Here is a 41,661-nt window from a genome sequence, read left to right as displayed (position 1 = left end):
TTCGTATATTTGGCAATATCAAAAGCAGAGAGAAATTCACCTTTCCGCTTCAAATGCCTAAACCCTAAATCATTGACATAATTCCAGACGAAGTTCACTTCTGATGCTAGTTGGTCTAACACCTTGCAATGTTTGTCTTTTATACGTAATTTAAGGGTTTTCATGTACTTATATTAACAATCAAAACTCAAGGAAAATAGTCCTTAGTTAAATCAAACGACACTTCATGTCGTGTCGCTTATATCTCTGACCTGAAGGACAGAGTTTTACGCTCCATTTGATAAAACAGCTGTGCCATCACGGCATTCTGTCTTGAAACAAAATTTTTCCGCTCATTAATCTGTAAACTGGCCTGCTCTCGTATAGCATCATATTCTGCTGTTGTGAGTTTTCGCTGATTCTTCCAGTGCGCATCAAGTACATAACCTGTTCCATAATGTACATTCAACAATGGAAATTCATGAAAATATTTTGCCGTCGCACGTTTTTCTTTGGCTGTTAAAATATTCAGATGAATCCATTCACTGCCAAGATGAATCGATGGATCACGCTTCATACCTTCAGCAATCCATTTTTTGGCTAGTGAAATATTGCCGATCAACTCATAAGCTGTGCCTAAATTCACTGCCGTCTTCGGTAAACCTGGATGCTCATTTTCAATTGCACGTAAAACCTTAATGGCTAAATCGTAACGGCCTGCGTAGATCTGATGTACGGCATAATCATTTTCTGCCTGATAGTCTATTGGGCTAGGATGCCTTGAGACAAAGTTCTTCAATTTTTCGTCATGATGTTCTTCGTGTTGATTTTCTTTTTCTGAATCAGATGTATAAAAATCTTCTACATAGGTATTTAAACATGCCCAACTTGGCATAGTGATGAGTAATATGCTGCTCAATAGCATGATTTTTTTTATTATATTGTGTGTATAGACTGGACTATCCAATGTCATTTTCAAGCTTAGTTTTATCATCTAGTTATAATTCTGTGTGTTATTGGGTATTTTTAAATAATGACCATTCAAACATAAAAAAGCCACCCGAAGGTGGCTTTTTTCATTCAGCGAACTGAATTATTCATCATCTTTTTTTGCTTCGTCAGTAGGAGGTAAGTCCTTGACCGCTTCCGCAATTAGACCAAACATATAGTTGCCATAAGCATTTGTTTTGTCGTAATGGAAACGCAAACGTGGCGTAATACGTGTTTTGATACGACGGCTCAGTTCATGACGCAAGAAACCAGATGCTTTATTCAAGACATCTAAAGTTTCTTTATTTGCGGCTTCACTTTGCTCATCGCCTAGCTCACGACCCATTACAGTCACATAAACTTCGGCATATCCTAAGTCTGGGCTCACCTTCACGGCAGAGATGGTCACAAGACCACCTAAGCGTGGATCTTTCAGCTCCTGACGGATCAGTTCTGACAACTCACGTTGTACTGTATCCGCCATACGCTTCAGACGTTGACTACCCGCCATTAAAGACTCCGTTTAATCAATTGAACATCGTACACTTCAATCTTATCTTGTGCTTTGATGTCTTTATAGCCTTTCACCGCAAGACCACATTCCATACCGGCACGAACTTCTTCAACCACATCTTTGTAGCGACGAAGAGATTCAAGCTCACCTTGGAATACCACCACGTCATCACGTAATACGCGAATCGGTTTATTACGGTGTAATGTACCTTCAAGTACCATACAACCTGCAGCAGCACCGAATTTACTTGAGTGGAACACTTCACGTACTTCAGCAACACCAAGAATTGTTTCACGGTGTTCAGGCGCTAATTTACCGCTCATCGCATCTTTCACATCATCAATTAATTGATAGATGATCGAGTAGTAACGAATGTCGATACCATCAGCATCAGCTTTTTGACGTGCAGTATTATCAGCACGTACGTTAAAGCCGAGAAGAACCGCTTCTGATGATTCAGCAAGTGTTACGTCAGACTCAGTGATCGCACCAACACCTGAACCAATAATACGTACTTTCACTTCATCAGTTGCAAGTTCAGCAAGTGCAACGTGTAATGCTTCCAAAGTACCACGTACGTCTGTTTTCAATACCACGTTGACAATAGGCACATCTTTCTTGCCCATAGACGCCATGATATTTTCAAGACGCATCGCAGATTGACGCTCAAGACGTTTTTGACGTTCACGATCCATACGCGCATCAGCAACTTCACGTGCTTTTTTCTCGTCATTTACAACAAGAACTTCATCACCCGCCATTGGCGCTTCTGGTAGACCCAAGATTTCCACAGGAATCGAAGGACCAGCAGATTTAATACGTTGACCATTTTCATCTGTCATTGCACGTACACGACCGTATGACGAACCTGCAAGAACAAGGTCACCCACTTTCAATGTACCGTTTTGAACAAGAATCGATGTTACCGCACCACGTCCTTTGTCTACACGTGCTTCAATTACAACACCTTGTGCCGCACCCTCTTCAGATGCTTTAAGCTCAAGAAGTTCGGCTTGAATTGAGATCAAGTCAAGAAGTTCGTCGATACCTGCACCGCTGTGCGCAGAAACCATTGCCACTGGAACGTCACCGCCCCATTGCTCAGGTACGATTTCTTTCGTCGTCAACTCATTCAATACGCGATCTGGATCAGCAGACTCTTTATCCATTTTGTTGATAGCAACAATAATTGGCGTACCTGCTGCACGTGCATGGTCAATCGCTTCAGCAGTTTGTGGCATAACACCATCATCTGCTGCAACAACCAACACTACGATATCTGTAGATTTCGCACCACGTGAACGCATTGCAGTAAATGCTGCGTGTCCCGGTGTATCTAAGAAAGTAATAATACCTTTTTCAGTTTTCACATGGTATGCACCGATGTGCTGTGTGATACCACCTGCTTCACCTGCAGCCACTTTAGAGCGACGAATACGATCAAGAAGTGATGTTTTACCATGGTCAACGTGACCCATAATTGTCACAACTGGCGGACGAGTGGTTTGGACACCACGCGCTTCTTCAGCTGCTTCAAGTAAGTTATCTTCTGCTTGTGTATCCGAAACAAGTACTGGATTGTGACCCATTTCTTCAACAACAAGTACTGCGATTTCTTGATCAATCGCTTGGTTTTGAGTAACCAATTCGCCCATTTTCATGAGTGATTTGATAACTTCGCGAACTTTAACCGCCATTTTCGCAGCCAAGTCAGCAACAACAATTGTTTCACCAATTTCAACATCATAAACTTGTTTTTTAACTGGTTTTTCAAAGCCATGCTTGTTCGCTTGACTTGTTTTTAAACCACGTTTATGTGAGTTATCACGGAAAGATTGCTCTTCACCACGACGACCACCTTTTTTAGGTGAACGTGAATTGTTGGTATTGGTACCACGTTTAATTTCACGGTCTTCTTTCGCAAATGAATCTTCATATGCCTGACCTACAAGGCCGGCAGCAAGCGGAGAATCATCTACAACACGAATGGTCGCAGTAGTGTCTTCGTTAGAATACTTAGACGCCATTTGACGCATTTGCTCAAGCGTACGTTGTTGCGCTTCTTCAGCGGCTTTACGACGCGCCGCTTCTTCTACAGCTTTCAATTGTGCTGCTTGAACTTCACGTGCTTTTTTCTGTTCTAGAGTTTCAACAGGTTTTGTAATTGGCTTGTTGTTTGACTTACGTTTTACAACAACCGCAGCTTTCGGTGTTTCTTGCTTCGCATGTTCTTGCTTCGCAGCAGCACGCATTGCTTCTAAAGCTTGTTTCGCTTTAGATACTGGTTGTTGCTTCGGTTCTTCCGCTTTCGCTTCAACCTTAGGTTCCTGTTTACGTGCTTGTTGGTCAGCTTGTGCTTTCGCTAATGCTTCAGCTTTAATTTGCTCAGGATCCGGTTTAACAAATGTATGTTTCTTACGAACTTCTACATTAATCGTTTTTGCCTTGCCCGATGTACTCGCCACTTTAGCAGTACTGGTAGTTTTACGTTTCAACGTGATTTGTCCTGCATTGCCCGCATCCTGACCATGAACTTTTTTCAAATGGTTAACGAGGGCATTTTGTTGTTCAGTGGAGATAATATCTTCAGGTTTAGTTTGTGTTAAACCTGCATCACGAACCTGTTCCAGCAGCTTCTCAACTGGACGACCCACGCTGAGAGCTAACTCCTTAATCGACTTGTCCGTCATATATTACCTCCTAGTTAAACCATGATTCGCGCGCTTTCATAATAAGTTGACCTGCTTTTTCAGCACCTAAACCTTCAATATCAGAGATATCGTCAGTGGCTTGATCTGCAAGATCATCTACAGTTACCACACCGCGAGCGGCAAGCGCATACGCGATTTCTTTAGTCACGCCTTCCATTGCAGCAAGCTCTTCGCTTGGCTCTTGGATGTTCTCTTGTTGTTTCAATGCATCAGCCAATGCAACTTCTTTTGCACGACCTTGTAGCATTTCAACAGTTTCAGCATCAAGTTCGATCTCATCGAATGTTTCCGCAGGAACATACGCGATTTCTTCTAATGATGTGAAGCCCATTTCAACCAACGCCATCGCTAAGTCTTCATCAATATCTAGACGTGTAACAAACATATCTAAATATTGTTGCGCTTCGTTTTGTTGACGTGCGTGATATTCTTCTTCAAGCATCATATTGAGCTTGTAACCAGTCAATTCAGATGCTAAACGTACGTTTTGACCTTGAGAGCCAATTGCACGCGCTAACTGATCACTCGTTGCAAAAATAATATCTGCAGTACGTTCTTCTTCATCAATCACGATACCTGATACATCAGCAGGCTCTAAAGCACTTGCAATGTACTGTGCCGCGTCATCCGACCAAACGACTACATCAATACGCTCACCATTTAACTCTGACTGAACCGCTTGGATACGTGTACCACGCATACCAATACATGCACCTACAGGATCAATACGGTGATCGTTTGTTTTCACAGCGATTTTAGCACGAACGCCAGGTTGGCGTGCAGCTGCCTTAATCTCAATGATTTCTTCAGCAATTTCAGGAATTTCTTTCTTCATCAATGCGATGAGCATTTCTGGTTTAGAACGAGAAAGTAATAACTGAGCACCACGGCCTTCACGGTTCACATTAAACAAAATCGCGTTTACACGTTGTTTAGGACGTAGAATTTCTTTAGCGATCATTTCTTCACGCGCAAGATATGCTTCTGCATTGTCACCTAAGTCAATGATAAAGCCATCTTTGGTTTGTTTTTTCACTTCACCGTAGATGAGTTCACCAACTTTAGACTCGTAAGCATCTGCAATTAATGCACGTTCTGCTTCACGAATTTTTTGAACAATCACTTGTTTCGCAATTTGTGCCGCAATACGACCGAAATCAATCGATTCAACTTCAAGTTCACGAATATCACCAATTGCCCATTTTGCAGGATCTACATCAGAGATCGCATCTTGGCATGCTGGCATTTCGTGATCTTCGTCGGCAACCACTTCCCATTGACGGAAAGTACGGTAATCACCAGTACGACGGTCGATTTCTACACGTAGACGAGCTTCTTCCGAGTGAGTTCCCTCGTAGAATTTCTTCTTAGTCGCTGCAACTAAAGCTTGTTCAAGCGCTTCAAAAATTGCATCACGACTTACACCTTTTTCGTTACTAACCGTTTCTACTACGGTAAGAATTTCACGAGCCATAAGTCACCTATTCGTTCAGATTCTTATTTATTAAATTAATCTTGGAAAACCAGATTTGCTTTATCAATATTGTGGCTGTCAATATCCAACACTTGTTGCTTTTCAACTTCAACCTGAATCATTTCGCTTTCAAGGTCTACGCTTACAAGTTTGGCTTGGAATTTACGACGATTATCCACAGCACTGATCAAACGCAAAGCGACTTGCTGACCAATGTATGCCGTCATTTGTTCCAATTTAAAGAACTGACGATCCCAACCTGGAGATGACACTTCCAATGCATATTCGCCTGAAATTGGATCATGTACATCCAACATCGCACCCACTTGCTGAGTGACACGAACACAGTCCTGCACGCCGATACCACGGCCTTGCTCAACTTCGCCATCTTCATTGATGACAGGTTCTGCATTTTCATCAACTTCACGGTCGATATAAATACGTAACAGTGAACGCTTACCTTGAGGTTGGAAATCAATCCCCCAAAGTTCTACATCACATGCTTGCACCGCTGGGGCAATTAAGTCCTGAAGTGCTTGAGTTTTATTTGATAGCTTCATTTACTCTCGTCAAATTTGTGCGATTCGATGGTCGAAATGACCACTACAGACCAATGCAAAACTATAGTAGTAGTGAAACATGACGGTTTGACCAAAATACTGTCGACACTACACGATAGCCAATAAAAAAGGGCGTAAATCGCCCCATTATTACACAGAAAACCATAGTCCACTGTGCAAAAAGGCCCACCTAGTTGTGAGCCTCTTTTAGAAACTTGGTAGCGGGAGCTGGATTTGAACCAACGACCTTCGGGTTATGAGCCCGACGAGCTACCAGACTGCTCCATCCCGCATCAACATGCAAAAATTATATACAATTTCTTGGCCATTTTCAATCTAAAACAACCTGAAGAATTGCCCTACTGAGTTGCATCTCAGAGGAATGGTAGCGGGAGCTGGATTTGAACCAACGACCTTCGGGTTATGAGCCCGACGAGCTACCAGACTGCTCCATCCCGCATCAACATCACAATGACTTTCAGATAAACTGCTTATATAGATTGTGTGCTATATAAGATTGGTAGCGGGGGCTGGATTTGAACCAACGACCTTCGGGTTATGAGCCCGACGAGCTACCAGACTGCTCCACCCCGCATCAATATGCAAATAGTTCTCTCAGCTTTAAAAGCTGTCCATTTAAAAGTTTGCATCTTAAAAATAGAATTGATTGGTAGCGGGAGCTGGATTTGAACCAACGACCTTCGGGTTATGAGCCCGACGAGCTACCAGACTGCTCCATCCCGCATCAACAGAGTTTAGCTGCATACACCAACTTATGTTCTGGATTATAAGTTGGTGCGGAAGGGGGGACTTGAACCCCCACGCCCGAAAGCACTACCACCTCAAGGTAGCGTGTCTACCAATTCCACCACCACCGCAGCTGTGACGCATTCTAGTCGCAACACGTCAAAAAAGAAAGCGCTAAATAAATTATTCAGAGCTTTTTGGTGCAGTTGGCGAAGTTTCAGCCGATTTTGCTGGCGCAGTCGGTACTGAAGAAATCGCATTTAAGCTATATGCATCTGTCGTTTGTTTCTTTGCAAACACCGCAAGTGTCAAGCTCGTAACAAAGAACAAAGCCGTTAAAATCGCAGTCAAACGGGTCATAAAGTTGCCCGAACCAGATGCACCAAAGACAGTTGCAGCACCGCCGCCACCAAAAGATGCACCCGCATCTGCGCCTTTACCATGCTGAACTAAAATCAGCACGATCATTAAAATCGCTAAGATAATATGTACCACCAGCACAAACGTATGCATGCTGAACTCCTAATTATTTTATATTTGCAAATGCTTGAGCAATTTTATAAAACGACTCTGCATTTAATGATGCACCACCGACCAGCGCACCATTGATATCTGGACAGGCTGCCAACTCTACTGCATTTTCAGGTTTTACACTACCACCATAAAGAATTGCAGTATGAAGTCCCATTGGGGTGATTTGGCTTAAACCTTCACGAATTTTAGCATGCATCGCTTGTGCATCTTCAGGTGACGCTGTTTTCCCTGTGCCAATGGCCCAAATTGGCTCATAAGCCACCACAATTTGTTTCCACTGCTCTGCTTGTACGACAGCAGCAATATCACATATTTGTTGTAACACAACCTGTTCTGCTTGGCCGCTTTCACGTTGTTCTAAGCTTTCACCCACGCAATAAATCACAGTCAAACCCGCGTTTAATGCATTTTTTACTTTTTCATTAATGATATGCGGTTGATCAGCAAAAATTTCACGGCGTTCTGAATGACCAATCAGTACAAATTCAACACCATAATCTTTTAATAGCTCAGCACTGAGCTCACCCGTATATGCACCTGTACCTGCGACGCGAGAAACATCTTGTGCAACAGTCATAATATGACGGCTAGCCTGTGCTAATTCATTTTGCACCGTGGTCAGAGCAATAGCTGTTGGTGCAACCCCAATATGGCATGCCGCTTCAGCAATATTTTGTTCATCTAATAATTGCTTAAAATTCTTAAGAAGTGCGCCAGCATCGGCTTGCAATGGGTTCATTTTCCAGTTACCCACTACCCAAGGCGTAATCGTCGAACCCGACATATTTATCCCACATGACAAAGATGAAATCGGGCACATTCTACACGTAATTCATAATTTTGAAGATAAATTTCAACACATTTGCGTGTTCGAATGACTCTAGTCATTCCAAGATCTTCTCTTTTCTGTAAAAAAATTAAGCAGATTTAAGGACTGGTTCATGCTTTTTACCAATTCTTAGCTAGTGACAACACTTTAAGATATGGTATTTTTGTGCAACAAAAGTATAATTTTGCTATACCAATTATAAACAGACTGAAGCATAGGCAAGTAAAAGCATGACAGCAGTTCAAGGTTCTTCAAGATTTACGGGGTTTATTCGTCGCTTAGTTGACGAAGGGCATCTGTCTGCCGAAAAAATGCAAACAGCGCTGCAAAATTCAAAAAAGGCTCATCAAGATATCGTGCCGCATTTGATTCAGGAATATCAACTTTCGGCACGCCTGATCGCAGAAACCATCTCGATAGAGTTCGGTGAACCGGTTTTTGATATTTCGACTTATGACACCTCCTTAATTATTCGTGATGAATTTGAAGATAAATTAATTACCAAGCATCGTATTTTGCCCATTTTTAAACATGGCAATTTATTATTCGTTGCAATCAGTAATCCCACTAATATTGAAGCAGTAGATGCTATCCGATTTGGTAGTAAGCTGAATACCGAAACCATTATTGTTGAACATGACAAACTTGAAAAGTTAATTGAACAGAACTTCGCTGAAGAAAGTACTTTCGACTTTGATGATGACTTTGATCTTGATTTAGAACAGGAAACGATAGACCCAGCTGAACAAGCAGATGAAAAAGACAATGGTGATGAAGCGCCGATTGTTAAATACATCAATAAGCTGCTAGTCGATGCGATTCGTATGGGTGCATCTGACTTACATTTCGAACCCTACGAAAAGACCTATCGCGTCCGCTACCGTGTCGATGGCGTGTTAAGAACAATTACCAATCCGCCCTTGCAACTTGCGACTCGACTTGCTTCGCGTTTAAAAGTCATGTCACAAATGGACATCTCGGAAAAACGTATTCCACAAGACGGTCGTATCAAGTTAAAGCTGTCAAAGAACAAAGCTATCGACTTCCGTGTGAACTCCTTACCGACATTGTTTGGTGAAAAACTTGTTCTACGTATCCTTGATCCATCTAGTGCGATGCTAGGGATTGATGCGTTGGGTTATGAACCGGATCAAAAAGAACTGTTCATGCAGGCTTTAGAAAAACCACAAGGCATGCTACTCATTACCGGTCCAACGGGTTCCGGTAAAACCGTATCTCTATATACAGGTTTAAACATTCTTAACCGTGAAGATACCAACATTTCAACGGCCGAAGACCCTGTGGAAATTAACTTAGAAGGGATCAATCAGGTCAACGTAAATAATAAAGTCGGCCTCACATTCTCTGCAGCCTTAAAATCATTCTTACGTCAAGACCCTGATATTGTGATGGTCGGTGAGATTCGAGATTTAGAAACGGCTGAAATTGCCATTAAAGCGGCTCAAACAGGTCACATGGTGATGTCTACACTGCATACCAATAGTGCACCTGAAACACTGACACGCTTACGCAATATGGGCGTGCCTTCATTTAACATCGCGACATCCGTGAACCTTGTCATTGCGCAGCGACTTGCACGTCGCCTATGTTCACAATGTAAAGAAACAGTAGACGTACCAAAACAAAGTCTATTGGAGCTTGGTTTTACCGAAGATGATTTAAATACACCAGAATTCCAAATATACCAGCCTGTGGGTTGTGCCGAATGCCGTGAAGGCTATAAAGGTCGTGTGGGTATTTACGAAGTCATGAAAGTGACACCTGAAATTTCAAGAATTATTATGGAAGATGGCAATGCCTTACAAATTGCCGAAGCTTCAAATCAAGCAGGTTTTAACAATTTACGCCGTTCAGGCTTAATTAAGGTCATGCAGGGGGTGACTTCACTTCAAGAAGTCAATCGTGTGACCAGTGAGTAAGTGAATTAGTATTTAAAAATAAGGATAAATTCATGGCTGTAAAAAAAGCGCAGATGATGCCAACCTTCAGTTATGAAGGCGTGGATCGCAAAGGGGCGAAAATCAAAGGGGAAATGCCTTCGCGTAATATGGCTTTAGCCAAAGTCACTTTACGTAAGCAAGGCATCACCATTAAAACCATTCGAGAAAAACGCAAAAATATTCTCGAAGGCTTGATGAAAAAGAAAGTATCCACTTTGGATATCACGGTATTCACGCGCCAACTTGCAACCATGATGAAAGCCGGTGTACCGCTCGTTCAGGGTTTTGAAATCGTGGCGGAAGGCCTAGAAAACCCAGCCATGCGTGAAGTGGTCTTGGGGATCAAAGGTGAAGTTGAAGGCGGTAATACCTTTGCTGGTGCGCTGCGCAAATATCCGCAGTATTTCGATAACCTATTTTGCTCCTTGGTTGAATCAGGTGAACAGTCGGGTGCACTTGAAACCATGCTAGACCGTGTTGCCATTTACAAAGAAAAAAGTGAATTGCTTAAGCAAAAAATCAAAAAAGCCATGAAATACCCAGCAGCGGTCATCGTTGTCGCTGTTATTGTGACGATTATTTTGATGGTAAAAGTGGTTCCCGTATTCCAAGACTTGTTTTCATCATTTGGTGCAGACTTACCTGCCTTTACCAAAATGGTGGTCAACATGTCGGAATGGATGCAAAAATATTGGTTCTTCCTCATCATTGGAATTGGAGCTGTGATTGCTGGTTTCATGGAAGCGAAAAAACGTAGCAAGGCTTTCCGTGACTTCTTGGACAAAGCTGCACTGAAAGCACCGATTTTTGGTGATTTGGTTTATAAAGCAATTATTGCCCGCTACAGCCGTACCTTGGCAACCACATTTGCAGCCGGTGTACCCTTAATTGATGCGCTTGAATCAACTGCAGGTGCAACCAACAACGTGGTATATGAAACAGCTGTGTTAAAAATTCGTGAAGATGTGGCGACCGGCCAGCAATTGCAATTCGCCATGCGTGTCACCGATAAATTTCCCTCTATGGCGGTTCAAATGGTGGCTATTGGTGAAGAATCAGGTGCTTTAGATGCCATGCTAGATAAAGTGGCAACGCATTATGAAAACGAAGTTGATAATGCCGTAGATGGCTTAACCTCGATGATGGAACCCTTAATTATGGCGGTACTGGGTGTCCTCGTTGGTGGTCTTGTGATTGCAATGTATCTTCCAATCTTCCAAATGGGTTCTGTGGTTTAATGCAAGAATTAATAACATATTTAATCAATACCCCAATTGCGATGTATTTCGCAGTTGGGATTTTTAGTCTTTGTATTGGTAGTTTTTTGAATGTGGTGATTTACCGCACACCAAAGATGATGGAACAAGAATGGCGCACAGATTGCCAACTGTTTTTACATCCAGACCAACCGATTATTGATGAAACAAAGATCACACTAAGTACCCCTGCTTCAACCTGCCCAAAATGCAAAACGCCCATTCGTTGGTATCAAAACATTCCGGTCATCAGTTGGATTGTGTTACGCGGAAAATGTGGAAGTTGCCAAAACCCGATCAGTAGCCGTTATCCACTGATCGAGCTACTCACCATGATCTGCGCGCTGATTGTTGTTGCTGTTTTTGGCCCAACCATCCAAATGCTGTTTGGTCTGGTGCTGACTTATGTATTGATTGCATTAACATTTATTGATTTTGACACCCAACTTTTACCTGACCGTTATACCCTTCCTTTAGCTGCACTCGGGCTTGGCGTGAATAGCTATGCCATTTATACCTCTGCAACCTCAGCCATTTGGGGATATATCATCGGCTTCTTATGCCTATGGATCGTTTACTATTTATTTAAAATTATCACTGGCAAAGAAGGTATGGGCTATGGTGACTTTAAGCTTTTAGCTGCCTTGGGTGCATGGATGGGCCCTTTCCTGCTTCCACTGATTGTATTACTCTCTTCACTGGTAGGTGCAATCATTGGCATTATTTTGCTCAAGGTTCGTAAAGAAAACCAACCTTTTGCATTTGGTCCCTATATTGCCATCGCCGGATGGATCGCCTTTTTATGGGGTGATCAAATTATGAAAATTTATTTGGGTCAGTAAGGTCGTTGTATGACATTTGTCTTGGGTTTAACAGGTGGTATTGGTAGCGGTAAATCTGCTGCAAGCAATTGGTTTGGACTCCAAGGCATTCAAGTTGTCGATGCTGATATCGTTGCACGGGAAGTTGTTGAACCGGGGCAATCCACACTGAATCAAATTCAACAACAATTTGGTGATTGGGTTTTACTGGAAAATGGTGAGTTAAATCGGCGTGCATTACGCGAGCATATCTTTAAAGATCCTACAGCACGTCAAGCACTTGAAGCCATTACCCATCCAGCAATACGCCAGTCCATTATCCAACAATTAAACGAAGCCACCAGCCCCTATGTCATCTTGGTTTCGCCGTTATTATTTGAAACCAATCAACATGAATTGGCCAATCACACCTTGCTGATTGATGCCACAGAACAATTGCAAATTCAGCGTGCATCACAGCGTGATGGTCAAAATATCGAGCAAATCCAAAAAATTATTCAAGTTCAAATGTCACGTCAGAAAAAGCAAAAAATTGCAGATGATATCGTGCTGAATGATGGTCATTTAGATCATCTTTATGCGCAGCTTCGGCCGTTACATCTCAAGTACTTAGCGCACGCTGAAAAAAGCTAAATAAAAAAGCAGTCTTACTCAGACTGCTTTTTTTGTTGTTCGAGTTGCTGCTCTAGACTGTCCTTTCGCCCCAACCATTTCCACGGTTGAATCGCTCCAATCCCCATCCCGACCAATCCGCACAAGATTGCAAAACTTAAAGGTTCATTTAGTAGCGGCACCGCTAAAATCGCAGCAATAAAAGGTGCCAAAGTTACGATGCTTCCGGCTTTAAATGCACCTAAGCGTTTTATTGCCTCTACATACGTTAAAGTCGCAATAATCACCACAAAAATACCGTGAAAGATGACTTGCCCAATGAGCTGCAGCGGCTCAGGATCGGACCAATGTTTAGGGAAAAATATTAGATAAATTGGCACAAATACCACGGCAGACCAAATCGCAACCCCTGCCATGGCATGCCAAGCAGAGAGTTTCCATTGCTTAAGCAATACCGTAAATATTCCCCACCAAATGGCACTGATAAAAAACAGCAAATCACCTAAACCAAACGCTACACCGGTTTCCACATACATCAAATAACTCATTAAGCTAATGGCAGAGACCATAATCACCACACTGATCCAGGTATGCTTATCGAGTGGCTGTTTGAAGATCAGGAATGCGGCTATGGCCGTACATAAGGGAATACAACCATTGAGGAAGATTGCCGCATGGGCCGCAGGAGCATAATGAAATGCGCTATAGGCCGTTAAGCAATAGGTCACCCCACCGAGCATAGCGAGGATAAAAGGCTCTTTCTTCCATAAAAAAGCCGTATCTTTTTTATAAATCAAAATTGGCATTAAGATGCAAAATGCCAAAGCAAACCGAAGTGCCGTGATATCCCAAGCACTGATTCCCCAATTGGCGCTTAAACGCGCCGTTAAGGTGAATCCCCCCCAAATACACATGGTAATGAAAACATATAAATAACCTTGCTTTTGGGGAGACATCATCACTGCTATTTCAATTCATTATTACGTTGACGACATGCTTCATACAATGCCATACCTGTTGCGACACTGACATTTAAGCTTTGCAAATTGCCGGCCATTGGAATGTACACAGTTTGATCACATTGCGCCTGCGTAATGGGACGTAAACCTGTATCTTCAGCGCCCATCACCACACATACACCCGTACCTGTGAAGTCAAAGTTTTGAATCGGCAACGCTTTTTCATCTAGCATAGTGCCGACCACACGTACATTAAAGTCTTCTTTGATTTGAGCCAAGGTACGTGCCAAGTTCGTCACCTGAATAAACTTCACTTTTTCAGCACCACCTGCAGCCACTTTACGGGCTGTTGGGGTAAGCGTCGCTGAACGATCACGCGGTGCAATCACCGCTTCAACACCCATGGCTGCCGCTGTACGAATGCATGCACCAAGGTTATGTGGATCTGTAATATGATCTAATGCCAATAGCAACGCATTTGGATTGGCTTGTAATAAAGCCTCTAAATCTTTTTCGTTCAAGACTGGATGTGGGCGTACAGCCGCAACCACACCTTGATGGAACGGTTGTCCCGCAAGTTTTTCCAAACTATCACGACTAGCTTTTTGAATGCTGACACCAAACGGTTCTGCAAGCTCAAAAATACGTTTTAAACGCTGATCATCACGTCCCTTTAACGCAAATAAAGTTAAAACGCGTTCTGGCTCAAGTTCCAGTAATGACTCCACTGAATGAACGCCATAATAATATTCCGGTTTCGCCATGAACGACCTCTAAATTGCAAACTTCGATAAACTTTTGAACAGGGTATGATATCCCTAGAGCACAGCATAGGCTGCCAAAAAGAAAAATCCTGCAAAGCAAGCTTTACAGGATTTATGCTATGACACATAGTTTAACCGATTTAAGGTTAAAAAACTGTGCCTAAATTGATTGAATCATTAGCCTTCTAAGTGGCACACATAGTCCAAGACTTCATCTGTTTCAATTTTAAAACGGCTATTACCTGGCACGTAGAACGATTGGCCCGCACGGAATAATTCGCTTTCTTCGCTATCTGCAATTTGAACACGACATTCGCCTGAAATAATTTCCATACGTTCAGGTACATGAGTTTCAAAAGTCAGCGCTTGTTCAGTTGGAAGCAACACACCCAGTGTTTTCTTTGTTCCATCTTCAAATTGCACAGTATGGCTGATGCATAGACCGCCAAAATAAACATTTGATTTTTTGATTACCGATACATGATCAAACTGTGCTGACATGCGTTTTCTCCAGATAAAGCATATTTATAATATTTTGATCGATGTAGTTTAATTGTGCTGCAAAAACTAATCAATCTGTGTTGAAAACTGTGCGATAGATAATTACAAAAATCTGAGTACTGGATGTGCCCCTATTTCATCCCACCACCTCAACATTTAGAGTCTAAAACAAGCTGTGCTGTTGTACAAAATACTTTTTTGTTTCATCCACTAAAGTCCTAGTTAGGGTTAATTGAAACGCTGCAAACTCATTTCAAAAAAATAGCAGCGTGATGAATCATATTGGTGGATTTGAGTGACCAAATCATGACGTTTTATGGCAATAACACGCTAGATTAAATACAAGAATACATACACAAACGTGTTTTGTGAGGACTTGGCAGGACATTTGATGGTTTCAGCTCACGTTATGCAAGATCACCTACTCTTTACATCACAACACTGCATGGATACAGCGGATAAGAAACTAATTTCTTGTTAAACTGAAATTTAAGATAGAATTATGAGGTTTTTCGTCATCTTAAAATAAAACTTGTCTTGTGACCAAAACAAAACTTAATTATCTTTAACTAGAACTTTTCGCAGCTCGGATGCGTTTATGCTGACACATTTAACTCTGATCAATTTTGCATTAGCCGACCATTTAGCCATCGACATTGAACAAGGCTTTAATGTCCTGACGGGTGAAACGGGTGCAGGTAAATCTTTACTTCTAGACGCATTATCAGCTTGCTTAGGTGAACGTACAGACACCAACTACGTGCGCTATGGATCAGACAAAGCCGATGTGACAGCGACCTTTAGCTATCAAGAGCACAGCCCTGAAGCGCTTTGGCTCAAAGAACACGAACTAGATGATGAGTCTGGCGAAATCCATTTACGTCGCGTGATTTTTGCAACAGGTCGCAGCAAGGCATGGATAAATGGACGTCCGAGCAGCTTGTCCGAGTTAAAAGAAATTGGCCGCTTATTGGTACAACTTTATAGCCAACACAGCCAACAACAACTCTTAGAACCACCCTATCCAAAGCATTGGTTGGATCGTTATTATAATTTTTATCAGCCTGCTCAAGCCGTGCGTGATGCTTATAGCAAATGGCAAAAGGACATTCGTCAGCACCAAGCTGCACTCGACGCCCAAGCCACACGTAAGCAACGGATAGAAACGCTTGAACTTCAATTGGAAGAACTTGAAGACCTTGTGCAAACGGACTACAAAGAAATCGAGCAAGAATTTGACCGTCTCAGTCATCATGAACATATCATGCAAGATTGTAGCTATGGTCTAAATGCTCTCGATGACGCCGAGCAAAATATCAATCAAGAAATGGGCGCGATCATTCGTCGGATTGAATCGCATGCAGGACGTAGTGAACAACTTTCTGAAATTTATACGTCGCTACTGAACGCTCAAAGTGAAATTGAAGATGCCACCGCAAATTTACGTCAGTTTATTGATCGTCAAAGTTTCGATCCTGAACGTATGGACGAATTAAACACTAAACTCGAAGTTTTTCATCGCTTAGCGCGTAAATATCGTACTCAGCCTGAAGATTTAAAAAATGATTATGATGCGTGGCAACTTGAGCTTGAGCAATTACATCAACTTGAAGATCCTGAAACCCTAGCTGAACAAGTTGAGGTTTCTCATCAAGACTTCATTTCCAAAGCCGAGCACTTGGATCAAATACGCCGAGATGCTGCTACGCCATTGGCTAAACAATTAACTGAACAAGTCAAACAACTGGCTCTGCCTGAAGCGCATTTTGAATTTAAATTTGAACCGCTTGAACATGTTTCGAGTGAAGGTTTAAGCTTTATTCAGCTGTTATTCACAGCCAACAAAGGGATTCCTGCTCAGCCTCTAGCACGCGTGGCATCGGGGGGTGAATTGTCACGTATTGCCTTAGTCATGCAAGTGATGAATGCTGAAAAAACCGAATCCGAAGTGTTAGTCTTTGATGAAATTGATGTCGGGATCAGTGGCGGAACGGCAGAAATTGTCGGGCGTTTGTTGGCTGATTTGGCGCAGCATGTTCAAATTTTATGTATCACGCATCAAGCCCAAGTCGCTGCCCAATCTGACCAACATCTTTTAGTGAAAAAACGCCAAACGGATCCTGCAAGCAGTACCATTATCGAATTAGAAGAAGATGATCGGATTCAAGAGCTGGCTCGAATGACCGGTGGTGTGGAGATTAGTCAAACGACCTTACAACACGCAAAACAGTTGCGACAATTAAAATTTCAACATAGTTAATTTTTGATGCTTTCAAAAAAGCCTGTGGATTAAAAACAACACAGGCTTTTTTCTTAAACACACTATTTGACAATCCCCTGATACACAAAGGCTTTCGAGCCCAAGGTATAGCGTAAATATTTTTGCTGCGGCTGATGTTGTTGATTGAGCAACATTACATCCACGTGTTTCGGACTGATTTTCAGATATTCATTCCCGCTACGACGATCGGTTTCATAATGGCAGTCATAATCTACCGAAATTTGATCTAGTTTCTTTTGCTTAGGTTGAAATACATAAGATTTAAGTAACTGTTTTGGCCCAACTTCAACGGCTCTTAGATGATGTAATCCACTGCAATTATCACCTTTATAATAACTCTTCACCAAATATACGGTTTTATTTTGGATGTTGATCGGCAAAATTTGATTGATATAGCCTGAGTCAAATTGATCTAAATGTTGCGTTTTTCCCGTTGCATATTGCACATAGCTGCTCCACTCCCCCATGGTGCCTCCGCCAGACACATCAAAACTATAAAATTTTAGTTTTTTATCCGGAGAATATTGCACATGAACAAAACCTTGCTTTTCCAGTTGCGTAAATCCGTAGTGAAAACTGCTGGGATCTGCCGCAATGACATCCACAATTTCACGTTCTATCGCTGCATTGACCTCATAAAAATTTAAGTTTTTATATTTTTTAATCACCTGAGATTCATGTTTTTGTAAGTCAGCGCTTCCTGCAAAGCCTGAAATAGGTAGGCTTGCACAGAGTGCCATCCCTATTATTTTTGAAAAATGTGTCATTGTTTTACCCTCAGTTTATCCTGCTATTTTAAGCAATCTCAGTCATCAATCACGTATATCTTCTCCTCGCTTTTGTACTACTGTTGTTCAAATTACCAATCATCGCTTCACGATTCACAATTCACCACATTGCAGACCTGCCTGCACGATGAAGATTTTGATCATGTCCCTCACTAGTCGAGCATGACAAATATTGAATTTGCAGAAAAACTCATTGTTGAAAACTTGTGAGTCTAGTATGTTGATAAATACAACGTTATTCGAATGCAATTCACCCCAAGAATCAAACTTACCCCAATAAGGAGAAGCCATTAGGTGACTAAACAATACCTCACACACCGCTGCCTGATTGCTCCACCCGAAATGAACGATGAATTCTTTGCCAATACGGTGATTTATTTGGCGCGACATGATGAAGATGGCGCTCAAGGCATCATTATTAATCGTCCTTCAGGTTTACAGATCAAAGAACTCTTGAATGATTTGGAAATTGAGGCAGATAATGTGCATCCTCATGAAGTGTTGCAAGGTGGACCTTTGCGCCCAGAGGCAGGTTTTGTTCTTCATACCGGTCAACCGACATGGCATTCATCTATTGCTGTGGGTGAAAATGTCTGTATTACCACGTCTAAAGATATTTTAGATGCGATTGCACACAATGAAGGTGTGGGGCGTTATCAAGTGGCTCTAGGCTATGCCAGTTGGGGTAAAAGCCAATTAGAAGAAGAAATTGCTCGGGGTGATTGGCTCATTTGTGACTCAGACATGGATTTAATATTTAACTTACCTTATGACGACCGCTGGGACGCTGCCTATAAAAAAATGGGCGTAGACCGCATGTGGTTATCATCTGAGATTGGACATGCCTGATTTACCACAATATCAAATGATTATGGCCTTTGACTTTGGCACACAAAAAACAGGAATGGCTGTTGGACAAGCCCTGATTGAAAGTGCAAATCCCCTACCACTCTTTCCCATGAAAGATGGCATTCCCAATTGGGATAATCTACTCAAGATTGTGAAACAGTATCAGCCGGATTTGTTTATCGTGGGTCTACCGCTCAATATGGATGATAGCGAATCTGAACTCTCCACACGTGCGCGTAAATTTGCACGACGCCTTCGCCACCAAACCAATATTGAAACTTTGATGGTCGATGAACGCTTAACGACACGTGAAGCGCGTGATGAATTAGATCATTATCAAGCCCAAGGCCGTGCGAAGAATCTTTCTGCCGACAGCCTTGCTGCAGCATTGTTTATTGAAAGTTGGTATCGAAATCCAGTTGGACTAAAACCTTAAGCACTTTCAACAAACAGGCAAATAAAAAAGCATCCGAAAAAGGATGCTTTTTTATGCGCAAGATTGATCACTCAATGCTGTGCAAATGAAATGATTGGGGATAACTTAGTTTTTATCCACAATATGAATCGTGGTTGTTCGACCTGCAACAAAAGCCAACTGATCATGCGGCACTTCATCCAGTACAATTTTCACTGGTACACGCTGTGCCAAACGGACCCAACTAAAGGTTGGATTGACATTAGCCAGTAAACCATCAGTCGATGTACGTTCACGGTCTTCAATCCCTGTTGCAACGCCTTGTACATGCCCCTTATAAACTTCAGAACTTCCCATCAGTTGGATTGTTGCAGGTGCGCCAACATAGATTTTATCTAGTTTGGTTTCTTCAAAATATCCCACAACATACAATTGTTGACGGTCAATTAAGGCCGCTACGGCTTGGCCAACTTTGACGTAATTCCCTGCTTTGAGTTCAAAGTTAGACAATGTTCCATCAGTCGGTGCAACCACTTCCGAACGTTTTAAATTCAATTCTGCCAAATGCAAACTGCTATTCGCCGCTTCAATCAGGGCTTTTTGCTGCACCACACTGGCTTTGGCTTGCTCAATCGCGGCCTGAGTTTGTTCATGCTCTGCATGTGATTGATCACGTACTGCAAACATTTGATCTTGTTCTTGTTTTGAAATCGCACCGTCCATCAAACTTGCATAACGATTTGCATTTTTATCTGCAAGATTAATATTGGCTTGTGACTTCACTAGATTGGCTTTAGCTTCAGCAAGCTGCGCTTCAGCCCCTGCCAGTCCTGCTTTGGCTTTCGCCAAGTCAGATTTGGCTTGCTCAACATCCAAAGCTTGACGTGCCACATCTATACGAAACAGCACTTGGCCTTTTTTCACTTGTTGGTTGTCTTGAACTAAAACGTCTGTGACCAAACCTGAAACATCCGATGACACTTGAATCACGTCACCACGTACCCGTCCATCACGCGTCCATGGTTCCGAATTGTAATAGTCCCAAATATGTTTCAGCGCAAGTAATGCGCCACATAGCACGATTATCAACAATACAGGCCGAACATATTTTCGGACATTCAAATTGGTCATACGATTACCTCAATCATTTCATTTTTTAGGGGCTTAGAACTGGCAGAAAATAAAGATTTCATGCACCAGCCAAAGCAACATCACAAATACACCCAAATAAAAAATATTGAGCATCGGCACCCAATCTGGCGCCATCCATCGGTCAAGCAAACGCATGATGACCCGCAATAACAGATAGGCCAATACCGCTTGAATCAATAGAATGGGCACATAGACGCCATATACATTTAGCTCACCCATGTTGTGCCTCGACCTGTAAATTATCTGGTGTTTGCTGTGTTAGGACATGACACAAACTGCTTTGAATATTGTTCAGCGAATACTGAATTCGATACATAACATCATCGTTTTCCACACCCTGAACAGCCTGATTCAATCGTTGAATTCGCTCTACAATTTGCTGTTTCAAGCTCATATACACATTCTTTTGCCCTTGTTCCATGGCCCGAAAATAGTCATCTAAATCTTGTTGTAACTCTTCGAGTTCGCTGACCAGTGCATCATTCGGATCGAGTTTATTCATGAGTTCTTGCAAGCGGGTTAAATCAATCACAGCACTGGCTTCCACCAAAGCCCACTCGATCTGTTGTTTTAAATTCCCTGATTGCACCATTTTGCTGTTTAGGATGCCGATTCGGTCCAACATACTGCGTAAATGCACCCGAAACGGTAAGCCATACGGCAGATATAATGCCTGACGCAGTGCTTTGTAATGCTGTGAAAGTATGCGTTGGGCCGTCATATCCGGTGACATCGCACGCACTAAATGAATAATAAACACCGAAATAATGGGTCCCAAAACCGTCCCAATCGATGCATCGAAGAAAAACACCTGATCAAGGCTAAAGCGGTTTTGAAAATTCAGCCCCATGATGGTGCCCATCAAAAGCGGCAAGCTGATCCCGACCAAAGGCGGATGTAAAAATAGCATCAGACAGAACATCACAAACGGTGCTAACACCACGATCAACTGCCAAAAAGCGGTCACATGCGGGAAAATGCCATTGGCGTAGATGAACACCATGAAAGCCGCATACATATTGGCGCGAATAAACATTTTCAATGCAGGAACAGGGTTATCCATTGCAGTTAAAATACAAGCACTGATTGCAGCCATTTCGGCCATCATAAATCCAGCTTTCCAACCACTAACGATCCAAAAACCCGTAGAAATTAAAATAATCAAACATGCGGACACCCCGCCACGAATGGCAACACCTGCATCTCGATGCAAAGTCGGATAATGACTATTGCACAAGGCGGTCAGTGTGGCAGGTAAAGTGGAGTCGCCTTGCTGTACCCGCTGCCAAAGCAAGCGAATCGCACGAATATTCTGAATAAAATGCCGAATATCCATTTTTAGACTACCTAAAATCACCTGTTGTGATGGCAATGCCTGTGCATGAATGTGTTGAAAATCTTGCTCAAACTGTTCAGGCAATTGATTAAGTTCACTTTCCTCAATCTGATGTTGATCTAATAAAAACGCGGCAATATGTTCATGGGCTTGCTTGAGTGCCGTCCGATAATGTGTGTCCAGACCATCTAATTGTTTCATCCGTTCAGACATGGCCACCAAGTTACTGACCAACAAACTCAACTGATGCAAGATTTCCTGCAATGGACGTGTCATGCCTTTTAAGGTGGATTTTTCATAAGACAAATGCACCGCCATGACATGTATATCCGCGATATCTCGTGTAATATTGCCAAGATTTTTAGAATAATTTTCTAGCTCAGCAGGCTCTAATAAAATCTGATCAAAAATTTCTTTGGTATCGGCAAAGGTTTTGCTCACGCGTGTTTCGACTGCAGGGCCAATATGCATTGGAAATAATGTCGTGGTCACGATGGCACTACAGACCACACCCACCGTAATTTCGAGAAAACGCCCCAAAGCCATATCGAAAATCGAAGCGGTATCAATAAAATACACCACGTTAAAACAGATAATGACCGTGGTATAACCCGCCAACATGGAAACATAACTACGAGGCGTACGGTCTAGCAGTGACAAATACAGGCAAAACCCAACCCAAACCGCCAAAAACACTGTAAACAGTACTGGCATATGGATGAGATGTGGCAGTGCCACCACCGACACGGCCGCCCCTAAGAACGTCCCTAATACACGATACAAACTTTTTGAAGACGTCATGCCTGAATATGGATTCGCGATTACGAAAACGGTGCCAATCGCCCAAATCGGATAAGCCAAATTCAGTACAAAGGCCACATACAATGCCAACATGCCCGCGATGAACGTTTTGGTCGCAAAAATCCAGTCCATTTTATTGGGCCGAAAAGCGAGTATTTGTTTCGTCAGCAGCATGATTGATCTCGTCGGTTTGCTTCTTTTTAGTGAAAACGGCCTCGTATCGAATGCTTAAACATTCGACAGCACAACCTGTATCACGGCACAGGAATGACTAGAAATTTCAATAAGTAAAGAAGCGATTCAAATCGTGTTTCAAACCATTTGAATACAAAAAGTAATGTGCAACATTGCCTGCGCATCGAACATATGGGCAATATTTATTCAATATAGGATATTTTCATAGCAATTTTGCTAAAAAAACAAAATAAAGTCAATAAAAATATCTTATTTTGATAATTCAACTATATTTTAAATGAGTATTTCAGGTTTTTACTATGCTTTTATCAGGATGACCCAAGAAACCCTGTGATATTTCAGATTTGTTTCATTTCCATTGTAGAAAAGCGCAACATCAGGCCGAGCAATTTGTTATAAAGTAACTTAACGATTCATTTTTTATTGTGACCAAGCAGGTTCTTATGGCGCTTTCCAGTTTTGGTAAAATTCTCACCGTACTCGACTTATTTTCAGTTGCTCGTCCCATCATCAATGTCGACATTATTAGTGAAGAATTAGGCTTATCTAAACCAACGAGCTATCGCTATTTAAAAGAACTGGTTTCTGCTGAATTATTGCAGCGCCTCAGTGGGACTTCTGGCGATTACACACTGGGTTCAAAAATTGCTGTGCTTGATTTTATTTCTCGCACCACCGATCCATTGGTGCAAATTAGCATCCCCTTCATGAAAGAAATTGTGGAACGCACAGAGTCTTGCTGCTTATTGACGCATCTAAATATCGACTCTTGCATTGATGTACATCATGAACTTTATGAAGACTATGCCGCATTGGCTTATGGTCGAGGTAGCCCGCGTCCAATGTATAAAGGCTCATCGTCTAAAGTAATTTTGTCTCAGTTACCTAAGCAACGGATTTTAGATTATTACCACCGTTTTGCGGACGAGTTATCTCAAGTTGGTTTTGCGCATAATGAAGAAGAATTTATGCAGCAAATGAAAAAGATTAAAAAGCAGGGTTATTATTTTTCCAATGGTGAAGTTGACCCGAATATGTCGAGCCTATCGATTCCGATTAAATTTTCCAGTAAAGAACCCCCACTTGCTTTGACCCTATTGGCGTCTAAAAATCGTTTTGAATTTATGAACTTTCAAAAAGTCGTAGAAATGATGCAAGACTGTACAGCGCGTATTGAGAAAAAATACAGCAGTATGATGGAAGAATCGGACGCCATTTAAATCTGATCAGTTTGCGCACAACTGATGCGATGTTGTAAAGATGATATTTAATTAATCTGATAAATTCATATTATTAATTGAATTTATTAATTATAAATTCCAGAAAGATTATCATAATATGATTATTGTTCTTTAGCAGTCATCTCAACCATGTGTTCCATGATTTCAGTTGATTGTCGCTATACTCTTCCTCAGAGAAAGAAAAAAGCTCATCTAGATATGGGCTTTTTTTATGGCTGTTGGTCATAGAAATAACGAAAGGTTAAATTCACCCTCGGCTCGGTCACTTTCATCGACTTCATTAGGGCATGTTTCCAATACCGTTGGGTTTTCCCACGCATCACGATCAACTGTCCACTTTGCAGTAAAAGCTGTACTTTCTCTTGAGTGCTTTTATGTTTAAAGCAAAACTTTCGGCTTGCCCCAAAACTCAAGGATGCAATCACCACCTGCTGTGTGGGTGAAAGCAAAGATGGCTCATCATCACTATGCCACCCCACCGCTTGCGTACCATTTTCGTATAAATTGGCCAAACAGGAATTAAACGTCTGCCCCACCCGTTGCTCAATATGTTGTTTTAAGCGCAGTAAAGCTGGATTCCAGATCAATGCCTGCTTTTGCATGCCTGAATAGTGATACTCATAATGAGCATCTCCATACCAAACCACTTTTCGCTCCGTTTGATAATACTGTCCATGCAAAATGACTTCATCATGCTGCCAAGCCAACTGCGTGAGGAAATAGCGTAAATATTTTTCACTGTCTTCAGCATTGAAGATCAGTCCATAATCTTCAACTTCACCATCATAGGGCAGCAGGTTTGCATGCGGTTCAGGTGCAAATAATTCAAAATTCATCGGTTCAACTCAACACTGTTTGGCGCAGCACCGTGATGCGGATGTCGTGAGCACATTTAAAAATATCTTAGCTGAAAAACGCTCGTCACAAATCAAAACATTGTCATCGCTTGTCGCATTGAATTTTCAGTCTTAGACTAAAGCTCATATTCACAATAAAAATAATTGCTTATGAATCTGTGGCAACTTTTCCAAAAACTACGCCCATTCGTACAGCCATACCGCTGGCTGGTGGTCGTGACGCTGATCTTGACCTTAATTGGCTCACTTACGGCACAGGTAAATGCCCTGACACTCAAATATGCCGTAGACAGCATCAATCAGCTTTTGCAACAAGGTCTCGGTCTAGCCAATGGTTGGCATATATTAATCACCATCAGCGTGGTCTTACTGGGAAAAGAAGTCATCAATGCCATCGTGCAATTTGGACAAAAATCGTTTGGTGAAAAGTTACGTATTTTAATTTCTCAGGATTTGTCCCAAGGCATTATTGAAAAATTTATCACCTATCGATTGGCATTCTTCGATCAACAAGACAACCAAGCAGGTAAGCTCCAAACTCGAATTGATCGGGGTGTCAGCTCGCTCACACGATTGGTTCAAATCTTTTTTATTGATATTTTACCATTATTTACCAGTGCCATTATTGCACTGGGCTTAATGTATTATGCCAATGTTTGGGTTGGTGTGGTGGCCACAATTATCGTGCCGATTTATTTTTGGCTGACCTTCAAACAATCACAAAAACTGGCAGGCAAACGCCGTGCCCTACGCGATAATTTTGAAAAGAAAAATCAGGGTATTCTGAGTATTATCAATTCGATAACGGTCATTAAATCTTTTAACAAAGAAGCCGTCGAATCGAAAAAACAATTAAATCTGCAAAAGTCGCTGACTGAAAACCAAATGCAGACACGGCAAACCAGTTATATCTTTGACGGACTCAAAACCTTTATCGAACAGGTCGGTGTGGTACTGATCATCATTCTGACAGCCTATTTTGTTTTGGATGGGCAAATGAGTATCGGGATGATTATGTATCACGTGTTGTTATTTAATAACGTCTCTGCCCCTATTCGCTCGCTGCATCGTATCTATGATGAAATTAACTCTGCGATGATTTATTCGGAAAGCTTCTTTAATATCTTAGAAGCGGATCATGAAATTGAAACCAGTGGCACTGCCCAACCTACGATTCAAGGTCAATTTGAATTGAGCAATGTCGACTTTAGCTATCCCAATGGTTTTCAGGCATTGCACCGCATCAACATGACCATCCAACCGAATAAAATCACCGCATTGGTTGGTTTATCTGGCGCTGGTAAATCGACATTAATTAGCTTATTAGATAAGTTTTATCATCCTCAAGCGGGCAATATCAAACTCGATGGCATCGACCTAGAACAAATTGATACGCAGTATTTACGTGAAAATATTGGTTTGGTTTTACAAAAAAATCATATTTTCCCAGGTTCAATTTTTGAAAATATTCGCTATGGCAAAAGTACAGCCACAGAGCAAGAAGTCTTTGATGCAGCACGAAAAGCCTCGATCCATGATCAGATCTTAAAACTTCCACATGCCTATGAAGCCGATGCCCTACTGCTTTCGGGTGGACAACAACAGCGCATTGCCTTAGCACGCATGTTCCTGAAAAATCCACCGATTATTTTCTTGGACGAACCGACGGCTAGTTTAGACGCGATCGCTGCTGAACAAATTAAAAATAGTCTGGATCAAATTAAACAAGGGCGTACCGTCATCATGATTTCACATAGTTTGTCGCAAATTATCGATGCCGATTACACCTATGTGATGAAAGACGGACAAATCGTAGAACACGGGGAGCATCATGATTTGTACCATCAAGAAGGTGCCTATAAGCAAATCTTCGATGCGATGGCGAAAAGTTTAAATATTGACAAAATTGCCCGGACTTTTGAGGAAGACGAAGAAACACATAGTTAATTTTAGACCGAAAAAAGCCCATCGTTTGATGGGCTTCGTTCATATTTGTTTTATTCAATTAACGCTGAACTTTTTGCTCAATTTCTTCAACACTGGTGTGACGGACATCTAGACCTTTCACCATATAAATCACCTGTTCAGAGATATTTCGAGCATGGTCACCAATACGTTCAAGTGAACGCAGCACCCAAAGTACATTCATCACCCGAGTAATATGGCGTGGATCTTCTATCATATACGTCATGAGGGTACGGGTTGCCGATTGATACTCGCGGTCAATATCAGCATCGGCCAAAAGGACACGTAAAGCCTGATCTACATCCAAACGTGCAAAGGCATCGAGCGCATCATGAATCATCACGCGGACTTGGTTGCCAATATGACGTGTTTCCATATAGCCACGCGGTGAACCCCCCTCTTCACACAAGCTTTGTGCAATACGGGCAATTTTTGCCGCTTCATCACCAATCCGTTCTAAATCGGTGTTGGCTTTCGACATCGCAATCACCATGCGTAGATCAATTGCAGCAGGATGACGACGCGCCAAAATTAGGGTAAGCGCTTCATCAATTTCAGTTTCCATACGGTTCACCGTATTGTCTTGAAATTGAACATCAATCGCCATTGTTGCATCCGTATCCAATAAGGCATGAATGGCATTTGCAACCTGCTGCTCCACTAAACCACCCATGGTCATAAATTTGGTATGCACATCCTGCAACTCTTCATTGAATTGCGAAGAAATATGATGGTTTAAAACAGGATTATTAGGCAAAGCGAGTCTCCACTACAACGTGAATCGGCAGATTTTAGTGCCATATTAAAGCATATTGATTGTGAAACTTTTATGACCATGGATTATTTCTTTAGTAGGATCGATGGCTGATTTTTCTGATCGACCAACCACGCATTCATTTCCACTAAATCAGCTTCCGTTAATTTCCCAACAGAGGCTTTGAGTTGCAATACATGTATTAAATAATCGTACTTGGAATTTAAATAATCTTGACGGGCTGAAAAGGCATTACGCTGTGCCAGCAGCACATCAACCATGGTTTTCAGACCTTCCTGATACTGGGCTTGTGAGGCCAATGACACTTGCGCGGAAGAATCCATCGCGGCTTTACGTGCCTGTAATTTACTTTGATCCGTTTCGACTTGCATATAAGATTTTTTTACATCGGTTTGTGCTTTTCGAATTGCTGCATCCACCTGTGCTTGGCTTTTTTCAACATTGATCGCCGCTTGCTTAATGGATTTCTGTGTCCGTCCACCATTAAACACATTCCAGTTCATTTCAATCCCCACCTGATCAAATTGACCATCTTGCGACATGATGGATTGTGGACTTTGCTTGTTATACCCATAGGTCCCTACCGCTTCAATCTGAGGATATAAGGCGGCCTTTTCAACGCGTTTACCATCTTCCGCATAACGTTGTTGCATACGCGCTTGTAAAATACCTAGGTTCTGTCCCTGAGCCAGTTCTTCCCACGCTTGTACATTGTTTGGAATCGGTTTTTCAAACTGAAAATCTTCACGTAACACCGCCAAATTTTCTCGATATGGCCCAATCAATTGCTGTAATTGTTCCTGCGCCAAAACCAATTGAACATTGGTTGCCATGCGGTTTGCCCGTGCATTTTGATATTGTGCATTGGCTTCACTGACATCACTTTTTGCCACTAGGCCTTCTTTTAATTTGCCATTCATCATGCGCAGCTGTTCAGATAGCGCCTGTTCTTCTTGTAGGTTGGCAACCGTCAATGCTTGCTGGCGTAGAACATTAAAATAAGCTTCAGAGACATTTAAAATATGATCTTGTTTTTGAATCCGCAGATTAATTTCACTTAAATTAATCGAGGTCTTTACTTGCTTCAGCCCTTCCCATGCATCCCAACGAAAAATGGGCTGACGGGCAGTGAGCGCAATTTGTCTTGTTGTGGTGCTGTCTGGCATGATCAGCCCGGCTTGAGCGCCGCTTTGGTTGGAATTTTGATTTTTTCGGGTCACATTTCCGGAGATTGTTACCGTCGGGAGTAAGTTCCCATTGGCAATCCCCAAATTCAATTTATCCGCTTCATATTGTAGTTTATTGGCTTGCCAATTGGGGTCTTCTTGTTTTGCACGTTCATAAGCTTGCACAAGATCTAGCGCACACGCCCACTGACTCGTGAAAAGTAAACAAAGACCCACCACAACTTTTTTGTTCATTTTTTTTGTAAATTCCTAATATTCAAATACCCGAGATTGAATATTCAAGCCTAAAACTAAGCAGATACTAATCATATCCTTGCAAATTTCCGTATGATTTTTATTAATTTTTTATATCAAATGCGACAAAACCAGATAATTTAAGTCGTTTTCGGACATTACTCACAACGCTATAACAAAGAACTGTACAATAGTACACATATTGCGCGTGTTTCATCTATAGAATAGTCGACATTCCATCGGACAATACCACTTCTATAGCGCATCGAGTTCCAGTGTCAAAAATTTTTCAGCTGCCTGCAAAGTTTAGTGCAATGTTTTTATGTTTCAGTATGTTGAATGGATGCCAACAACAACCTGAACCACAACCTGCACCAGAGTTTCCCAACAATAAGACTGTTCAAAAAGAAGCAGTCGATTTGTCTTTGCTGTGCAAAAAACTTGAAAAAAATATGCTGGAAATAGACGATCAACGCACAACTTTTGCTTTAGAACAAATCAACCAAGATCTCAAAGTCTGCTTGCCGCTGTTAAAAGCGGACGAACAAAAAAAATTACTGCGCTTGTCCAATCAAATGTATCGCAACTTTTTACATGTTGAACGTACAGCTCAACAGCAAATGGCATTCGAACAATTTGCTTTTGATATGGCTCAGCATCCGACCATTCAACAAAATCATTATGAACAGCTCACCGCCCGAGATCAGTATTTACTGAAACATAAAGGCCAAGCCTATGTGGAATTGTTCGATGCAGGTGAAGGACAATTACGCTATCGCCGTAGTCCTGAATATTTAGCCAAAATTTTTGCGCCGTATATGGAAGAATCTGAGCAAGTCTTTATTGAAAAACTGGCTGAACAAAATGCACAACCTGCCTTGTTGCAACAAAGTTTAGCCATTGAGCCGCAAGAGATTGCTACACGTGCAATTTTTTGGGAAGACTATCTCAAGCAATATCCAGATAGCCCATACAAAAAAGATGCACAACAATTACTATATCAATATAGTCAGTTGTTATTTATTGGTTCGGCACATAGTCCAGTTTCCAATGACTTTTCAGACCGCCTCAGTATTCAAGCCAGTTCTTTAGAAGAAATTGAACGCTTGGCTCAATTAAAAAACTCCAAATTGGCAGATCAGGCGCGTTTATTTTTAAAATTATTAGATCAAAATACTGCTGCATCTAATCAGCGATCAGAAGCGCAGTTGTTGAATTTAATTGGTGTCCGTAATCCTGATCCGCATTATAAGAAAGACTGTTTTAGCGACGCCATCTGTGTAAATCAGTCCTCTACTTAGCAAAATCCAAATCAATTGCACACGAGCCTAGCCAAAATTCTGCACAGCAAAATTGATGAAAAATAACACTGTTTTAAAACAGCCTTCATGCTAGTATCCGCACAAAGCTTGACGGAGCGCAGGTAATTTCCTGCTGAGATCATCTAAATTTAGTTCGCTAAATTTAAGGATGAGTACCGTTGAACCTGATCAGGTTAATACCTGCGTAGGAATCAAGCCATCTAAAAACTTAAGCCCTTCTTATCTCTTGGTGTTACGCCTTTATTTTCAGGTGAATCCATCAGATAAACCGCCACGTTTTTGGTCGTGCTTGATTCGTTGATGTCATTCATAAGGATCATTGCAATGAACCAATTAACGAATCTCACCGCTTCAGATCGCGCTGCTCAACATGAACAAGATGCTAAAGATCTCACTCGTATTCTCCCTGCATCAAAGAAAGTCTATATACAAGGCTCACGTCCTGATATTCGCGTACCAATGCGTGAGATTAGCCTTACAGATACGCCTACAGGTCTGGGTGGAGAAAAAAATCTGCCCATTATGGTCTATGACACCTCTGGTGCTTATACCGACCCCAATATTCAAATTGACCTGAATCAAGGTCTACCCAATGTCCGTGAATCTTGGATTGAGTCTCGAAATGATACGGAAATACTCGATACCTTAACTTCAAAATTTGGGCAAGAACGTCTTCGAGATATTCGTACTGCAGAGATTCGTTTTGCGCATATTTCAAAACCGCGTCGTGCTCGTCGTGGACACAATGTCTCTCAAATGCACTATGCCAAACAAGGCATCATCACCCCTGAAATGGAATACATTGCGATTCGTGAAAATCAACGTCAGCGTGAAGGTGTTGATATGCGCCAACATGCCGGTCAAAATTTTGGCGCCCGTAATTTAACTGAAATCACGCCTGAATTTGTACGTCAAGAAGTGGCTGAAGGTCGTGCCATTATCCCTGCCAACATTAACCATCCTGAATGTGAACCGATGATTATTGGTCGTAACTTCTTGGTGAAAATCAATGCCAACATTGGTAACTCAGCGCTCGGCTCAAGCATTGATGAAGAAGTGGCAAAAATGACGTGGGCAACTCGTTGGGGCGCTGACACCATTATGGATTTATCGACAGGTAAAAATATCCATGAAACCCGAGAATGGATTATTCGCAACTCACCTGTACCCATTGGCACCGTACCGATTTACCAAGCTTTAGAAAAAGTTGACGGTGTCGCAGAAGACTTAACCTGGGAAATTTTCAAAGACACACTGATTGAACAAGCAGAGCAAGGTGTCGATTACTTTACGATTCACGCAGGCGTGCTGCTTCGTTATGTTCCACTCACCGCCAACCGTTTAACAGGGATTGTGTCACGTGGCGGATCCATCATGGCGCAGTGGTGCTTAGCGCATCATGAAGAAAACTTCCTGTATACGCATTTTGATGAAATCTGCGAAATCATGAAAGCCTATGATGTGTCATTCAGTTTAGGTGATGGTTTACGTCCGGGCTGTATTCAAGATGCCAACGATGAAGCCCAATTTAGTGAATTACGCACCTTAGGTGAATTGACTCACCGTGCATGGGAGCATGATGTGCAAGTCATGATTGAAGGTCCAGGCCACGTCCCAATGCACATGATCAAAGAAAATATGGATCTACAGCTAGAGGTTTGCAAAGAAGCACCTTTCTATACCCTTGGACCACTCACCACTGATATTGCGCCGGGCTATGACCACATTACCTCTGCGATTGGTGCAGCAATGATTGGTTGGTATGGCACCGCGATGCTGTGTTATGTGACCCCGAAAGAGCACCTTGGTTTACCAGATAAAAAAGACGTCAAAGACGGCATTATCACCTACAAAATTGCAGCCCATGCCGCAGACCTTGCCAAAGGTCATCCCGGTGCGCAGGCCCGTGATAATGCATTGTCGAAAGCACGCTTTGAATTCCGCTGGGAAGACCAATTTAATCTGAGCTTAGACCCTGATACAGCGCGCAGCATGCATGATGAAACCATGCCGAAAGAAGCACATAAATCGGCCCATTTTTGTTCCATGTGTGGACCTAAATTTTGCTCAATGAAAATCACACAAAATGTGAGAGATTATGCAAAAAATCAGCAAGATATGCAGCCTTCTTCAGAATCTAATCCTGAAATTGAAACAGGTTTACAGAGCATGAAAGCGGCCTATCATGAACATGGTCAAAAGTTGTACCATAAAGTGTAAAGCTTAAAAAAAATCTTTTGTATTCAACAAAATCTCGGTTAGGATGAAATGGAAGATTTCATCCTAATTAGCGCTTATGAATATTATTAAACAGGCCACATATAACAAAAAAGATTACAGCATTGAAGGGCGTGAACATCTTTATAAAGGCTTTATTCAAGTTGAAAAAGTTCTGCTTCGACACCGCTTATTCCATCAAGACAGCATGATTCCAACCATTCAGCGTGAATTGATTCATCGTCCTGAAGCAGCAGGTGTACTGATTTATAGCCATCAACAACAAAAATTTGCCTTAATTGAACAATTCCGCATTGGGGCGATTGATGATGAAACTTCGCCATGGCAACTAGAGATCATTGCCGGCGTGCTCGATGGTGATGAATCTGCTGAAAGCTGTATCCGTCGTGAAAGTTTGGAAGAATCAGGCTGTGAATTAGATGCACTACAGCATTTATTTAGTTTTTATCCCTCTGCGGGTGCCTGTGCTGAATTATTCCACCTTTATAGTGCTGAAGCTGAACTGCCCGAACATGGAGGAGTCTTTGGCATGCCTGATGAGGGAGAAAATATTCAATTGCATATCTTAAACTATGCTGATATTCCTGAATTATTAACCAATGGTCGGCTAAAAAACGCACCTGTCATTATGGCCTTGCAATGGTTACAACAACAAATACATACTACAAGGAATGTCTAAGGGGAAGGACATGACTTTAAGGGACACACCACAATACGACTGGACACTGATCCAGATCTCGGACACACATTTAATGGATCAGGAAGATCTTGAGTTTGTCCGCATGAATCCAGAGCAGAGTTTTCACGATGTGATTCAACAAATTCAGTTGAACCATCATCACATCGATACGCTTGTCCATACTGGCGATCTTGCACAAGTGCCGGTAGAGCGCACCTATGCGCGTTATCGCGAATATATGCAACAGCAGCCGTTTCCGTTTTATCAGATTCCGGGGAACCATGACGAAGCGTCTTGCTTCCCATTTCATCAACAGGAAGATCGGGCTCACTGCATCGCATTAGGCAATTGGTGTCTGATTTTACTGAACAGTGCGGTCAAAGGAAAAGTCGATGGTTGGGTATCACAACAGCAGCTAGAACAATTAGATCAGTTGCTCACAGCACACCCACAGCAACACATCATTGTGGCATGCCACCACCACCCTTTTGCCATGCAATCGCATTGGATAGATCAGCACAAATTAAAAAATGCTGAACATCTGATGGATGTGCTTTCACGCCATGACAATGTCAAAATTGTACTGTGCGGACACGTACATCAAGACTCGTCTAATCAATGGCGCAATATTCAGTTTTTATCGACACCTTCGACCAGTGTTCAGTTCAAACCACATAGTGAAAATTTTGCCTTAGATGAAGCTTTACCAGGGTATCGTGCACTCTATCTGAATGATAATGGTGAATTTAAAACGGAAGTTGTTCGGGTCAAATTGAAACAACCTCAAATTAATGTTGAAATTTCAGGTTATTAACTTTTCAATTTGATTTTTTTGCTTTACTTTATGCCTTCTAAAGGAAAAGTGATAGTTAGAATCCAAACATCAAAGACTATCAATAAGCAGAAAAAGTCTATATGATGACGACCCCCACAGAAGGAAACTCTGTGTTGGGTGGATAAAAACTTGCATATCACCATATTTTTTGCGTATAGATATATGCATATGATGAGGAATGCCCTATATGGCGAATGACAACCAAAATCAAGTCTTAGACGAACAAACTGATGTAGTAGACGAAAAGTCTACCAAACGCGTGCGCAAATCAAAGCCAAAGGCGACTGAAGGTGGTTCTACTGCAAGCTTATTTGGTATTGAACCTTATCAGCCTAAAAAGAATGAAGAATACATGTCTGAAGGGCAACTTGAGCATTTCCGCCACATCTTATTGGCGTGGAAAGCTGAGTTAATGTCAGAAGTAGACCGTACTTTGAATACCATGCAAGACGAAAATACTGCGCTTCCAGATGTGAACGACCGTGCAACGCAAGAAGAAGAATTTGCGATTGAACTTCGTACACGTGACCGTGAACGTAAACTGATCCGTAAAATTGAACAATCAATTGAAGCGATCAAAAATGATGACTACGGTTTCTGTGAAACGTGTGGTATCGAAATTGGTTTACGTCGCCTAGAAGCACGTCCAACAGCGACTTTATGTATCGACTGCAAAACACTTGCAGAGATCAAAGAGAAGCAAAATAACGGTTAATTCTGTGTTGAGTAATTCCTCTCTAGCCCTCCCTTTAGATAAGGGAGGGAAAGCTGCAGAGCATTACGTGGGTCGGTTTGCGCCATCGCCAACCGGCCCTTTGCATTTTGGCTCTTTAATTACAGCAGTTGCAAGCTACTGCGATGCCCGTGCCCATCAAGGGCAATGGGTGGTTCGTATCGAAGATACCGACATTCCACGTATATTTCCCGGCAGCGAAGAACACATCTTACGTTGTATTGATGCTTTTCAATTCGAACCAGATACCGAGATCATTTTCCAAAAAGACCGCCTCGAAATCTATGAGCAGGTCATTACACATTTGCATGCCCAAGGCTTGGTCTATGCTTGTCAATGCACCCGAAAAATGCTCGGTTCGAATCATATCTATCAAGGTACATGTCGTAATCTTGGTCTTCCCCTTCAGGATCAGGCTATTCGAATCAAAGTCGATGCACAGAACATTTGTTTTACCGACCGCTTACAAGGGACGCATTGCTCCAATCTGCAGCAAGATTTAGGTGACTTTGTCTTAAAACGCCGTGATGGCATTATCAATTATCAACTTGCTGTCGTGGTGGATGACTACCTACAAGGGATGACCCATGTCGTACGTGGGGCTGATCTTTTGGACAATACCGAACGTCAAATTTGGCTCGGACAGATTTTGGGTTATCCACACCTTGAATACATGCACTTGCCATTGGCAATGAATAATCAGGGACAAAAACTTTCAAAACAGAATATGGCTCAAGCTCTTGATTTAAGCCAAGCGGCACCTTTATTACAACAAGCATTGCAAGCCCTACACCAACCGGCAGTCGACTTAGATACGCCACGTATTATGCTGCAACAGGCGATTGCGCAGTGGAATATTCAATATATTCCCCATGGCACAGCATTGCCTCAAATCTATCAATAAACCCAAATATTGATCTAAGCCAATCACTCGATTTTCAATTGAATTATGCTTTAATAAAGTGATCAATCGACCATTGTAGAGCCTAATGTTTTTTATTTTTGGATTTGGTCCGAAAACCAAAGTCATTGAAAAGAGCCAATTTACTTGCCCTGTCTGCCGAAGCAGAACTCAGTATGAGTTAAAACAGCAACGTAATTATTTTTCTTTATTTTTTATCCCATTGATTTCCCTTTCTAAAGCCAAGGCGAGCTTGGTCAAATGTCTCCATTGTGGAACGGAGATGCCAGCCAGTGTCCTCCACCATGCATCTCCCGATCCGCAACGAGATACCAATTTAGAAGCTTGATTCTTCTTTACTTGGGTTTACTTCTTTGGTCGTCGCATCGATCTTTAAGATCAGACTCACCATAACCGCACAGATAATCAGAGAAGACCCCCCATAACTAATAAACGGTAAGGTCAAACCCTTGGTAGGAAGCATGCCCATGTTCATGCCGGCATTCACCAAAATTTGCAGCAAGAAGATAATACTAATGCCATAAGCCAAGTAGCCTGCACGTAAGTATTGATGACGTAAAGCACGATGACCAATGCGAATACAGCAGATCAACATCACAAATGACAGCGTCAATACGGTCAAAATCCCAAAGAAGCCAAATTCTTCGCCCAAAACCGCCAACATGAAGTCAGTATGAGCCTCAGGTAAATACGACATTTTTTGAATACTATGACCCAAGCCGACACCAAACCATTCACCGCGACCAAAAGCCATTAATGCATTCGACAACTGGTAGCCTGCGCCTAATGGATCATTCCATGGATTTGAGAACGACATCAAACGTTCTAAACGGTAAGGTTCAAATAAAATCAAGAACACAAAGGCCATGATGATCGCACCAAAGGCAATTGCGAACTGAATCAACGGTGCTCCTGCGAGGAAGAATACCCCTAGCATGGTTAAGGCAATCACCACCGTCGCCCCTAAATCGGGCTCTGCCATGACCAAACCGACAGTTGCAGCCATAATCACTGCCAAACGTACCAAGCCCTTGATGTTATTGCGGACTTCTTCGGCACGCCGTACCACATAGTCTGCGGTAAATATCGCCATCATGACTTTGGCGACTTCCGAAGCCTGTAAGGTGAAACCAGCAATACGAATCCAACGTTTAGAACCATTGACCTCTGTCCCGACAGCCAATACAGCAGCCAGTAAGATAATCGTGATAATCCATAAAAAGAAGGTGTTATTAAACCAAACATTCAACGGCACTTTATAGGCGATATAGGCAGCGGCGGCGGCGGCGGCAATCGAAATCCCATGTCGTGAAATATAATGGAAAGCATTTTCATGCATGCGTTCTGCATAGGGCATAGATGCAGATGCTACCATGATCGAACCAATACACAACAATGCCAAAACACAGAACACCAAAACATTGCGCACGTTGACCTCGGCAGGTAACCGAGGAAGCCAACGCTCTACAACTTCATTTATTCTATTTATGGTCGTCTGAGCCAACCCAGCCATACAACTTTCCTTATCGTTCTTTTAAACGAGTGCATTCACACAATCAACAAATTGGTGTCCACGCTCACTGTAGCCTTTAAACATATCAAAACTTGCGCACGCTGGAGACAATAAGACCACATCATTGGCTACCGCATTTTGTTGGCACAGCTCAACCGCTTGTTTCAAACTTTCAGCATGAATCAGCGTGGTTGTCCCTTCAACCGCTTTTTCAATAATTGGACGATCTTCACCAATCAACACCGCAACTTTGGCATATTTTGAAAGTGAATCACGTAGCGCAGTAAAGTCCTGCCCTTTGCCTTGACCACCTAAAATAATCGCCACTTTACCGCCTTTGGCTTCAATCGCAGCACCTAGACCATCAATCGCAGCTAAAGTCGCACCAATATTGGTACCTTTAGAGTCGTTATAATAACGAACACCATTCACTTCTTTGACAAATTCACAGCGGTGCTCTAAACCTTTAAAGGTTTTCAAAGTTTCCAACATGCCTTCTAGTGGCAAACCAATCGCTTCACCCAAAGCTAAACATGCCAAGGCGTTTGCCACATTATGAGTCCCTTGGATATACATGTCCGCACTTTTCAGTAAACGCTCACGACCACGTGCCAACCAAATTGTGCCATCAGTATCACGTAAAATACCGAACTGATTCATATCTGGTGCATTTAAGCCAAAGCTTTGCATTGGGGTGACATCTGGAACCAATGGACGTGTTAATGAGTCATCACGGTTATACACCACTTTTTTCACCGCTTGGAAAATACGATGCTTCGCAGTGTGATAGCCCATCATATCGCCATGACGGTCCAAATGGTCTTCACTCATGTTCAACACCACAGCCACTTCTGCTGCCAAGTTTGACGTGGTTTCTAATTGGAAACTTGAAAGCTCTAAAACATAAAGCTCTGGATCATCTTTGGTGAGATCCAAAGCTGGACGACCCAAGTTGCCACCCACTGCCACTTTTTTGCCTGCATCTGCTGCCATAAGACCAAATAAAGTCGTTACGGTACTTTTCGCATTCGAACCTGTAATCGCGACAATTGGCTTATCCGTCGCACGACGTAAAATTTGAATTTCTGAAACCACAGGAATGTTGGCTGCAATGGCCGCCTGAATTTGCGGTAATTTTGGATCTAGCCCCGGGCTGATAATAATTTCTTCTGCTTGGAGTAATAAATCTTGATCCAACTGACCAAAACTGGTTTGTACATCACTTGGAATTTGATCATGACCCGGTGGGACTGCTCGTGAATCGGTGACTGCAACGCGGTAGCCATGGCTATGTAAGAAATTCACTGCGGAAACACCAGAAATCCCTAATCCGGCAACAACCTTCAATCCACCACGCTGTATTAACATTTTCGCCCCATTTTTTTGGTCGGTTTTTAAATCTGACAAAATGTTAGCACTTTGCTGTTTTGAATGCTTTTTATGTTTTCACTTTCTCGCAGTTTTTTTGTGTCCGCTCGTAAAAAACCGCCCATCTCGGGCGGTTTCTTCAAGCAATTGAAGGTGAGCTTATTTCCACTTCACCGCTTGTACTTCAGCTTTTTTTGCAGATGAATTATCCGAAGCTGAACATCCACAACCGCCTGCACAGCCTGCTGCTATTTTTGGCTTTAACCATTTGGCTAGACTGTTCCAACCACGGTTTGCACAGTGCTCAGAAAAAGTTGTGAAGACTGAGTTCGATGTTTTTGGAAATACCTTCTTAAACACCACGACAGCACTCCAAATCACCAATACCGCAATAATTATTGATTCAAGCATGTCTCTCTCCTTTGTTCAGCTTTTGCCATTCAAGATTCACTATCCAAAATAGCGTGTTGCAATTTGATACGTGATGAATGCCATTAAATAAGCCAAACCAAATAAATAGATGGTCATGAAACTCACCGTCTTCAAGGAGCCAGTTTCACGTTTAACTGTCGCCAGTGTCGCCAAGCAATGTGGCGCATAAATAAACCACACCAATAATGATAAACCGGTTGCCAATGACCAACCCAATGACCCATCACTACTAATTAAATTTGCCAGGCCTTGAGACATGGCATCGTCATCTGTTGCAGACAAGGCATACACCGTACCCAATGCCGCCACAACGACTTCACGTGCCGCCATCGCTGGAATTAAGGCAATACAGATCTGCCAGTTAAAACCTAATGGTGCAAAAATCGGTTGTAATACATGCCCAAGCATACCTGCCAATGAATAATCAATATCCGGCAAGGTTGCGCCTTCTGGCGGTTGCGGGAAAGTACACAAGAACCATAACAAAATCGATAAAGCGAAAATGATGCCACCAACACGCTTCAAGAATATCTTGGCACGGTCCAGTAAACCAATCCAAACACTCTTAATATCTGGGAAACGGTAGCTTGGAAGTTCCATCAATAAGGCATGCTGTGATTTATCTTTTTGGAAGAATTTCAGCACTGTTGCCACAATTAAGGCACTCACAATCCCTGCTGCATATAATGCAAATAACACCAAGCCTTGTAAGTTAAAGACGCCCCAGACCATTTGCTCTGGAATAAATGCCGAGATCAACAAAGCATAAACCGGTAAACGTGCCGAACACGTCATCAACGGCGCAACTAAAATCGTGACCAGACGATCTCGAGGATCTTGAATACTCCGAGTTGCCATAATGCCCGGTACAGCACAGGCAAAACTCGATAGCAGAGGAATAAAAGCACGACCACTCAGTCCGGCTTTAAACATCAGCTTATCTAGCAAGAATGCTGCACGTGGTAAATAACCTGATTCTTCTAAAACCAAAATAAAGAAGAATAAAATTAAAATCTGCGGCAAGAACACCACCACACCACCTGCACCCGCAATGATCCCATCAACCACCAAGCTGTTCAGGAGTGGATGTGAAATGTGTTCACCAACCAATTCACCGAACCAACCGAAGAAGGTTTCAATACCGTCCATAAACGGCGCAGCCCATGCAAACACCGCTTGGAAGATAATAAACATCATCACCGCTAAGGTAATTAAACCAAAGACTGGATGTAGAAAAATTTTATCGAGGAAGTCTGAGCGTTTATCTTCATGATCAACAAACACCACCACGTCTTTTAAAATTTGTTCAATTTTTTCGTGGTTAGTCCCAGAAAGATTGGTATCACTTAATGACGCATCTGGTTTTCTGAAACCTTCAGCATCCAAAGCGCCCATTAAGTTTTCAATACCCGCATTACGCACAGCAACGGTTTCTACAACAGGCACACCCAAACGCTGAGACAGCTTTTGGGTATTGATTTGCATGCCACGACGACGTGCTTCATCCATCATGTTGAGGACAAGTAAAATTGGACGCCCCAAATCGATCATTTCCATGACCAAACCGAGGTGCAATTTTAAGTTTGTCGCATCAACTACACATAAAAAGACATCTTGATGCCCTTCTTCTGCAATTTTACCTTGCACGACATCACGCGTAATCGCTTCATCAGGACTCGTCGCTTCTAAGCTATATGTCCCCGGCAAATCCAAAACTCGAACAGATTTACCCGATGGCAAAGTAAATTGACCAACTTTACGCTCAACCGTTACCCCAGCATAGTTCGCAACTTTCTGACGTGTACCCGTTAAATGATTGAATAATGAAGTTTTACCACAGTTTGGATTACCAACGAGGGCAATACGTAACGCATCACTCATGCTGATGCCCCTTCCATTGCTATTTCCACTTTTTCAGCTTCTACTTTTCGCAGTGCGAAACGAGTAAACCCAACTTGAATTAAAATCGGGTCACCACCAAAAATACCTTTGGTAATCACCTGTACTTTTGTTCCGGGAACAAAACCCAAAGTCTCTAAACGGCTAGCGACTAAATCAGCCGGAGCATTGTTGCCATTCTGGTTACGATGTACCTTATGAATGACTGCGCTTTGTTTCACTTTCAAATCAGATAATCGCACGCAACTAACCCTAAAAAATTTTGAACATTATACAAACAAATGAGAATAATTAACAAATCGGATTCGATTTCAATTCTCATTTAACAATCTAGCATCGACACGACTATTTTTTTAAATTACATTGCATTAAACCATTGTGATTTCTTGGTTTAATTTCGAAAATGAGCGGCACATGTTAAATAAAAAACCA

At 42.1% G+C, this 41,661-nt stretch carries 39 protein-coding genes, 5 tRNA genes, 1 pseudogene and 1 riboswitch (1 of these 46 cut by a window edge); of the genes and pseudogenes, 17 read left to right on the top strand and 28 right to left on the bottom strand.

What is annotated here, in order from left to right; genetic code table 11:
• From FTU83_RS03300 to tpiA, 13 genes and pseudogenes are all read right to left on the bottom strand, one after another.
• Nucleotides 1–164 (bottom strand): annotated as a pseudogene (locus FTU83_RS03300) (RNA-guided endonuclease TnpB family protein); the annotation flags it as partial.
• Nucleotides 165–238: 74 nt separating this feature from the next.
• Nucleotides 239–904 (bottom strand): M48 family metallopeptidase, encoded by a 666-nt coding sequence (locus tag FTU83_RS03295; protein ID WP_180105650.1) that lies wholly within the window; start codon nucleotides 902–904, stop codon nucleotides 239–241.
• A gap of 168 nt (nucleotides 905–1,072) precedes the next feature.
• Nucleotides 1,073–1,480: a ribosome-binding factor A gene (locus FTU83_RS03290; protein ID WP_078189413.1), complete on the bottom strand. Its 408-nt coding sequence runs from the start codon at nucleotides 1,478–1,480 to the stop codon at nucleotides 1,073–1,075.
• Nucleotides 1,480–4,173, bottom strand: coding sequence for a translation initiation factor IF-2 (gene infB / locus FTU83_RS03285; protein WP_180105649.1), 2,694 nt, complete (start codon nucleotides 4,171–4,173; stop codon nucleotides 1,480–1,482). The genes FTU83_RS03290 and infB overlap by 1 nt, the downstream gene beginning before the upstream one ends.
• 10 nt (nucleotides 4,174–4,183) lie before the next feature.
• Nucleotides 4,184–5,668, bottom strand: a complete 1,485-nt coding sequence (gene nusA / locus FTU83_RS03280; RefSeq protein WP_180010651.1) for a transcription termination factor NusA — start codon at nucleotides 5,666–5,668, stop codon at nucleotides 4,184–4,186.
• 35 nt (nucleotides 5,669–5,703) lie between these two features.
• Nucleotides 5,704–6,228, bottom strand: coding sequence for a ribosome maturation factor RimP (gene rimP, locus FTU83_RS03275; RefSeq protein WP_078189416.1), 525 nt, complete (start codon nucleotides 6,226–6,228; stop codon nucleotides 5,704–5,706).
• Between the two features lie 216 nt (nucleotides 6,229–6,444).
• Nucleotides 6,445–6,521 (bottom strand) — tRNA-Met (locus FTU83_RS03270).
• A 90-nt stretch (nucleotides 6,522–6,611) separates the two neighbouring features.
• Nucleotides 6,612–6,688 (bottom strand) — tRNA-Met (locus tag FTU83_RS03265).
• Nucleotides 6,689–6,746: 58 nt separating this feature from the next.
• A tRNA-Met gene (locus FTU83_RS03260) sits at nucleotides 6,747–6,823 on the bottom strand.
• A gap of 73 nt (nucleotides 6,824–6,896) precedes the next feature.
• Nucleotides 6,897–6,973, bottom strand: a tRNA-Met gene (locus FTU83_RS03255).
• A gap of 48 nt (nucleotides 6,974–7,021) precedes the next feature.
• Nucleotides 7,022–7,106 (bottom strand) — tRNA-Leu (locus tag FTU83_RS03250).
• A 52-nt stretch (nucleotides 7,107–7,158) separates the two neighbouring features.
• Complete coding sequence (secG, locus tag FTU83_RS03245; RefSeq protein WP_078189417.1) at nucleotides 7,159–7,488, bottom strand: preprotein translocase subunit SecG; 330 nt, start codon at nucleotides 7,486–7,488, stop codon at nucleotides 7,159–7,161.
• Nucleotides 7,489–7,501: 13 nt separating this feature from the next.
• On the bottom strand, nucleotides 7,502–8,293 hold the full coding sequence (tpiA, locus tag FTU83_RS03240) for a triose-phosphate isomerase (RefSeq protein ID WP_180105648.1): 792 nt from the start codon (nucleotides 8,291–8,293) through the stop codon (nucleotides 7,502–7,504).
• A gap of 275 nt (nucleotides 8,294–8,568) precedes the next feature.
• On the opposite strand from tpiA, the gene pilB reads away from it, so the two are divergent.
• From pilB to coaE, 4 genes are read left to right on the top strand one after another with little or no spacing between them, the layout of a single operon-like run.
• Complete coding sequence (gene pilB / locus FTU83_RS03235) at nucleotides 8,569–10,278, top strand: type IV-A pilus assembly ATPase PilB (RefSeq protein WP_180105647.1); 1,710 nt, start codon at nucleotides 8,569–8,571, stop codon at nucleotides 10,276–10,278.
• 32 nt (nucleotides 10,279–10,310) lie between these two features.
• The gene (locus FTU83_RS03230) at nucleotides 10,311–11,537 is read left to right on the top strand and encodes a type II secretion system F family protein (protein ID WP_168378204.1); all 1,227 of its coding nucleotides are present in this window, start codon (nucleotides 10,311–10,313) and stop codon (nucleotides 11,535–11,537) included.
• Nucleotides 11,537–12,397, top strand: a complete 861-nt coding sequence (locus FTU83_RS03225) for an A24 family peptidase (protein WP_180004675.1) — start codon at nucleotides 11,537–11,539, stop codon at nucleotides 12,395–12,397. Before FTU83_RS03230 ends, FTU83_RS03225 begins: the two co-directional genes overlap by 1 nt.
• A 9-nt stretch (nucleotides 12,398–12,406) precedes the next feature.
• Nucleotides 12,407–13,009, top strand: coding sequence for a dephospho-CoA kinase (gene coaE / locus FTU83_RS03220; protein WP_180105646.1), 603 nt, complete (start codon nucleotides 12,407–12,409; stop codon nucleotides 13,007–13,009).
• A gap of 14 nt (nucleotides 13,010–13,023) precedes the next feature.
• Here the strand turns inward: coaE and FTU83_RS03215 are convergent, their stop codons facing one another.
• The 3 genes from FTU83_RS03215 to FTU83_RS03205 form a co-directional block, all read right to left on the bottom strand.
• Complete coding sequence (locus tag FTU83_RS03215) at nucleotides 13,024–13,944, bottom strand: DMT family transporter (RefSeq protein WP_373685352.1); 921 nt, start codon at nucleotides 13,942–13,944, stop codon at nucleotides 13,024–13,026.
• Between the two features lie 8 nt (nucleotides 13,945–13,952).
• Nucleotides 13,953–14,711, bottom strand: coding sequence for a 23S rRNA (guanosine(2251)-2'-O)-methyltransferase RlmB (gene rlmB, locus FTU83_RS03210; protein ID WP_168378207.1), 759 nt, complete (start codon nucleotides 14,709–14,711; stop codon nucleotides 13,953–13,955).
• A gap of 177 nt (nucleotides 14,712–14,888) precedes the next feature.
• On the bottom strand, nucleotides 14,889–15,212 hold the full coding sequence (locus FTU83_RS03205) for a pyrimidine/purine nucleoside phosphorylase (protein WP_067763086.1): 324 nt from the start codon (nucleotides 15,210–15,212) through the stop codon (nucleotides 14,889–14,891).
• 598 nt (nucleotides 15,213–15,810) lie between these two features.
• Between FTU83_RS03205 and recN the strand changes: the two genes are divergently transcribed.
• Nucleotides 15,811–17,472, top strand: coding sequence for a DNA repair protein RecN (gene recN, locus FTU83_RS03200; RefSeq protein WP_180064877.1), 1,662 nt, complete (start codon nucleotides 15,811–15,813; stop codon nucleotides 17,470–17,472).
• A 62-nt stretch (nucleotides 17,473–17,534) separates the two neighbouring features.
• Here the strand turns inward: recN and FTU83_RS03195 are convergent, their stop codons facing one another.
• Complete coding sequence (locus FTU83_RS03195; RefSeq protein ID WP_168378209.1) at nucleotides 17,535–18,260, bottom strand: hypothetical protein; 726 nt, start codon at nucleotides 18,258–18,260, stop codon at nucleotides 17,535–17,537.
• A gap of 315 nt (nucleotides 18,261–18,575) precedes the next feature.
• Between FTU83_RS03195 and FTU83_RS03190 the strand changes: the two genes are divergently transcribed.
• Together FTU83_RS03190 and ruvX are read left to right on the top strand one after the other, a co-directional pair.
• Nucleotides 18,576–19,130 (top strand): YqgE/AlgH family protein, encoded by a 555-nt coding sequence (locus tag FTU83_RS03190; RefSeq protein WP_078189425.1) that lies wholly within the window; start codon nucleotides 18,576–18,578, stop codon nucleotides 19,128–19,130.
• A complete protein-coding gene (gene ruvX, locus FTU83_RS03185; RefSeq protein WP_078192570.1) occupies nucleotides 19,123–19,566 on the top strand; it encodes a Holliday junction resolvase RuvX in 444 nt (147 codons plus the stop codon). The genes FTU83_RS03190 and ruvX overlap by 8 nt, the downstream gene beginning before the upstream one ends.
• Before the next feature lie 105 nt (nucleotides 19,567–19,671).
• On the opposite strand, the gene FTU83_RS03180 is transcribed toward ruvX, so the two are convergent.
• From FTU83_RS03180 to FTU83_RS03170, 3 genes are read right to left on the bottom strand one after another with little or no spacing between them, the layout of a single operon-like run.
• Nucleotides 19,672–20,676 carry an HlyD family secretion protein gene (locus FTU83_RS03180; RefSeq protein ID WP_078189427.1) on the bottom strand — a complete coding sequence of 335 codons (1,005 nt, stop codon included), beginning with the start codon at nucleotides 20,674–20,676 and terminating at the stop codon, nucleotides 19,672–19,674.
• Between the two features lie 33 nt (nucleotides 20,677–20,709).
• Nucleotides 20,710–20,916, bottom strand: coding sequence for a DUF1656 domain-containing protein (locus FTU83_RS03175; RefSeq protein ID WP_180004682.1), 207 nt, complete (start codon nucleotides 20,914–20,916; stop codon nucleotides 20,710–20,712).
• On the bottom strand, nucleotides 20,909–23,008 hold the full coding sequence (locus FTU83_RS03170; protein WP_180105644.1) for an FUSC family protein: 2,100 nt from the start codon (nucleotides 23,006–23,008) through the stop codon (nucleotides 20,909–20,911). Before FTU83_RS03170 ends, FTU83_RS03175 begins: the two co-directional genes overlap by 8 nt.
• A gap of 464 nt (nucleotides 23,009–23,472) precedes the next feature.
• Between FTU83_RS03170 and FTU83_RS03165 the strand changes: the two genes are divergently transcribed.
• A complete protein-coding gene (locus FTU83_RS03165; RefSeq protein ID WP_180105643.1) occupies nucleotides 23,473–24,249 on the top strand; it encodes an IclR family transcriptional regulator in 777 nt (258 codons plus the stop codon).
• A 230-nt stretch (nucleotides 24,250–24,479) separates the two neighbouring features.
• On the opposite strand, the gene FTU83_RS03160 is transcribed toward FTU83_RS03165, so the two are convergent.
• Nucleotides 24,480–25,106: an alpha-ketoglutarate-dependent dioxygenase AlkB gene (locus tag FTU83_RS03160; protein WP_078189431.1), complete on the bottom strand. Its 627-nt coding sequence runs from the start codon at nucleotides 25,104–25,106 to the stop codon at nucleotides 24,480–24,482.
• A 171-nt stretch (nucleotides 25,107–25,277) separates the two neighbouring features.
• On the opposite strand from FTU83_RS03160, the gene FTU83_RS03155 reads away from it, so the two are divergent.
• Nucleotides 25,278–27,074, top strand: a complete 1,797-nt coding sequence (locus FTU83_RS03155) for an ABC transporter ATP-binding protein (protein ID WP_180105642.1) — start codon at nucleotides 25,278–25,280, stop codon at nucleotides 27,072–27,074.
• A gap of 58 nt (nucleotides 27,075–27,132) precedes the next feature.
• Here the strand turns inward: FTU83_RS03155 and phoU are convergent, their stop codons facing one another.
• Both phoU and FTU83_RS03145 read right to left on the bottom strand, forming a co-directional pair.
• On the bottom strand, nucleotides 27,133–27,849 hold the full coding sequence (gene phoU / locus FTU83_RS03150) for a phosphate signaling complex protein PhoU (RefSeq protein ID WP_078189433.1): 717 nt from the start codon (nucleotides 27,847–27,849) through the stop codon (nucleotides 27,133–27,135).
• Between the two features lie 83 nt (nucleotides 27,850–27,932).
• Nucleotides 27,933–29,288 carry a TolC family outer membrane protein gene (locus FTU83_RS03145; RefSeq protein ID WP_078189434.1) on the bottom strand — a complete coding sequence of 452 codons (1,356 nt, stop codon included), beginning with the start codon at nucleotides 29,286–29,288 and terminating at the stop codon, nucleotides 27,933–27,935.
• Between the two features lie 314 nt (nucleotides 29,289–29,602).
• Between FTU83_RS03145 and FTU83_RS03140 the strand changes: the two genes are divergently transcribed.
• The 7 genes from FTU83_RS03140 (at nucleotide 29,603) to FTU83_RS03110 (ending at nucleotide 36,345) form a co-directional block, all read left to right on the top strand.
• A complete protein-coding gene (locus tag FTU83_RS03140; RefSeq protein ID WP_180004716.1) occupies nucleotides 29,603–30,589 on the top strand; it encodes a hypothetical protein in 987 nt (328 codons plus the stop codon).
• Nucleotides 30,590–30,691: 102 nt separating this feature from the next.
• Nucleotides 30,692–30,818, top strand: a riboswitch (TPP riboswitch).
• A gap of 116 nt (nucleotides 30,819–30,934) precedes the next feature.
• The gene (thiC, locus tag FTU83_RS03135; RefSeq protein ID WP_180088859.1) at nucleotides 30,935–32,830 is read left to right on the top strand and encodes a phosphomethylpyrimidine synthase ThiC; all 1,896 of its coding nucleotides are present in this window, start codon (nucleotides 30,935–30,937) and stop codon (nucleotides 32,828–32,830) included.
• A 76-nt stretch (nucleotides 32,831–32,906) separates the two neighbouring features.
• Nucleotides 32,907–33,527 carry an NUDIX domain-containing protein gene (locus FTU83_RS03130; RefSeq protein ID WP_180039952.1) on the top strand — a complete coding sequence of 207 codons (621 nt, stop codon included), beginning with the start codon at nucleotides 32,907–32,909 and terminating at the stop codon, nucleotides 33,525–33,527.
• Nucleotides 33,528–33,537: 10 nt separating this feature from the next.
• Complete coding sequence (gene cpdA / locus FTU83_RS03125; RefSeq protein ID WP_180105641.1) at nucleotides 33,538–34,341, top strand: 3',5'-cyclic-AMP phosphodiesterase; 804 nt, start codon at nucleotides 33,538–33,540, stop codon at nucleotides 34,339–34,341.
• 208 nt (nucleotides 34,342–34,549) lie between these two features.
• Nucleotides 34,550–35,077: an RNA polymerase-binding protein DksA gene (gene dksA / locus FTU83_RS03120; protein ID WP_078189438.1), complete on the top strand. Its 528-nt coding sequence runs from the start codon at nucleotides 34,550–34,552 to the stop codon at nucleotides 35,075–35,077.
• A gap of 4 nt (nucleotides 35,078–35,081) precedes the next feature.
• Nucleotides 35,082–35,999 carry a tRNA glutamyl-Q(34) synthetase GluQRS gene (gene gluQRS, locus FTU83_RS03115; RefSeq protein WP_373684047.1) on the top strand — a complete coding sequence of 306 codons (918 nt, stop codon included), beginning with the start codon at nucleotides 35,082–35,084 and terminating at the stop codon, nucleotides 35,997–35,999.
• Nucleotides 36,000–36,084: 85 nt separating this feature from the next.
• The gene (locus FTU83_RS03110) at nucleotides 36,085–36,345 is read left to right on the top strand and encodes a zinc-ribbon domain-containing protein (protein WP_180049846.1); all 261 of its coding nucleotides are present in this window, start codon (nucleotides 36,085–36,087) and stop codon (nucleotides 36,343–36,345) included.
• Here FTU83_RS03110 and ftsW read toward each other — a convergent pair.
• From ftsW to FTU83_RS03085, 5 genes are all read right to left on the bottom strand, one after another.
• Nucleotides 36,334–37,530 (bottom strand): putative lipid II flippase FtsW, encoded by a 1,197-nt coding sequence (ftsW, locus tag FTU83_RS03105; protein WP_078192579.1) that lies wholly within the window; start codon nucleotides 37,528–37,530, stop codon nucleotides 36,334–36,336. The genes FTU83_RS03110 and ftsW overlap by 12 nt on opposite strands.
• A gap of 21 nt (nucleotides 37,531–37,551) precedes the next feature.
• Nucleotides 37,552–38,898, bottom strand: a complete 1,347-nt coding sequence (gene murD / locus FTU83_RS03100; protein WP_180105639.1) for a UDP-N-acetylmuramoyl-L-alanine--D-glutamate ligase — start codon at nucleotides 38,896–38,898, stop codon at nucleotides 37,552–37,554.
• A gap of 159 nt (nucleotides 38,899–39,057) precedes the next feature.
• Entirely contained in the window at nucleotides 39,058–39,309 is a 252-nt protein-coding gene (locus FTU83_RS03095; RefSeq protein ID WP_180105638.1) for a DUF6587 family protein, read from the bottom strand.
• A 39-nt stretch (nucleotides 39,310–39,348) separates the two neighbouring features.
• Complete coding sequence (feoB, locus tag FTU83_RS03090) at nucleotides 39,349–41,211, bottom strand: ferrous iron transport protein B (protein ID WP_180105637.1); 1,863 nt, start codon at nucleotides 41,209–41,211, stop codon at nucleotides 39,349–39,351.
• Nucleotides 41,208–41,471 carry a FeoA family protein gene (locus tag FTU83_RS03085; RefSeq protein ID WP_078189444.1) on the bottom strand — a complete coding sequence of 88 codons (264 nt, stop codon included), beginning with the start codon at nucleotides 41,469–41,471 and terminating at the stop codon, nucleotides 41,208–41,210. Before FTU83_RS03085 ends, feoB begins: the two co-directional genes overlap by 4 nt.
• Before the next feature lie 172 nt (nucleotides 41,472–41,643).
• Here FTU83_RS03085 and xerD point away from each other — a divergent pair, with 172 nt between their 5' ends.
• Nucleotides 41,644–41,661: the 5' end (the start) of a site-specific tyrosine recombinase XerD gene (gene xerD, locus FTU83_RS03080; protein ID WP_180010677.1), read on the top strand. Its footprint extends 900 nt past the window's final position; the window shows 18 of its 918 coding nt (coding positions 1–18); its start codon is at nucleotides 41,644–41,646; the stop codon falls past the right edge of the window.

The organism is Acinetobacter sp. YH12152, assembly GCF_013418285.1.
Taxonomy (GTDB): Bacteria; Pseudomonadota; Gammaproteobacteria; order Pseudomonadales; family Moraxellaceae; genus Acinetobacter; species Acinetobacter amyesii.
Note: the sequence above shows the minus strand (reverse complement) of the source record. Positions and strands in the feature narration are given on the sequence as shown.

Bases quoted from the DNA above. Each gene is read 5' to 3' on its own strand.
- recN (WP_180064877.1), top strand. From the start codon at position 15,811: ATGCTGACACATTTAACTCTGATCAATTTTGCATTAGCCGACCATTTA.
- thiC (WP_180088859.1), top strand. From the start codon at position 30,935: ATGAACCAATTAACGAATCTCACCGCTTCAGATCGCGCTGCTCAACAT.
- FTU83_RS03165 (WP_180105643.1), top strand. From the start codon at position 23,473: ATGGCGCTTTCCAGTTTTGGTAAAATTCTCACCGTACTCGACTTATTT.
- infB (WP_180105649.1), bottom strand. From the start codon at position 4,173: ATGACGGACAAGTCGATTAAGGAGTTAGCTCTCAGCGTGGGTCGTCCA.
- FTU83_RS03195 (WP_168378209.1), bottom strand. From the start codon at position 18,260: ATGACACATTTTTCAAAAATAATAGGGATGGCACTCTGTGCAAGCCTA.
- cpdA (WP_180105641.1), top strand. From the start codon at position 33,538: ATGACTTTAAGGGACACACCACAATACGACTGGACACTGATCCAGATC.
- rimP (WP_078189416.1), bottom strand. From the start codon at position 6,228: ATGAAGCTATCAAATAAAACTCAAGCACTTCAGGACTTAATTGCCCCA.
- pilB (WP_180105647.1), top strand. From the start codon at position 8,569: ATGACAGCAGTTCAAGGTTCTTCAAGATTTACGGGGTTTATTCGTCGC.
- FTU83_RS03205 (WP_067763086.1), bottom strand. From the start codon at position 15,212: ATGTCAGCACAGTTTGATCATGTATCGGTAATCAAAAAATCAAATGTT.
- FTU83_RS03160 (WP_078189431.1), bottom strand. From the start codon at position 25,106: ATGAATTTTGAATTATTTGCACCTGAACCGCATGCAAACCTGCTGCCC.
- FTU83_RS03225 (WP_180004675.1), top strand. From the start codon at position 11,537: ATGCAAGAATTAATAACATATTTAATCAATACCCCAATTGCGATGTAT.
- FTU83_RS03170 (WP_180105644.1), bottom strand. From the start codon at position 23,008: ATGCTGCTGACGAAACAAATACTCGCTTTTCGGCCCAATAAAATGGAC.
- ftsW (WP_078192579.1), bottom strand. From the start codon at position 37,530: ATGGCTGGGTTGGCTCAGACGACCATAAATAGAATAAATGAAGTTGTA.
- secG (WP_078189417.1), bottom strand. From the start codon at position 7,488: ATGCATACGTTTGTGCTGGTGGTACATATTATCTTAGCGATTTTAATG.
- FTU83_RS03175 (WP_180004682.1), bottom strand. From the start codon at position 20,916: ATGGGTGAGCTAAATGTATATGGCGTCTATGTGCCCATTCTATTGATT.
- FTU83_RS03155 (WP_180105642.1), top strand. From the start codon at position 25,278: ATGAATCTGTGGCAACTTTTCCAAAAACTACGCCCATTCGTACAGCCA.
- FTU83_RS03110 (WP_180049846.1), top strand. From the start codon at position 36,085: ATGTTTTTTATTTTTGGATTTGGTCCGAAAACCAAAGTCATTGAAAAG.
- FTU83_RS03295 (WP_180105650.1), bottom strand. From the start codon at position 904: ATGCTATTGAGCAGCATATTACTCATCACTATGCCAAGTTGGGCATGT.
- murD (WP_180105639.1), bottom strand. From the start codon at position 38,898: ATGTTAATACAGCGTGGTGGATTGAAGGTTGTTGCCGGATTAGGGATT.
- FTU83_RS03145 (WP_078189434.1), bottom strand. From the start codon at position 29,288: ATGAACAAAAAAGTTGTGGTGGGTCTTTGTTTACTTTTCACGAGTCAG.
- ruvX (WP_078192570.1), top strand. From the start codon at position 19,123: ATGCCTGATTTACCACAATATCAAATGATTATGGCCTTTGACTTTGGC.
- FTU83_RS03290 (WP_078189413.1), bottom strand. From the start codon at position 1,480: ATGGCGGGTAGTCAACGTCTGAAGCGTATGGCGGATACAGTACAACGT.
- feoB (WP_180105637.1), bottom strand. From the start codon at position 41,211: ATGAGTGATGCGTTACGTATTGCCCTCGTTGGTAATCCAAACTGTGGT.
- FTU83_RS03215 (WP_373685352.1), bottom strand. From the start codon at position 13,944: ATGTCTCCCCAAAAGCAAGGTTATTTATATGTTTTCATTACCATGTGT.
- FTU83_RS03140 (WP_180004716.1), top strand. From the start codon at position 29,603: ATGTTTTTATGTTTCAGTATGTTGAATGGATGCCAACAACAACCTGAA.
- coaE (WP_180105646.1), top strand. From the start codon at position 12,407: ATGACATTTGTCTTGGGTTTAACAGGTGGTATTGGTAGCGGTAAATCT.
- rlmB (WP_168378207.1), bottom strand. From the start codon at position 14,711: ATGGCGAAACCGGAATATTATTATGGCGTTCATTCAGTGGAGTCATTA.
- dksA (WP_078189438.1), top strand. From the start codon at position 34,550: ATGGCGAATGACAACCAAAATCAAGTCTTAGACGAACAAACTGATGTA.
- FTU83_RS03130 (WP_180039952.1), top strand. From the start codon at position 32,907: ATGAATATTATTAAACAGGCCACATATAACAAAAAAGATTACAGCATT.
- tpiA (WP_180105648.1), bottom strand. From the start codon at position 8,293: ATGTCGGGTTCGACGATTACGCCTTGGGTAGTGGGTAACTGGAAAATG.
- nusA (WP_180010651.1), bottom strand. From the start codon at position 5,668: ATGGCTCGTGAAATTCTTACCGTAGTAGAAACGGTTAGTAACGAAAAA.
- FTU83_RS03180 (WP_078189427.1), bottom strand. From the start codon at position 20,676: ATGACCAATTTGAATGTCCGAAAATATGTTCGGCCTGTATTGTTGATA.
- FTU83_RS03230 (WP_168378204.1), top strand. From the start codon at position 10,311: ATGGCTGTAAAAAAAGCGCAGATGATGCCAACCTTCAGTTATGAAGGC.
- FTU83_RS03095 (WP_180105638.1), bottom strand. From the start codon at position 39,309: ATGCTTGAATCAATAATTATTGCGGTATTGGTGATTTGGAGTGCTGTC.